Origin of the sequence: Rhodococcus sp. Ni2, from assembly GCF_021352185.1 — a bacterium.
Lineage (GTDB): Bacteria > Actinomycetota > Actinomycetes > Mycobacteriales > Mycobacteriaceae > Rhodococcus_F > Rhodococcus_F qingshengii.
Map to the genome: position 1 here is coordinate 1 of NZ_WOXZ01000001.1, position 57,671 is coordinate 57,671.

The window sequence follows — 57,671 nt, forward strand, 5'->3', positions numbered from 1 at the left end:
GTGAAGTACCAAAAAAATTTTGGCACTGACATTCATCGACACACTGTTGAGTTCTCAAAGAACACGCACACACCATCACCACGACCCTATGGCCGCCGCTCCGGGGCAACTTTTCCAGCCTATCCCATCATGATCATCGGCGCAAACCGCTGAACATTTGGGGAAGAACTGGAGGTGAAGCACAACCATACACGATGGAAACTACTTCGAAATTTGGTCAGGCACTTCGTACAACCTCGTGTCACTCGCCGTGAAGCGGGAGTCGGTGTCCGTGTCGCTCTGACTTGGAATAAGTTACGCGAACCTTCAATCAATTCACAAATCGCCTGGTCACTACACCGAATTGGCCGATTAAGGCCAGGTCAGACCGTTGAGCCTTTCCGCCAACTGCGAATAGGCCCGAGTGTGACGCCGAGCACCGATACCTAGTCGGTGCCCACCCGCTCGATCACTCCCCCGAGTCCACGGAGATTCTCGACGAATCGCGGGTACCCACGGTCGATGTGGAAAATATCGTGAACTTCGGTGGTTCCGTCCGCAACCAACCCCGCAAGCACGAGCCCGGCGCCGGCCCGAATGTCCGAAGACCACACCGGTGCACTCGACAACACCGGAACTCCGCGGATCACCGCATGGTGACCGTCAGTACGAGCGTCGGCGCCGAGTCGGATCATTTCCTCGACAAATCGGAAACGCGATTCGAATACGTTCTCGGTGATCATCGACGTGCCTTCGGCAACCGCAGCCAAACCGATTGCCATCGGCTGCAGGTCGGTCGGGAATCCGGGGTACGGCAATGTTGCGAAATTGACCGCTTTAGGCCGTTCACGCTGAATGACGCGGAAACCGTCAACCTCGGGAGTCACCTCCGCGCCGGCCGTCCGAAGCTTGTCGAGGACCAGTCCGAGATGCTTGTGGTTCACCCCACGAACGCGGACGTCACCCCTGGTCATGGATGCCGCGACACCCCACGTTGCAGCGACGATCCGATCGCCGATGACACGGTGCGTAGTCGGTTCCAACTTGCGGACGCCTTGAATGGTGAGCGTCGAACTTCCGCCGCCAGATACCTTGGCGCCCATCTCGTTGAGCATGTTGCACAGATCCACGATCTCGGGCTCACGTGCAGCGTTGTCGATCACTGTCTCACCACGGGCGAGGACCGCTGCCATCAAGATGTTCTCGGTTGCACCCACAGACGGGAAGACCAGGCGGATGTTCGCTCCATGCAGGTCGTCTGCCTCGGCAACTACACATCCGTGTTCGATCTCGCTGCGCGCACCCAACAGGCGGAGCCCGGATTGGTGCATGTCGAGGGGCCTCGAACCGATGGCGTCACCGCCAGGCAAGGCAACAACAGCGCGTCGACAACGCGCGACCAGCGGACCGAGAACACACACTGACGCTCGGAACTGTTTCACCGCATCGAAGTCAGCGTGATACTTCGGCTCGGCCGGCGTCGTGATCCGCACTTCGGAATCTTCGAGTTCGACTTCGCAGCCCAGACCTCGCAGAACGTCCGCCATCAGCGGTACGTCGAGAATGTCCGGGCAGTTGGTCACGACAGTGGTGCCTTCGGCCAACAGCGCCGCGGCCATCAGCTTCAGCACACTGTTCTTGGCCCCTCCCACCAGTACTTCACCTTCGAGGCGGTTACCCCCGGTCACAAGAAAGTGCTCACTCACGGTTCACAGCCTAGAGCCACAACCTCGTCGGCACCGCGCCGGTACCGTAGCCCTATGTCTGTTCACCTGACGAAGATCTACACCCGGACCGGCGACGACGGGACCACGGGCCTCAGCGATTTTTCCCGCGTGTCCAAGAACGATCCGCGTCTGATCGCCTACGCGGATTGCGACGAGACCAATGCAGCGATCGGTGTGGCCGTTGCCCTCGGCACTCCCCCGGAGAATCTCCTTGCAATGCTGCGCCAGATCCAGAACGACCTTTTCGACGCAGGGGCCGACTTGTCCACCCCCGTGGTCGAGAACCCGAAGTACCCGCCGCTACGAGTGACTCAGTCCTACATCGATCGACTCGAAGGATGGTGCGATGAACTCAATGAGCAACTGGCACCGTTGAATTCGTTCATTCTGCCGGGCGGAACCGCCTTGGGAGCCCTGCTTCACGTAGCAAGAACCGTCTCGCGGCGTGCTGAGCGTGCGGCTTGGTCCGCCATCAATGCGAACCCGGAGGACACGAGCGTGCTCCCCGCGAAATACCTCAACAGATTGTCGGATCTGCTCTTCATCATGGGAAGAGTGGCAAATCCTGAAGGCGATGTGCTCTGGAAGCCCGGCGCCGGGGCTTGAGCGGGACCGGTCAGGCGGTGCGTCGCCTACGGGCGCGCCCGTCCGGCCGAGATTCCACCCAGGACAGGAACGCTGTCAATGCTCCACTGTCCAAAGCGATTTCGTAGGCCGACGAGCCGTCATTGACCTTGACCACGACGATGTCGTCGCTCATGATGTCGAATTCGGTACCCGAGGGAGAACGACGGCTCTCGACCTCGATACCTTGACGATCGATCCTGGAGTCCGGGCCCGGCCGCAGACTCGACAGTTTGAAAAAGACAAAGGTGCTTTCGCCGTAGCGAATGATTCCGTGACGCCACCCGCTGTCCCCCGGAGATGGCAGAACACGAAGCAGTGCAGCGGTACCGCCGCGACGCAGAACCAGCAGACGATACAGAAAAGCCGCGACGAGAACCGCGAGCAGCACAACCAGAATGATCAACACAGTCATTCCGAATGTCACTGTTCGTCGGCTCCCGTCGCGGCTTTACTCGAGTAACTTACGCGCGCTCGACGGCCCGGAGCTGACCCTTGGCGACCGCAATCGCTTCGAGGTCGCCCGAGTTCTCGGCCAAGACAGCCTTGGCTGCCTCGACGTCGATGTCCTGTGCCATGTCCGCGGACTCGGCAAGGATCGTCACCGTCGTCGCAGTGACGGAGAGAAATCCTCCGTGTACCGCAGCAACGATACGCTCGCCGTCGACCGAGGTGATCGACACGGTTCCGCCCTCGATCAGCTGGCCGAGGACCGGCTCATGCCCAGGCATGATTCCGATTTCACCCTCGGTGGTCTGAGCGCTGACCAGCGTCGCCGAACCAGACCACAAGCGCTGCTCGACGGCAACGAGTTCTACGGTCATCTCAGCCATCGTGGACTACTTCCCGGCCATCTTCTTGGCTGCAGCCTCGACGTCGTCGAGTCCACCGCAGCTGTTGAATGCCTGCTCGGGCAGGTGATCGAACTCGCCCTTGCAGACGCGGTCGAAGGCTTCGATCGTGTCGCGGAGCGGCACGACGGAGCCGGGCTCACCGGTGAACTTCTCGGCAACGATGAAGTTCTGGCCGAGGAACTTCTGGATACGACGGGCGCGGCCGACGAGGACCTTGTCCTCTTCCTGAAGCTCGTCCATACCGAGGATGGCGATGATGTCCTGCAGTTCCTTGTACTTCTGCAGAATGCGCTTGACCTCGTTGGCAACGCGGAAGTGCTCGGCACCGACGATGCCGGGCTCCAGGATGCGGGAGGTCGAGCTCAGCGGATCCACAGCGGGGTAGATACCCATCTGCGAAATCGGGCGCGAAAGCTCGGTGGTGGCATCGAGGTGCGCGAACGTCGTAGCCGGCGCGGGGTCGGTGTAGTCGTCGGCGGGCACGTAAATAGCCTGCAGCGAGGTGATCGAGCGACCGCGAGTCGAGGTGATGCGCTCCTGGAGCTCACCCATCTCGTCCGCCAGCGTGGGCTGGTAGCCCACTGCCGAAGGCATACGGCCGAGGAGGGTGGAAACCTCGGAGCCTGCCTGCGTGAAGCGGAAGATGTTGTCGATGAACAGCAGAACGTCCTGGCCCTGGACGTCGCGGAAGTACTCCGCCATCGTCAGTGCGGACAGGGCGACGCGCATACGCGTTCCGGGCGGCTCGTCCATCTGGCCGAAGACAAGGGCGGTGTCCTGGAGGACGCCCATCTCTTCCATTTCCAGGTGGAGGTCGGTGCCCTCACGGGTACGCTCACCGACGCCTGCGAACACCGAGGTGCCCGAGAACTCGCGAGCGATACGCGTGATCATTTCCTGGATCAGAACGGTCTTGCCGACGCCGGCGCCACCGAACAGGCCGATCTTTCCACCCTTGACGTACGGGGTGAGAAGGTCGATGACCTTGATGCCGGTCTCGAGGATCTCGGTCTTACCTTCGAGCTGATCGAAGGCTGGTGGCTTGCGGTGGATGCCCCACTGCTCGCCGTCGCGGCCGAGGCCGGGGGTGTCGAGGCAATCGCCCAGGGCGTTGAACACGTGGCCCTTGACGACGTCACCGACGGGAACCGAGATCGGCTTGCCCGAGTCGGTCACTGCAGTGCCGCGGACGAGGCCGTCGGTGGGCTGCATGGAGACGGTGCGGACCAGGTTGTCACCGAGGTGCTGTGCAACCTCGAGCGTCAGCGTCTTGGCGACCGAGGGAAGCGTGATCTCGGCGTTCAGGGCGTTGAACAGTTCAGGAACAGCGCCACGCGGGAATTCAACGTCCACGACGGGACCGATGACCCGCACGACGCGGCCGGCTACGGCCGAAGCCGAACCTGCCCCGTTGTTTTCGGTTACTGCTGCGGTCATGTGCTAGTCACTTCCTGCGCTCGAGGCGAGCGCGTTGGCGCCGCCGACGATCTCGCTGATTTCCTGGGTGATCTGGGCCTGGCGAGCCTGGTTGGCCTGACGGCTCAACGTGTTCACCAGTTCGTTTGCGTTGTCCGTCGCGGCCTTCATGGCAGTACGACGGGCTGCCGACTCCGATGCCGCAGCATCGAGAAGCGACGAGAAGATACGAGTGCTGACGTACTTCGGGAGAAGAGCGCCGAGAAGCTTCTCGGGCTCGGGCTCGAAGCTGAAGTCCGCGACGGGGCCATTGTCATGGTCGTCGTCGTGGCCGTTGGTCAGCATGTCGTCACCGAGTTCGATGCGCTCTTCCGACACGAAGACCTCGAGAGGAGCCATACGGCGAACCTCGGGAGTCTGCGTCAGCATCGACACGAAGCGGGTGTAGACGATATGGAGTTCGTCGACGCCCTCGATCGTGCCTTCACCGTTCGGAGCGGCAACCTGGTTACCCGAACCAGCCATGAACAGCTCCACCAGGTGGCGGCTGGCCTTCGCTGCATCCGAGTAACCCGGATCCTGCGAGAAGCCCGTCCACGCAGCACCGATGTCGCGGCCGCGGAACGTGTAGTAGCCGAGCCCCTTGGAACCGAGCACGTACACGACCGGCTCCTTGCCCTCGCTGCGGAGGAGAGCCATGAGCTCTTCTGCCTGCTTGAGAACGTTGGAGTTGTAGCCACCACACATGCCGCGGTCACTGGTGACAACGAGGACCGCTGCCCGCTTGGGCTCCGGACGCTCGTTGAGCAACGGGTGATCGAGCGAAGCAGACGCACTCGCCAATTCGGTGAGTACCTTCGTGATCTCCTCGGCATACGGCTTGGACGCGGCGACGCGAATCTGAGCCTTGGTGATACGCGAAGTCGCGATCAGTTCCTGTGCCTTGGTGATCTTCTTGGTCGAGTTGACCGACTTGATACGAGACCGCAATTCGAGAATGCTCGCCATCGATCAATCACTCTCCCTTCGGAATTCGCAGTGTCATGGGCGCGTACGTCACTTGCTGACGGTCTTGCGCTTGACGTTGATCTGCTCGTTCGCGACCTCGTCGGCGCCCAAAGCGTCAGCCTCGGCTTCGTTCACGACCCGGCTTCCGTCGGATGCGATGAAGCCTTCCTTGAACTTGTTCGTCGCGGCGATCAGCTCAGCAGCGTTGTCGGCATCAAGTGCCTTACCGCCGTTGATGCTGGAGTAGACGCCAGCAGCCGAGTGCTTGAGGTCTTCGAGCAGTTCCTTCTCGAAGCGACGGACATCGCCGATCGGAACGCTGTCGAAGATGCCTTCGCCGGCCAGGTAGATCGAGACGATCTGGTCCTCGACGGGGATCGGGCTGTACTGATCCTGCTTGAGCAACTCGACCAGACGGGCGCCGCGCTCGAGCTGAGCCTTGGAGGCAGCGTCGAGGTCGGATGCGAAGGCGGAGAACGCTTCGAGCTCACGGAACTGAGCCAGTTCCAGACGCAGCGAACCGGAAACCTTCTTCATGCCCTTGGTCTGTGCAGCGCCGCCGACGCGGGAGACCGAGATACCGACGTTGATCGCGGGGCGAACGCCCTTGTTGAACAGGTCGGACTCGAGGAACACCTGACCGTCGGTGATGGAGATGACGTTGGTCGGGATGTAAGCCGAGACGTCGTTCGCCTTGGTCTCGATGATCGGCAGAGCCGTCAGCGAGCCACCGCCGAGTGCGTCGGACAGCTTCGCCGAACGCTCCAGCAGACGGGAGTGCAAGTAGAAGACGTCACCGGGGTAAGCCTCGCGTCCCGGCGGGCGACGCAGCAGCAGCGAGATGGCGCGGTACGCCTCTGCCTGCTTGGTCAGGTCGTCGAACACGACCAGAACGTGCTTGCCCTGGTACATCCAGTGCTGGCCGATGGCCGAGCCGGTGTATGGTGCGAGCCACTTGAAGCCTGCGGAATCAGATGCCGGAGCAGCAACGATGGTGGTGTACTCCATCGCGCCCTTCTCCTCGAGGGCAGCCTTGACGCCCGCGATGGTGGAACCCTTCTGACCGATGGCAACGTAGATGCAGCGCACCTGCTTGTTGACATCGCCGGAATCCCAGTTGGCCTTCTGGTTCAGGATGGCGTCGATGCAGACCGCGGTCTTGCCGGTCTTGCGGTCGCCGATGATGAGCTGGCGCTGGCCGCGGCCGATCGGGGTCATGGCGTCGATAGCCTTGATACCGGTCTGGAGCGGCTCTTCGACCGGCTGGCGCTCGAGCACCGAAGCAGCCTGGAGCTCGAGTGCACGGTTCTCGGTGCTCTCGATCTCGCCGAGGCCGTCGATGGGCGCACCCAGCGGGTCGATGACGCGGCCGAGGAAAGCATCGCCGACGGGAACCGACAGAACGTCGCCCGTGCGCTTTACTTCCTGGCCTTCTTGAATGTTCTGGTAATCGCCAAGGATGACGGCACCGATTTCGGTGGCATCCAGGTTGAGCGCGACGCCGACGATTCCACCGGGGAACTCCAACAGCTCGTTGGACATAGCCGAAGGCAGGCCAGAGACGTGCGCAATGCCGTCACTGGTGTCGGTCACTGTGCCGACCTCCTCACGGGAGGCCTCCGGGGAGTAGCTCGCGGTGTAGTTGTCGATCGCGCTACGGATCTCGTCGGAGGAGATCGTCAGCTCCGCCATGTTTTTCCTGCTCTCGGTGTCTGGTCTTCGAAAAGATCTGGAGTATGTGTTCGGCTGAAGGACTACTTGAGGTTCTTCCGCAGTGCTGCGAGTCGACCCGCTGCGCTGCCGTCGATAACCTCGTCGCCCACCCGGACGACCAAGCCGCTGAGGAGTTCTGGATCGACCTCGACGTGCACTGCTACCGGCTTCCCGTAGGTGCGGGTAAGAGTGCTCGCCAAGCGATCCGACTGCTCCGAGCTCAACGCCGAGGCGCTGCGAACGTGAGCAACGGTGGTATCGCGCTGCGCTGCGGCAAGATTCGACAGCTGATCGAAAGTGTCTGCGGGTGCAGACTTCAACCGGCCGACGGCCTGTCCGGCGAGTGCCTCGGTGACCGCGGTGACCTTGCCGTAGAGCAAGCGGGAGAGGAACTCACGCTTGCGGGCTGCGGGAACCGACAGATCCGAGAGCGTCTGCTCCAGGCTGGGATCCCCTGCCACGATGCGACCGAGACGGAAGAGCTCGTCCTCAACGGTGTCCAACTGGCTCTGATCGGCTGCGGCGCGGAGCAGAGCTTCGCGTCCGAGCAGTTCGAGCGAGTTGACCAAGTCGCGGGCCGCAGACCAGTCCTGGCCTGCAGCTGCCTTCACGGTGGCGAGCGCCTCGGCGCCGACCTTTCCGGAGAACAACTGCTCTGCCAAAGCCTGGCGACCAGCGGCCGGTGCCGAAGCGTCAGCCAGCGCGCTGCGAAGAGCGCGCTGGCCGTCGAGTACCTCGACCACCGAGAAGAGCTCGGACCCAGCCTGAGCAGAAGCAGCAGTTGCGGCTCCTGCAGAGACGGCGCCCAGGGCACTGCTCAGCGCAGAACGAGTCTGCGCCAAGGCTTCACGGCTCGCTGCGTACATGTTGCTCACTTCCTGGCTGAATCAGCGCTGACGGTGTCGAGCTCGTTGAGGAAACGATCAACCGTTCCGGCGCGCTTCACGTCGTCGGCGAGGGACTCCCCGATGACCTTCTCGGCCAGGTCTACAGCGGTCTTGCCGAGATCCGAGCGGAGCTCAGCGACAATCTGCTGACGCTGGGCGACGAGCTGGCTGTGGCCTGCGGCCACGATGCGGTCGCTCTCGTCCTGCGCCTGAACCTTCATGTCAGCGATGATCTGCTGACCCTGGGTACGCGCTTCCTCACGGATCTGCGCTGCCTCGGTACGAGCTTCGGCGAGCTGCGCGCGGTACTGCTCGAGCGCTGCTGCTGCCTCCGCCTGTGCGTCTTCGGCTTTCTTGATGCCGCCCTCGATCTGCTCGGTGCGTTCGGCCAAGACCTTCTGGAACTTCGGAAGAACGAGCTTCCAGAAGACGAAACCAACTACTACGAGCGCGACCGCGGACCACACGATGTCGTATGTCTCGGGGATGAGGGGATTGTGTTCAGTCGTCCCCTCCGCCGCGAGAATTGCGATGGTGGCTGCCATGTCGGTCTTAGAAGATGAAGCCGGCGACGAGGCCGATCAGCGCGAGGGCCTCGGTGAATGCAATACCGAGGAACATGGTGGTACGAACCTGGCCGGCCATCTCGGGCTGGCGGACCATGCCTTCGATTGCCTTGCCCACAACGATGCCCACGCCGATGCCGGGGCCGATTGCTGCGAGGCCGTAGCCGATGGCTCCGTAGCCGCGCGACTTGGTCTCGACAACTTCCTGAGCGAGGTAAGCGATGCTCATGGTGTTCCATTCCCTTTCTGTTGACCTCCGCCGGATTCGGCAAGAGGCTCAGTTCTTGGTGTAGCTGGTGAGGAGGTAAAAGGTCAGTGCTCGTCGGCGTGGAGCGCCAGATCGATGTACACCGCGGTCAGCAGCGCGAACACGTAAGCCTGCAGGAAGATGACCAGCAGCTCGAAGAACGTGAATGCGATACCGGCAATGATCGACGGAACACCGAAGATCGCCTGGAATCCGCCGGACACGAAGAAGAAGTAGTTCGTCGCGCTGAAGAACAGCACCAGCAGGATGTGGCCGGCCAACATGTTGGCCATGAGACGAACCATCAGCGTGAACGGGCGCAGGATGAAGGTCGAGATGAACTCGATGGGCACCAACAGGAAGTGCAGGGGCAGCGGGACGCCGGGAACGACGATGCTGCTCTTGACGTACTTGAAGAAGCCGTACTTCTTGATTCCCACGTAGTTGAACACGATGTAGGCGAGCGCTGCGAGTACCAGCGGCATACCGATTCGTGCGTTCGGCGAGATGTTCAGGAAGGGAATGACGCTGGCCAGGTTGCTGGCGACCACGATGAAGAAGATCGTCGTGATGACCGGCAGGAAGCGCTTGCCCTGTTCCTTGCCCAGGATCTCCTCGGCGATGTTGATACGAACGAAGTCGAGCGCGAGCTCAGCTGCGTTCTGCAGTCCACGGGGAACCAGTCGAGGGCTGCGCATTGCGATCACGAAGAAGGCTGCGACCAGCACCGACATCAGCAGACGAATCAGCATCAGACGGTCGAGCTCGAAGGGGCCCGCGTGAATCAACACGGAGGGCGGGAAAAAATCGTCTAGTGACGGCGCATGGAATTCATCCGCGGCCAGGGTGGTGACGCTCAGCGTTCTCTCCCGTAGTCGGTCCGCAGCCATCATTGACTGCGGTTCGATCGGACATTGACGATCTACAAGTCGACAAGTTCGACTCGCGCATTCGTCAGCAGCTGGAGAACCCTAGAGGGGCCTGGCGTCTGTCGGTGTCGGCGACTCTCGTCGACTCAGTGGTCAGAATTTCGACCACCTGCGAGCACATGGCATCGTCGGCTGAGTGTTACTCGGCCCACCATTGCTCTCGCTTGAACCGAACCTTATCAAGTCATCTACGACATTGTGTAGATGGGGGACCTGGAAGTCCGATTAGTTACCTCTTGTAGTACTACTCGTCGTCGTCGACGTTGCTGCTGGGAGCGGGATCGACGTACGGAGTTTTGGTTCCCAGGACGCCGTAAGTCTCCGCACCGAGCACCACGACCAGCGACATGATGATGACCAGGACGAGGGCGGTCTTGTTGTAGAAATCCATGTCCGAGAGGACAAAGAGAACCACCATCGCGAGAATCATCTTCAGCAGCCAGGTACCGAGCAGAACGGCACCGGCCGTGAGCGCAGGCAGCTTCGCTGTGAGCAGCACGCCCAACGCCGTGAACAAGATGAACCCGCCGCCGACGGCTGCGCCGATCAGAGCGCCGTAGACGCCTTCCTTACCGGCGAAGAGCCCGCCCAGGAGCGCGCCGACCACGGCCAGCGCGATCAGCCCCATCACACCCCACTTCACGGCCGACTTCATGGCGGCGGTCGAATCAGGGATGGGTTGCGAGGCAGGTACAGGCTGCGGCGTGTTCGTCACGATGCCCAAGGGTAATGGATCGGAAAACTTGGCTAGCGACGCTGCTGCTTGCGATCGATCAGCGAAGGCACCGCAGTGAAGAACAACGCAAGAACCAAACCGGCCGCGACGAGTACAACAACCAGCTGACGATTGAGCAGCGAGGATCCGACGGCACCGAACGCCAGGACGCTGACCCACAGGTAGATGACCAGCACAACTCGTCGGTGCGTGTGTCCGATCTGCAAGAGGCGATGATGCAGGTGCATCTTGTCCGGACTGAACGGACTGACGCCCGCTTTCGTCCGGCGGATCACGGCCAGGAGCATGTCCAGCATCGGGATGAACATCACAGCCCCGACCAGCAACAACGGCGCGAGGAGGCCGACGAGGTCGCGGGTTCCGTAAGCAGCGAGCGGAATACGACCGGATGCACTGGTGGAGATCGCGGCCAGCATGAGACCGATCAACATCGACCCGGAATCGCCCATGAAAATGCGCGCTGGATTGAAGTTGTGTGGAAGAAAACCGAGACAAGCGCCTGCCAAAGCCGCCGCGATCATCGCCGGCGGGTAGACACTCGCGTCGCCGCCCTGATCGTGGAGAAGACCGATCGAGAAGATGAGGATGGCGAGCGCCGCAATCAGACCCAACCCGGCGGCCAATCCGTCGAGACCGTCGACAAAATTCATGGCGTTGATGGTCGCGACGGCAACAGCAACGGTGAACAGTCCGGATTGAATCTGATCGAGGATGATGGTGGACCCACCGTCACCGCCGAACGGGTTGTAGATGATGAACCAGCTGACGCCCATCACCACGAGAACGCCGGCAGCAGTCACCTGACCGACAAATTTGGTGAGGGCATCGAGGCCCCACCTGTCGTCGATCACACCCACGAGGACGATGACGGCGCCAGCTACGAGCGCAGCGTGTACGTCAGGACTGCCGAAGCCGAAACCTCTTGTGAGCGCGGGTAATTGCTGCGCGAACAGCAGACCGACAGCCATGCCGACATACATTCCGACGCCACCGAGGCGCGGAATCGGCTCGACGTGAACGTCCCGATCACGAGGAATCGCGACAGCGCCGAACCTCAGCGCCAACAACCGGACTGCGCCAGTCGCCAGGTAGGTCACCACCGCCGCCGTACACAGCACGAGCAAAAGTTCACGGATGGGAACACCCGCTCCCCCGCCACCCTGTGCCAGATACGTGGTCGCCTCGTAGGAAGTGATCACTGCTCGAGATCACCCGTCTGGCGGGCATAGGCAGGCTTTGCCCGGACCAGTTCGCGAACGCCGTCGGCAACTGCTGCCAACTCGGCCTCTCCTGACGTGGTGGCGGGGTCCGCGACAACTGCGCGCGCGATCAACTCCCCCACCACGCTCATGTCGGAGAGGTTGAAACCCTGGGTCGTCACGGCCGAGGACCCGACGCGGATTCCGGACGTGACGGCGGGCGACTGCGGATCGAACGGAATCGCGTTCTTGTTGAGCGTGATCGAAGCCAGTCCGCACCTACGCTCGGCGTCGACGCCGGTGACACCGCTTGCGCGCAGGTCGAGAAGCGCCAGATGTGTGTCGGTTCCACCGGACACGGTGCGCAGACCGCGAGCTTCCAACGACAGCGCGAGCGCCGATGCGTTGGCAACCACTTCCTGTGCATACCAACGATATTCCGGCGTCGACGCTTCCTTGAAGGCAACCGCCTTCGCAGCGATCGCATGCATCATCGGGCCGCCTTGAATGAAGGGGAACACCGCGCGATCTACAGCCGAGGCGTGCTCGCTGCGGCACAGGATCATTCCGCCGCGCGGGCCTCTGAGGACTTTGTGCGTCGTCGCGGAGACGACGTCGGCGTACGGAACGCACGACGGTATCGCCCGGCCTGCCACGAGTCCGATGAAGTGGGCGGCGTCGACCCACAGGATCGCACCGACCTCGTCTGCGATCGAGCGGAAGGCTGCGAAGTCGATGGTGCGGGAGTACGCGGTCGCGCCGGCGACGATGATTTTCGGCTTGTGCGCCAGAGCCAGGGTGCGAACCTCGTCGTAGTCGATCAATTCGGTGGCCGAATCGACGTGATAGGGAACGGTGGTGAACCACTGCCCAGAAAAGCTGACGCGAGACCCGTGAGTCAGATGCCCACCGTGCAGCAGACTCATCGCCAATACGGTGTCGCCGGGCTTGGCGAATGCGGCGTACACCGCGAGATTCGCGGTGGCCCCCGAATGCGGTTGGACGTTGACGTGCTCGGCGCCGAACAGTGCCTTTGCCCGGTCGATCGCCAGATTCTCGGCTACGTCGACGTACTCGCACCCGCCGTAATAACGCCGACCCGGATAACCCTCGGCGTACTTGTTGCTCAGGGTCGAACCCAAGGCAGCCAGTACCGAGGAGCTGGTGAAGTTCTCGCTCGCGATGAGTTGAAGTCCGTCGCGCTGACGCTCGAGTTCGGCCAGCGCAACAGCCGCGATCTCGGGGTCTGCCGTGGCAAGCTCACCGAAATCCGGTCCCCAATACGTGGATTCCCCCGCGCGCTCGCCGCCGGCGCCGACCATCGTTACGAAACTCCCTCTACGAGACTTTCCGGACTGGTGCCCAATACCTCGGCGATGGATTCTGCCGAGACGGCACCCACTCGCAAGATACGCGGTGAATTGCCGGTCAGGTCGACGATCGTCGAAGCAACGGCATGTTCGGCCTTGCCCCCGTCGAGATACACGCTGGCAGATCCGCCGAGCTGATCTCGGGCTTCCTCGACGGTAGTTGCCGGCGGACGCCCCGAAATGTTGGCGCTCGAGACGGCAAGCGGTCCGACATCGCGCAACAATTCGAGGGCAACCGGATGCAAAGGCATGCGGAGCATGACGGTTCCGCGGGTATCACCGAGGTCCCAGGCAAGTGAAGGCGCCTGCTCGACGACCAGGCTCAGTCCGCCGGGCCAGAAGGCGCGGATCAGATCCCGTGCCTGCGGGCGCACGCTGTAGACGAGCCCGTCGATGGTGTTCCACGATCCGACCAGTACCGGGACGGGCATGTCTCGCCCGCGTCCCTTGGCGCGCAACAGACTCGTGACAGCTTCGCTGTCGAACGCGTCGGCGGCGAGTCCGTAAAGGGTGTCGGTAGGGAGAACTACGAGTCGGCCGGCCTTGAGCGCGTTCTTCGCGGCGGCCAAGCCTGCGGTTCGGGAATCTGTCTGACTGCAGTCGTACACGGTGCTCACTCAGCCATCCTTTCACTCTGCGCTTCGGGCGTTCGATTCCGCTGTGCTTCGACGTCGGTGGCGACACGTCTGGCGACGACGAATCGCGGACGACCGGCAAGATCTGGATGCTGCGCGACCTCGCCGAATACCCGGCGCGCCGAGAACAGCGCAGCGACGCCGTCCCCGTTGGTGTCGTCGTGCTCGATGCCTGCCGCGCCGCCGATTCGAAGCCACCGCGCGATGTTGCTGATCATGGGTTTGATGACGGACAGACCGTCGGTACCACCGAACAGTGCGGTGTGCGGGTCGTAATCCATGACCTCAGGCTGCAATTGCGCGCCTTCGGGGATGTACGGCGGATTGGAAACGACCAGATCGACGCCGCCCTCGAGCCCTGGCAACAGGTTCCGATCGGTGACATCGCCCTGATGCAGATGGATCGGTGTATCACCGGCGGCCTCGCGGTCGGCAGCATTACGACGCGCCCACGCCAACGCGGCGGGCTCCTTCTCCACGGCGTGAACGACGGCGTCCGGACGGGCCTCGGCGATGGACAGCGCGAGTACACCCGATCCCGTGCACAGGTCCAGAACTACCGGCGGCTTGCTTCCGCAACCTTCGAGGAACGAGAGTGCCCAACCCATGAGCAGTTCGGTTTCCGGCCGCGGAATGAAGACACCCGGCCCGACAGCGACGTCGATGTTGCCCATCGACGCGACTCCGATGATGTGCTGCAACGGAATCCGCTTCACGCGTTGGGCAACCAACTCGTCGAAGGCCGCGATGACCTCGGGATCGACCAACGGAATCAGTCCGAGACGCGTGCGTTCGACCCCGAGCAGGTGGGATGCCAACAACTCGGCGTCGGTGCGTGGGCTGGGCACACCTGCGGCGTCGAGCTGTTTTGCAGCTTCGATCAGCGCCAAACGAAGTGGAAGTCGACTCACGGGTACAGCCTGCCACGCTCGACCGACACGCGGTTCACCGAGTTCCCGGCGGGATGGAGGTCAGTCATGGTCTGCATCTACTCGGCCGCGAGACGCGCCTCTCGGTCCGCCTTGCCCAATGCATCGAGAAGTGCGTCGAGCTCACCGTCGAGCACCGCGTCGAGGTTGTGCGACTTGAATCCGATGCGGTGATCGGTGATGCGGTTCTCGGGGAAGTTGTAGGTGCGGATGCGCTCCGAACGGTCCACCGTCCGAACCTGACTCTGGCGACCTGCCGACGCTTCAGCGTCCGCGGCTTCCTCGGCGACTACCTGCAAACGGGCTGCAAGGACCTGCATGGCGCGCGCCTTGTTCTGGAGCTGCGAACGCTCGTTCTGGCAGGTGACGACGATGCCGGTCGGAAGGTGCGTGATTCGGACAGCAGAGTCGGTCGTGTTGACGCCCTGACCGCCCTTGCCGGACGAACGGTAGACGTCGATACGCAGGTCACTTTCGTCGATCTGGACCTGCTCGACCTCTTCGGGCTCCGGGTAGACCAGAACGCCGGCAGCCGAAGTGTGAACGCGTCCCTGGGATTCGGTGACGGGCACTCGCTGGACGCGGTGAACGCCGCCCTCGAACTTCAGCCGCGCCCACACTCCGTCCGGGGTGTCCGACTTGCTCTTGATCGACAGCGTGGCTTCCTTGTATCCGCCGAGATCGGAGACCGTCGCGTCGAGAATCTCGACGCGCCAGCCATGCCGTTCCGCGTAGCGGACGTACATGCGGGCCAGGTCCGAGGCGAAGAGCGCGGATTCTTCGCCGCCCTCACCGGACTTCACTTCGAGGACGATGTCGTCGCCGTCATGCGGGTCACGCGGCGCCAACTGATCGGTAAGCGTCTGCTCGAGCTGCGCGACCTCGGCTTCGAGATCGGGGATCTCGGCGGCGAAGCTGGAATCGTCGGCGGCTAGTTCGCGCGCGGCTTCCAGATCGTCCTGCGCAGCGGTGAGCTTGTTGTACGTCGACATGATCGGTGAGAGCTCGGAGAACCGTTTACCGACGCGCCTGGCAGCGGCAGGGTCGTTGTGCAGCGCCGGATCGGACATCTGTGCTTCGAGACCGGCGTGCTCCGCCAAGATGTCGTCGATGGCCGAGGGCTGGGTTGCGCCTGCCATGGTTCGCTCCGCTCTGAGTTTCGATTCCTACGGTGCGCGCTTGAAGGTATTTCGACGCCGGGACCCGGGAAACGCGCAAACCGAGTGCAGGCACAAAAAAGCCGACGCCCGATCTGCGCATGGCAGATCGGGCGTCGGCGGAACAGCTAGGACTCGGTGGCCGGGACCTTGCTGTCTGCGCGCTTGCCGTAGCGAGCCTCGAAGCGAGCGACGCGTCCACCGGTGTCGAGAATCTTCTGCTTGCCCGTGTAGAACGGGTGGCACTGCGAGCAAACCTCGACGTTGATGCGTCCGGACTCCTTGGTGCTGTGGGTCTCGAACGTGTTACCGCAACCGCAGACGACGGTGGTCGCTACGTAGGTTGGGTGGATTCCTGCCTTCATGGTGTCCCTTTCAATGGTCGCCGGGTCGACGTCGCCAATCGACATCGTGAACCGGAACCGGACTCGGCCGTTCAGTATGCCAGATGCGGTACCTCACCGGATAATCCGCATCTCGCACGCCTCGGGGTGGCTGTACGAAGTTGTCAACGCACTGCCCCTCGGTTTTGTTCCGCCCACGCAAAAGGCCCACAACCAGCTGGTTATGGGCCTTTGACGTCGAGTCGATCAGTCGTCGATCGCACCCGGTGCGGTCTTGGAGACCTGCATCAGGAACTCGAGGTTGTTCTTGCTCTTCTTCAGTCGATCGATCAGCAGATCGATGGCCTGATGCGAGTCCAGACCGGACAGGACGCGGCGGAGCTTGTGCAGCACCGCAGCTTCGTCTGGGCTCAGGAGCAACTCGTCCTTACGCGTGCTGGACGGGTTGACGTCCACGGCCGGGAACACGCGGCGTTCGGCGATCTTGCGATCGAGCTTGAGCTCGGCGTTGCCGGTGCCCTTGAACTCTTCGAAGATCACGGTGTCGCCGGTGGATCCGGTCTCGACCATTGCGGTAGCGATGATGGTGAGCGATCCACCGTTCTCGATGTTGCGGGCAGCACCGAGGAAACGCTTCGGCGGGTAGAGCGCCGTCGAGTCGACACCACCGGAGAGGATGCGTCCCGACGCCGGCGAGGAGTTGTTGTACGCACGACCCAGACGCGTGATGGAGTCGAGCAGTACGACGACGTCCTTACCCATCTCGACCAGGCGCTTCGCACGCTCGATTGCCAGCTCGGCAACTGCGGTGTGATCTCCCGGCGGGCGGTCGAAGGTGGAGGAAATGACCTCACCCTTCACGCTGCGCTGCATGTCGGTCACTTCCTCGGGACGCTCGTCCACGAGGATGACCATCAGGTAGCACTCAGGATTGTTGGTGGCGACGGCATTCGCGATCGCCTGCAACACGCTGGTCTTACCTGCCTTGGGCGGGCTCACGATGAGGGCGCGCTGGCCCTTACCGATGGGCATCACCAGGTCGATGACACGCGTGGTGAGAATGTGCTGCTCGGTCTCGAGGCGCAGACGCTGGTTCGGGTACAGCGGCGTGAGCTTGTTGAACTCGGGGCGCTTCTTCGCGGCCTCGACGTCGCCGCCGTTGACCGTGTCGATGCGAACCAGCGGGTTGAACTTCTGGCGCTGGCTGCCCTGCTCACCGTCACGCGAGACGCGGACGGCACCGGTGATGGCGTCGCCACGGCGAAGGCCGTTCTTGCGGATCAGGTTCATGGAGACGTAGACGTCGTTGGGACCGGCGAGGTACCCGGACGTACGCACGAAGGCGTAATTGTCGAGGACGTCGAGGATGCCGGCGACCGGCTGAAGGACGTCGTCCTCACGAATCTCGGTCTCGCGTGAATCGTTGGGTGCGCCACCCTCACCGCGGTCACGACCACGGCCACGGCGCTCGCGGAAACGGCGTCCGCGGCGTCCGCGTCCACCCTCTTCGTCGTCGTCCGGCCCGTTGTTGCGGTTGTCTGTGCGAGGACCGGCGTTGTTCTGGCCGGCGTTGTTCTGATTGCCGCGGTCCTGGCGGTCCTGGCGATCCTGGCGATCCTGGTTGCCCCGGTTGCCCTGGTTCTCGCGCTGGCCCTGGTTGTCGCGCTGGCCCTGGTTGTCGCGGTTGCGCTCGCGGCGGGGACGCTCGTTGCCCTGCTCGGCGGGAGCCTGATCAGCGTCGGACTTGCCCTCGGTGCGCGCAGGACGCTCGGCCGGAGCCTCGGCCTTGGCGGTCTCGGCGACCTTCGAAGAATCGGCGGCCTTCGCGGTGTCCGCGTCGGACTTCGCCGAAGGCGCTTCCTGCTCGATGCTCAGTTCGCCCTGGTCGGGTGAACCTGCACGACGAGCGGCGCCACGACGCTGACGTCCGCGACGGGGTGCGCTCTGATCGGAATCCTCGGCGGATTCCGTACGCGCAGGCGCGGCCTCGGCAGGAGCCGACTCGGCTGCCGGAGCTGTTTCGGCTGCGGGGGTTTCGGTGCGTGCGGCGCGAGTGCTCTTGGCACGAGTGCGCGCAACGGGTGCGTCGTCGAGAGTGAGTTCACTCTGTGCGGGTGCAGCCTTCGCGCTGCCGCCCTGGCGCTCCTTGATGGCTGCGATCAGGTCACCCTTGCGCATGCCGGAAGTGCCTTTGATGCCCAGTTCACCCGCAAGAGTGCGGAGTTCGGTGAGCACCATGCCGGAGAGTCCGGCACCACGGCGCGTTTCGGCACGCTTCGTGGAGGTCGCCACCGCACCGTTCGATGCTGAAGATGACGCCTGAGAATTGTCGCCTGATTCCGACCCGGCGGGTGCAGAAGTGGCGATGAGGTCCGTATCGGTCACGGAGGTCCTTTCCTTCCCTCACTCGCACTGCGCAAAGTCGAGGGTTCGTCCCGCAGTTCGATTGAATACCGAACTCGGTGGTGCCGTACGTGGTTGCTGTCCAGAACTGCCGGCTTGTCCGCCGTCACATGATTGTCGGAAACTCTCGCCTCAAACTTTTCATGCGCTCGCAAACCTGCCCAACGCGCCTTCGTCGACGATTCACTCCCCCGTGTGTTGAACCCCAGAGTGATGGAACCTCTGAGTGTTCGATCCGCGGAGGATTCAAACCTTCGGAGAAGGTACAAGCGTGAGGATCATGCCTGCGAGAATCATGCCAAGGACTGTGGACCCCGATTGGGAAGGAGTTTTGCCCCCTGGTGATGCACCGGCGACTGACGCGCACGATGTACGGACATAGCCCAGGATAGCGCCCAAACCTGAGTCCGGCAAGAATTTGGACGACTGGGTGTGTCAGTTCACTACCGATCGGTAGTGGGCGATCACCTGGACCAAGGCAGGGATCAGACCGTCGTCGTGGATACTTCGACGCCGTCGGCGATGTCCAATTCGAGCACACGTAGTCCGTCTGCCCGCGCCGCTTCCGCGAGTTCGACGGGGAAAGGTTCTGTGCTGAGCGCCAACACGGTGGGGCCGGCTCCCGAAACGGTCGCAGCGATACCCGCCTCGCGCAGGATCCCGATCCATCGCGTCGTGAGCGGAAGCGCGGGCGCGCGCTGCGCCTGATGCAGGCGATCCTCGGTGGCCGCCATCAACAGATCGGGCCGAGCAGTGAGCGCAACGACGGCGAGCGCGCTGCGGCTCGCGTTGAACGAGGCATCCTGGTGCGGAACCAATTCGGGCAGGAGCCCGCGAGTGTGTGCGGTGGACGACCGCTCCTCGGGAACCAGTGCCACAGCACGGATGTCGGGATGGACGTCGAGTTTGGCCGCGGAGTAGATCGGCTCGTCGCCTTCGACTGCCGGTGGGCAACTCCACGAGACGACTGCGCCACCGAGAACACTGGCAGACGCGTTGTCCGGGTGACCTTCGAACTCGGACGAGAGTTGAACCAACTGCTCTTCCGTCAAGCCGATCTCGGCATCGAGAGCGCGCGCCAGACCGTTGGCTGCTGCCAATCCACCGACAGCCGCGGAAGCCGAGGATCCCAACCCGCGCGAATGTGGAATCGCGTTGCGGCACAACACGTCCAGGCCACTGGCCCACACTCCGGCCGCCTCGAGACCACGCTCGATGGCGCGGACCACGAGATGCGAAGGACCCCAGGGCACGTCGGCAGCGCCTTCACCTTCGACGCGAATCTGAAGGCCTGAATCCGTTGTGGTGACCACGATTTCGTCGTACAACCCCAACGCCAGACCGAGGGTGTCGAACCCCGGCCCCAAGTTTGCACTCGAGGCCGGGACGCGAGCAGTCACCGAAAGGCCGATAGGCAGGGTTATAGTCATGTCAGACACCGGATTCCGCGGAGTGGTCGATGAATCCACGGACACTATGCAAGCTCGAGGGCAGCCGCGACGGCAACGGGATCGACACCGATCGGCTCGACGTTCGGCATACCCTTCAAAGCCGTGTCAGGATCCTTGAGACCGTTACCGGTCACCGTGCACACGACGGTCAGGCCCGGCTCGAGCCAGCCCTCTGCACGTGCGGCGAGCAGGCCGGCGACGCTGGCTGCCGACGCCGGTTCGACGAAGACGCCCTCGGTGGCGGCGATCAGACGGTAAGCCTCGAGGATCTTCTCGTCGGTGGCGGCACGGAATGCACCGTTCGACTCTTCCTTCGCGGCGACAGCGCCGTTCCAGGACGCGGGAGAACCGATTCGGATTGCGGTGGCGATGGTTTCGGGATCCTTGACGGGTGCACCGTTGACCAGCGGAGCCGCTCCGGCTGCCTGGACGCCGAGCATGCGGGGCTTGACCGTGGTCAGACCGTCCGCGTAGTACTCGGAGTATCCGCGCCAGTACGCGGTGATGTTACCGGCGTTTCCGACCGGGAGTGCGTGCACGTCGGGAGCCTTGCCGAGGACGTCCATGATCTCGAATGCCGCGGTCTTCTGGCCTTCGATGCGCACCGGGTTGACCGAGTTGACGAGGCCGATGGTGGGGAACTCGGCCGTGGTCTTGCGTGCCAGCTCGAGGCAGTCGTCGAAGTTGCCCTGGACCTGAATGATCTTGGCACCGTGCATGACTGCCTGCGCAAGCTTGCCCATGGCGATCTTGCCCTGCGGGATGAGCACGGCGCAGGTCATGCCTGCCTTGGCTGCATACGCAGCGGCCGAGGCGGAGGTGTTGCCGGTGGACGCGCACAGAACTGCACGCTGGCCACGGGCCAAGGCGTCGGTGACGGCCATCGTCATGCCGCGGTCCTTGAAGGAACCGGTGGGGTTGAGACCCTCGACCTTGAGGTAGACGTCGCAGCCGGTGATCTCGGAGAGGTGGCCGGCCGGCAGGAGCGGGGTGCCGCCTTCGCGCAGGGTGACGGTCTTCCAGTTGTCACCGATCGCGAGACGGTCCCGGTATGCCTCGATGAGACCCGGCCATGCCTTGTGGACGGGGTTGACGATGCCGGTCATTGTTCAGTGCCTTCCAGTCGCAGCACGCTGGTCACAGCGGTGACGAATTCGAGTTCGTTGAGAGCCGCCACGGTCTCGGAGAGAGCCGCGTCGGTTGCTACATGAGTGACGACCACCAGACGCGCGCCGGCGCCGGCGCCCTCCTGGCGGACGACGGAGATGCTCACGCCGTGCTTGGCGAACTCGGCGGCGACTGCGGACAGCACACCTTCCTTGTCCGCGACCTCCATGTTCACGTAGTAGCGCGTGAGGATGTCGCCCATCGGGGCGACCTTCAGCTTGGCGTACTTGGACTCGCGGGGGCCGCGGCCGCCGTGAACCTTGTTGCGCGCAGCCATCACCAGGTCACCCATCACCGCGGAAGCGGTGGGGGCGCCGCCTGCGCCCTGGCCGTAGAACATGAGCCGGCCGGCGTTCTCTGCTTCCACGACAACGGCGTTGAACGCGCCGTTGACCGAGGCCAGCGGATGGCTGAGCGGAACCAGCGCCGGGTACACGCGAGCGGAAATCCGCTCCTTGCCCTTGGGCGTGACGATGCGCTCGCAGATCGAGAGCAACTTGATCGTGCACTCGAGTGCCTTCGCCGACGCCAGGTCGGCGGAGGTGATCGTGGAGATTCCTTCGCGGTACACGTCCGCGGCAGTGACGCGGGTGTGGAACGCGATCGACGCGAGGATCGCTGCCTTCGCCGCGGCGTCGTAGCCTTCGACGTCCGCGGTCGGGTCGGCTTCCGCGTATCCGAGGCGTCCGGCTTCGGCGAGGGTCTCTTCGTAGTCGGCGCCGGTCTCGTCCATCGCGGAGAGGATGAAGTTGGTGGTGCCGTTCACGATTCCGGCGACCTTGTTGACACGGTCTCCGGCTAACGACTGTGTGAGCGGGCGGATCACGGGGATCGCGCCGGCAACAGCGGCCTCGAAGTACAGGTCGACAGAGTTGGCCTCTGCAGCCTCCGCCAATTCACCGGTGTGGTCCGCGAGCAGCGCCTTGTTGGCGGTCACGACCGACTTGCCGGAGTTGAGCGAAGAGAGAATCAGCTTGCGAGGGAGCTCGATTCCGCCGATCACCTCGACCACGATGTCGACGTCGTCACGACCGACCAGGGACTCGGCGTCCGTCGTCTGCAGTTCCTCGGGAATTCCGCGGTCCGAGCCGATACGGCGGACGGCAACCCCCCGCAGTTCCAACGGGGCGCCGACGCGAGCTTCGAGTTCCTCGGCCTGCTCACGAATGATCCGGACGACCTCGCTCCCGACGTTGCCGAGGCCGAGAACGGCCACACCGATAGCGCGATGCGCCGATTCGCTCGTCACTGCGATACCTCCAAGCTGAGCAGATCTTCCACTGTTTCCCTCCGCAGAATCACGCGTGAGACTCCGTCACGCACCGCCACCACGGCTGGGCGGGTGAGCAGGTTGTACCTGCTCGACATCGAATAGCAGTATGCACCGGTCGCTGCTACCGCTAGTAAATCACCGGGCCCGACGTCCTCGGGCATCCAGGTGTCCCGAATGACCACGTCACCGGACTCGCAGTGCTTACCGACGATACGTGCAACGACGGGATCAGCCTCGGAAGTTCGCGAAACCAACTTGGCTTCGTACTCCGCACCGTAGAGGGACGTGCGGATGTTGTCGCTCATCCCGCCGTCGACGCTGATGTAGCGGCGTGTCAGCGAGCTACCCACCGTGACGTCCTTGATGGTGCCGACCTCGTAGAGCGTCACCGTGCCAGGTCCGGCGATGGCGCGGCCGGGTTCGACGGCAAGCGTCGGCTCCGGCAATCCGGCCAGTGCGGACTCGTTGCGCACGATGTGGCCGAGCTTTGCTGCCAGTTCGTCGACGGGCGGCGGGTCGTCGGAGGGGATATACGAGATCCCCATGCCGCCGCCGAGATCGATGATCGAAATCTGCTTGGTCTTCTCGACTCCGAACTCGGTGACGACGTCGCGGAGCAAACCGATCACGCGGTGCGCTGCCACCTCGAAACCGTCGACGTCGAAGATCTGCGAACCGATGTGGCTGTGCAGGCCGACCAGTCGCAAGTTGTCGGCAGCGAAGACGCGACGGACTGCGTCGATCGCCGCTCCCCCGGCCAGCGAGAAACCGAACTTCTGGTCCTCGTGTGCGGTGGAGATGAATTCGTGGGTATGCGCTTCGACGCCGACGGTCAGTCGGATCAACACGTCCTGAACGACACCGGCCTCACCGGCGACACGATCGAGTCGGTCGATCTCGATCGACGAGTCGAGCACGACGTGTCCGACGCCCGCGGCGACACCAGCGGCCAGTTCGGCGACTGACTTGTTGTTGCCGTGCATGGCAATTCGCTCGGCCGGGAAGTCCGCGTGCAACGCGATCGCCAGTTCGCCGCCGGAGCAGACGTCGAGCGAGAGGCCTTCGTCGGCGACCCAGCGTGCGATCTCGCCACAGAGGAATGCCTTGGATGCGTAGTGCACCTTGGCATCCGGGCCGAAGGCGCGGGCCATGTCACGGCAGCGCGAGCGGAAGTCGTCCTCGTCGATGACGAACAGCGGGGTGCCGTACTTCTCGGCAAGTTCACCGACCTTGACACCCGCGAGGGTCACTTCACCGTCGTCGCCACGAGAAGCGTTGCGCGGCCACACCTGCGGTGAGAGTTCGCCGAAGGCTTCGGGGCTGGTCGGACGGTCGGGCAAGCCGGGGGCCTGCAACTGCTCGGCGTGCTTGGGGCCGGCGGGGTGCGCGTTCACATTTGCTCCGGTGCGGTGACGCCGAGCAGTTCGAGACCGTTGGCCAGGACCTGTCGGGTGGCGGCGCAGAGAGCCAGACGCGCGCGGTGCACGTCGGTGGCGTCTTCGTCGCCTTGCGGAAGGATGCGGCACGCGCCGTAGAAGCGGTGGTACGCACCCGCGAGTTCTTCGAGGTAGCGGGCAATACGGTGCGGCTCACGCAGATTCGCAGCGCTCGACACGACGCGTGGGTACTCGCCGATCGTGCGGATGAGGTCACCCTCCTGCTCGACGGTGAGCAGGGCGAGGTTGCTCGCGTCGGCGGACAGACCGAGGTCTGCGGCGTTGCGAGCGATCGCCGAGAGGCGTGCGTGCGCGTACTGCACGTAGTAGACGGGGTTCTCGCTGCTGGTCTTGGTCCACAGGTCGAGGTCGATGTCGATGCTCGAGTCGACCGACGAGCGGATCATGACGTAACGCGAGGCGTCGACGCCGATTGCCTCGACCAGGTCGTCGAGGGTGATGACGGTGCCTGCACGCTTGCTCATCTTGACGGCAGTGCCGTCCTTGACGAGGTTGACCATCTGGCCGATCAGCACCTCGACGGTGTCCGGATCGTCGCCGAATGCGGCAGCGGCAGCCTTGAGACGGCCGATGTAACCGTGATGGTCGGCGCCGAGCATGTAGATACAGAGGTCGAACCCACGGGCGCGCTTGTTCTGGAAGTAGGCGATGTCACCGGCGATGTAGGCGGCGTTGCCATCGCTCTTGATGACGACGCGGTCCTTGTCGTCGCCGTAGTCGGTGCTCTTGAGCCACCACGCACCGTCTTCGTGGAAGAGGTTGCCCGAACCCTTGAGGGATTCGACGGCCTTCTCGACCGCACCGGATTCGAAGAGCGAGTTCTCGTGGAAGTAGACGTCGAAGTCGACGCCGAAGTCGTGCAGGGTCTGCTTGATGTGCGTGAACATCAATTCGACGCCGATGGCGCGGAAGGTTTCCTGCTGCTCGTCGGCAGGCAGATCCATGACGTCGGGACGCTGCTTCAGAACCGAGGCGGCGATGTCGGCGATGTATGCACCGGCGTAACCGTCTTCGGGAGCAGGTTCACCCTTCGCTGCAGCGATCAGCGAACGCGAGAAGCGGTCGATCTGGGCACCGTGATCGTTGAAGTAGTACTCACGTGTTACCAAACCACCCTGCGCGGACAGAATGCGTCCGAGCGCGTCTCCGACTGCGGCCCAACGGGTTCCACCGAGGTGAATCGGTCCGGTGGGGTTGGCGGAGACGAATTCGAGGTTGATCTTCTTGCCGGCGAGGGAGTCACCCGAGCCGTACGACGCACCGGCTTCGAGAACCGACACGACGATCGCGCCCTGGGCGTCCTTGTCCAACCGAATGTTGAGGAAGCCGGGCCCGGCGATCTCGGCGGATTCGATTCCGTCGGCAGCGGTGAGGGCTTCGGCGATCCAGCCCGCCAGCTCGCGGGGATTCGTGCCGACCTTCTTGGCTACCTGCATGGCAATGTTGGTGGCGTAATCGCCGTGCTCGGGGTTGCGTGGTCGCTCGACGGTGAGGGTTTCGGGTAGCACGGATACGTCGAGGCCACGATCGGCAAGGACGCTCGCTGCGGTTCCGCGGAGCAGTTCGGCAAGGTCAGCTGGAGTCACAGGTATTCATCCTATTGCCTGCACACCGGAAGTGGAGACTCGCCTCACGCCTCGCTCTCCGTGAACGTGCGCGGGGCCGCTGTGGCGTGTCGCACGCCACTCTCAAAGTTTGCCCTCAGACTCGGAAAGTACAGTGGTAATGCCCGAGCTACCACCGCGTACCTTCATGCGCGGGCGCGCCACACCTCAAGCCCACACACCGAAAGAGCCCAATCGATGCCAAGCGGTTCCGATAGTCGCGGTCCCAACAAGAACTCCGGGGCCAAATCAGCCAAGGCCATCAAGGCCGCCAACAAGAACAGTCGGCCGGCCAAGAAGGGCAAGGGCGGCGTCCCCGCTCCCCGCCAGATCCCCTGGCTGTCGATCGGCGCCGGTGTGGCTGTGCTCGCACTCATCGCCGTGCTCGGTATCAATCTGTGGCCCAAGGTCGAGGAGCGGCAGGCCCTTGAGCCGTACAAGTACAGCTCCGAGAACAAGGATCCGTCCGACAAGATCGACGGCGTCCTCAAGATCGAGTACCCGGCCGGCCAGCACGTCGATTCCACTCAGCGCGTGGCGTACGACCAGACCCCGCCGTTCGGTGGCCCGCACGACGCCACCTGGGCTAACTGCACCGGAACCGTGTACGCCGACCCGATTCGCACCGAGAACGCCGTCCACTCGCTCGAGCACGGCGCCATCTGGATCACGTACAACCCCGATCTCGTCGACCAGGACCAGATCGACAGTCTCGCCGGACGCGTGAACGGCAAGTCCTACATGCTGATGTCGCCGTACCCCGGTCAGAGCAGCCCCATTTCTCTGCAGTCGTGGGGCCATCGCCTCGAGATCGACAAGGCCGACGACGATCGCATCGATCAGTTCATCACTGCGCTGAACCAGAACCCGAACGTCTACCCCGAGGTCGGCGCGAGCTGCACCAACCCGCTGTTCACTCCGTCGACGTCGCCGTTCGATCCGACACCTCCGGGCGCCGACGCCATCCAGATGGACGGCACGGGCGCTACCCCGGCCACCGACGAACAGATTCCCGCCGGTGGATAGTTCGACGAACACCGATCAGTCTTCGAAGCCGAGTCAGCGCACCGCACTGCTGATCATCGGTCTGATCGGCGCGATCGCCGTCGGTTTTGCGCTCGGCGCACTGACCAACCTCCTCGGACCCGATGCGAAGTCGTCACTGACCGTTCCGGCTTCGGATTCGGTGGACGTGGGCTTCGCGCAGGACATGAGCGTGCATCACAGCCAGGCCGTCGACATGGCGTCCATCGCCCTGACGAAGTCCACGGACAACGACGTACGCACGCTGGCGTTCGACATCTTGACCACGCAGCAGAACCAGCTCGGTCAGATGCAGGCGTGGCTGACCATGTGGGATCAGCCGCTGTCCAAGGTGGGCCCGTACATGGAGTGGATGTCGTCGGATTCGGGCTCCGGCCATGGATCGCACGGGACTTCGGCCACGATGGACATGAGTCATTCCGGGCCGGTCGACACCATGCCCGGCATGGCGTCCCCCGAGGACCTTGCGGCTCTCCGCGCAGCGGAAGGTCTGCAACTCGACACTTTGTTCCTGCAGCTGATGCTTCGTCACCACGAAGGTGGGCTTCCGATGATGGAGTACGCAGCAGCCGACGCCACCGAGGGGCCGGTGCGCAGCCTGGCGCAGACGATGGTCAACACGCAGCAGAGCGAGTCCAAGCTGATGACCGACATGTTGGCAGCTCGCGGCGCAGTGCCACTGCCCATGAACTGAGCAGAACTGAACTGAGCCGAGAATGTTCAGACCCAACTGGGCCTGGTCCTGAATTTCAGGACCAGGTCCAGTTTTCTACTTCCGGCATGTCTTCGAGGTGCTCGACGATGTAACGCGAGTGCTTTTCGAGTTGTGTGCGGCAGAACTCCGCCAACTCGGACGCCCCGGCCGGCCGACGCTTGGAGCGTCGTAGCGCCTCGATCACCAGGTGGTAGCGGCTCATCTTGTTGAGGACGACCATGTCGAACGGTGTTGTGGTTGTTCCCTGTTCACTGAATCCGCGAACGTGGAAGCGCTCGGGACTCGGACGCCCGTGAATCAGTTCGTGCACGGCACGCGAGTATCCGTGGAATGCGAACACGACGTCGGTCTGCGCGGAGAACAGATCGAGGAAGACCCGCTCCCCGAATCCGTGGGGATGCTCGGTTGGCGTCAGCAAGGCCATCAGATCGACGACGTTGACGACGCGGGTGATCAGTTCGGGTGTGTGATCGCGCAGCAACTGTGCAGCAGCCAGGATCTCCTGCGTCGGCACATCTCCCGCGGCGGCCAGGACCACGTCCGGTTCCTGTCCGCGAGCCTCGGTTCCGGCCCATTCCCAGACCGAAGCGCCCGCCGCGCAGTGCTCGTGCGCTTGCTCGAGCGTGAGGTACTGCAGGTGCGGTTGCTTGTCCACGACTATCAGGTTGACGTGGTCGGTACTACGCAGGCAGTGATCCGAGATCGAGAGCAACGTGTTGGAATCCGGCGGCAGCCACACGCGGATCACACTGGGTGCCAAGGGAATAACGGCGTCGATCATGCCGGGGCCCTGATGACTGAATCCGTTGTGGTCGTTGCGCCAGCACGTACTGGTCAACAGCACGTTGAGCGAAGCAACAGACGCCCGCCACGGCAGGTCGACGGCATGTTGGAGCCACTTGGCGTGCTGGATGAGCATCGACACGCTCACCATCGCAAATGCTTCGTAGCTCGCGAACATCCCGTGTCGGCCCGACAGCAGATAGCCCTCGAGCCAACCCTCGCAGAGGTGCTCGCTGAGGACCTCCATGACACGACCGTCCGCGGACAGCCCGTCGTCGTAGTCGGTGATCGGCAGTTGCCAGCAGCGATCGGTTGTCTCGAATACGGCGCCGAGGCGATTGCTAGCCGTCTCGTCCGGACAGAAGAGTCGGAAGATCCCGCCGCTGTCCTCGGTTTCCGTGGCGGCGTAGATGTCGCGCAGAAGCTCGCCGAGCACTCGCGTCGTCTCGTGGAAGGTCGAACCCGGCGATTGGATGGGAAGCGCGTACTTTTCGAGCGGCGGCATCGGGAGATCGACGCGAAGTCGTCCACCGTTCGCGTAGGGAGTGCTCCCCATGCGCTTGTCCCCCGTCGGCGAGAGCGCCGCCAGTTCCGCGGCCAGTGATCCGTTGGCGTCGAACAACTCGTCCGGACGGTACGACCGCATCCACTCTTCGAGTTGCCGCAGATGCGATTCGGTGGTTCGCACGCCGGACAACGGCACCTGGTGCGCACGATGTGTGCCCTCGACCAAAATTCCGTCGACGGTGTGTGGACCGGTCCATCCTTTTGGCGTCCGCAACACGATTGCCGGCCACGAACCCGTCCACTCCTCTCCGCGGCGTGCGGCACCCTGCATCTCGCGGATCTTCTCGTGCGCCTGCGAGATCGCTTGATACAGCTGAGGAAACACCGCGTCGGGGTCGTCACCGGAGACGACGATCGGCGCCCACCCCTGTCCACCAAGATAGGCCTGGATGTCTTCGTCGCTGCTGCGTCCGTAGACCGTCGGCCCGGCGATCTTGGCACCGTTCACGTGCAGGATCGGCAACACCGCGCCGTCGCGTCGTGGATTCAGGAACGCCGGGAGCTTCCACGAACCGGACAACGGCCCGGTCTCCGCTTCGCCGTCGCCGATCACACAGGCCACCACGAGGTTCGGATGATCGAAGGCAGCGCCGGCCGCATGGGCAAGGGCGTAGCCGAGTTCGCCGCCTTCGTGGATGCTTCCGGGTGTCTGCACACTCACATGGCTGGGCACTCCGCCGGGAGCGGAGAATCGCCGACACATCCGGTGGATGCCCTCGGCGTCGTCCGAGACTTCCGGATAGATCTCCGAGTACGTTCCCTCGAGATACGTCGACGCGACCAGCGCCGGACCGCCGTGCCCGGGACCGGTCACGTAAAGCCAGTCTGCGCCGGTGGCGACGATGTGCCGATTGAGGAGCGTGTAGATCATCGACAAGCCGGGGCTGGTCCCCCAGTGCCCGAGCAGTCGGGGCTTGATGTGCTCGGCACGCAACGGTTCCCGCAGAAGCGTGTTGTCCTTCAGATAGATCTGCGCGACGGTCAGGTAGTTGGCCGCTGCCCACCACTTCAGGTCGAGCGCGAGCTGGTCTTCGGAATAGTGGTGATCGGTCATCAACGACTCCCGTACCTCACGAGGGTGCCCGAGCAGTCCGCCCGAGCCTGTGCTCAGAGCCGAGCCTAGGCGTAAAAAGCATCCGAGTCAGTCGGTACAGATGATTCGACGACCATGGTCCCCGGCCGCATCCTCGACTACCTCACGCGAGGACGCCATGCCGAGACGGGTGCCGGTTTGGTCTTGTCCCCCCGTGATGCGCTACGCTAACGCAGCCCAATCGGCACACCGAAAGTTCGGTGCGCCCCCGTAGCTCAGGGGATAGAGCGTTCGCCTCCGGAGCGAAAGGTCGCAGGTTCGAATCCTGCCGGGGGCACCACGAAGACGCAGGTCAGCGATTGATCGTCGACCTCTTCACGGTGCCACACCAAAATATTCAGGGCAATCTACCCGACTACTGTCGATCTCATGCCTCGCATCGATCCTGCTCCCACGTACACGATGCGTCAGCTTGCTGCGTTTGTCGCGGTAGCCGAGACCGGAACGATCAGTGCCGCGGCCGAGCGCCTGCACCTCTCTCCTTCCGCCCTGTCCGCGGCGCTCACCGAACTCGAACGCGCGCTCAAAGTTCAACTGTGCGTTCGCCGTCGCTCATTCGGCATTCAACTGACCCGCACCGGTGAATCCGTTCTGGTGCGCGCCCGGGCGCTACTTCAGCAAGCCGGGGAACTCGAATCCGATGCGCTCGGAACCGGCGGAAGCGTATCGGGGCCCATCGCGATCGGCTGTTATCCCGCTCTGGGGCCGACGGTGTTGCCGTCGATGATCGCCGGGTTCACCCGTGAGAATCCTGACGCGCAGGTGGAGTTCCGCGAGGACACTCAGAATCGGCTCCAGACACATCTCGAGAACGGCGAGTTGGACCTCGCAATCGCTTACGACCTGGACCTGTCTCCACAATTGCGCACAGTTCCGTTGGCCATCCGCGAACCCTTGATCGTCCTGGGTGCAGAACACCCACTCGCGCGGTCCGAGCGACCGATCCATCTTCCGGACCTCGCGGAACACCCGATGGTTCTCCTCGACGCGCCGCCGAGCACCAAACACGCGCTCGACGTCTGTCGCGCAGGCGGATTCGCCCCGAAGGTTGCCTACAGAACTGCGAACTTCGAGACGGCGCGGGCATTTGTCGGCCGTGGCCTCGGCTGGACGCTGCTACTCCAGCGGCCCAAGATCGACGTCACGTACGAGGGGCTCGAGGTGGTCGTCAAGACCATCGCTTCCCCCGCCGTGCCGTCGGTGCACGTAGTTCTCGCTTGGCACCAGAACACTCGCCTCAGCCGCGTCGCACGCGCTTTCATAGAATTCGTTTCACCCTCAGAACCTGCCCAATAGTCCCGCTACCAGGCAGCGGAGCTGGTTCCACGTATTTTCCGTGCAAGAACCTCCATTTCTTTCGCTTTTCAATTGTTGTGGCGCACGTCATTGTTTCTTCAAGCCACATTCATCTCGAAAGGCACTTCATGACCTCCATCGCCTCACCGACCGCAACGCGCGCCGCCGCGACGGTCAAGGCGCGTAAGGCCGCCCTCGGCAGCTTTGTCGGCACCGCCATCGAGTGGTACGACTTCTTCATCTACGGCACCGCCGCCGCACTCGTGCTCGGCAAGCAGTTCTTCCCCGGCACGTCCGATCTGGCCGGCACCCTCGCCGCCTTCGCCACCCTCGCCGTCGGATTCGTCGCGCGTCCCATCGGCGGAATCGTGATGGGCCACTTCGGCGACCGCATCGGACGCAAATCCATGTTGGTCACCTCGTTGATGCTGATGGGCTGCGCCACCGTTGCCATCGGGCTGCTACCCAACTACGCCGCTATCGGCGTCTTTGCCCCCATACTCCTGGTGACCTTGCGATTCGTTCAGGGACTCGGTGTCGGCGGCGAGTGGGGCGGCGCAGTTCTGGTCGCCACCGAAAACGCACCGGAGGGCAGGAAGGGGCTGTACGGCAGCGCACCACAAATCGGTGTTCCCGCAGGAGTACTGGTGGCCAATCTCGTCTATCTCCCCCTCGCCGCCTTCATGGACGACGATGCATTCAACTCCTGGGGATGGCGAATCCCGTTCCTGCTCAGCGCAGTTCTGGTGGGCGTTGCGATGTGGATCCGTCTCGGCCTCGAGGAAAGTGACGAGTTCACCGCGTCCAAGTCCGAGGCACCGGCGGAGTCCATGCCGATTCTCGAGGTTCTCACCAGACACTGGAAGACTGTGCTCCTCGCCGGTGGAACCTTCATAGCCACCAACGGAATCGCGTACGCGTACATGGTTTACGTCCTCAAGTACGGCGAGACCGAACTCGGCTTCAGCAAGACCACGATGCTCTTTCTTCTCATCGCATCCTGCCCGTTCTGGATGGCGGGAATGGCTTTCAGCGCTCACAAGTCGGACACTCTCGGACGCCGGACCGTCTACATCCGCAGTTCGATCACCCTGGTAGTGGCGGCAGCGGTGTTCTTTCCGCTGATCGACACAGCGATCGTTCCGGTGATGCTCGTATCGATGATCGCCCTCGGCTTCACGCTCGGCTGCTGCGCCGGCCCACAAGCGGCACTGTTCGCCGAATTGTTTCCCGCACACATCCGCTACAGCGGAGCGTCACTCGGCTACCAGATCGGCGCAATCCTCGGCGGCGGTCTGGCCCCGATGATCGCCACCGCGCTCTACGCCGCCTTCGGCACCTCGTTCGCCATCACCGCCTACTTCGTGATCATTGCCGTGATCAGCCTGGTTTCCATCCTGCTGCTCCCGGAACCTCAATTGATCCCGAAAAACACTGCCGCACAGAAAGCCTCGTGACCATGTCGACCTACTTTCATCCGAAGAAGTACGCACCCGAGGACTTCGCCTCCCTGGCGCCTTCGGCCGACGCACTTCCCGTCGTGATCGTCGGAGCCGGCCCAGTCGGCATGGGCGTAGCCATGGGCTTGGCGCAGCGCGGCATTGCCGTCACGATTCTCGAAGCGGCCGATCAGGTCTCGTTCGGCAGTCGCGCGATCTGCGTGTCACGCCACAGCCTCGAAGTTGCCGAACGCCTCGGCTTCGGTGCCGAGCTCGAAGACATCGTTCTGCCGTGGGTGGGTGGTCGGAGTTACTACCGCGATCAGGAAGTACTGCAGTTCCGCATGGCATCCGCCGAGCACGACGCGCGTGGACCCATGGTCAACGTCTCGCAATCAGAGTTCGAGCAGATCATGACCGACAAGCTGCTCGCTCACCCACTGGTGAACTTCCACTGGTCGTCGTCGATCGCCGGCATCTCCGTCGGTGACGACGAGGTGACTCTGACCGTCGACACCGCGTTCGGAACCCGCGAACTGCGCGCGGCGTGGGTCGTTGCCGCCGATGGTGGACGCAGCAAGATGCGCGAACTCAGCGGAATCCGCTTGCAGGGCAACAGCTACGAGGGCAACTACGTCATTGCCGACATTCATTGGGAATCGGAACTCCCGGCCGAGCGCCTGGTGTGGTTCGACGCACCCAGCAACCCGGGGTCCACGATCATCATGCATCGCCAACCACGGGACATCTGGCGCATCGACTACCAGCTCGACGCCTCGGACGATCCGGAAGCGGAGACGCAAGAAGATCGCATCCGTGACCGCATCACGCGTCACCTCGAATGGCTCCAGAGCGACATCCCCTGGACCCTGGAATGGTTCGGCTTCTACCGCGCCCACGCACTCGCTCTGGAAGATTTCACTCACGGCCGTGTGCTTTTTGCCGGCGACGCCGCGCATCTCGTTCCGATCTTCGGTGTTCGCGGCCTGAACTCGGGCATGGAAGACGCCGAGACCTTGGTGTGGCAACTAGCCGCCGTCATCAACGGAGCTGCCGATTCCACCATCCTCGACGCGTATTCGAAGGAACGTCGCAGCGCGTGGCAGCAGAACGTCGACAACGCAGGCAAGTCGACGCTCATCATGTCGCCGGGAAGTCACGGCTACCGGACCACCCGCGATGCCGTACTCGAAATCGCCACCAAGCGAAGCGAATTCGCGCACCTCATCAACCCGCGCCAGTCGAGTGCGACGCACGCCCGGCTCTCCCCGCTGACGTGGCCGACAGCTGCGGGCGCCGAGGGCGTACTACCCGGCGATCCGTTGGAAGACAGGGTCGTCCAGGTCTCGGCGGACGGTTCATCTACCTCCTTGAACAGTCTGCGCGGTACTGGATTCGGCCTGCTGGCTTTCGGACTGTCAGCTGAGCTGGTATCCGAACTCGACACGCAAGCCGAAATCCTTGCTCAGGCCCTTGCACCGGAAACCGTACGCGTGATCACCGTGGGAACTACCGACTCCACGGTTCCCGATGCCGAAGGCAATCTCGCATCTGCCCTCGGCGCTCGTGTCGGCGAAATCTTCGTGATTCGGCCCGACGGATTGGTGCTGTGCCGCATCAGCGATCCCACGCAATTGAACGACGTGGCCAAACACCTCACCGCCGGCACTGCGCCGACGCACTTCGATACGGCACAGTCGGCGACAACTGCGGTGGTCGACGACGAGGGCCACCGCGAACACGTCTGGTTGGCACTGTCGAATGCACTGGATCAGGCTGATCCGTCCGACCGCGAAGCCATGTTGGCGCGCCTTGCCTTGATTCTCGGTTCGCAAGCTACGTCGACGACCTTCGACGTAGCACTGAAAGACGCTGCCCTGAAATCTGCCACGCGATAGTTCAGACACAGCAACTCGGCCGCGCAGGATTGTCCCCTACGCGGCCGAGCGCATTCGCGGATGAAGCGAGTATTCAGTTGACCTCGGCCAATTCCTTTTCTTCCTCAGCGCGCATTTCACGCACGGATCTTCCCCGCTGCGACCTTCCACGTAACAGCGGCGAGACGGTGATCGCCAAGCCCACCAGCGCGACTCCGGTAACCAGGATCAGTCCGGGATGGAACTGCTCGAATCCGGCGGTACCGGCGCCGGACGCGGTGTGCGATCCAGCGGTTACGAGGGCAGTGGTGAGAGCGAGCACGAGCGCCGCACCGACCTGAGCGGAGGTGTTCACCAGCCCGGACGCCAAACCCTGCTCCGAGTCGTCGACACCCGAGGTGGCCTGGGCCATGATCGAGGTGTACCCCAGCGCGAATCCGAGTCCGAGCAGGATGACGCTCGGCAGAATCGCCACGACGTACGACGGTGAATCGCTGCCCGCGAAGAGGAACCAGAGGTACCCGACGCTGAGCGACGTCAGTGCCGCGATGATGAGCTTGGCACTGCCGTACAGGTCGACCAGCCGTCCGACGAACGGTGATCCGAAGGCGACGATGATGCCCGCGGGGAGCAGTGCCATCGCCATCTTCAGGGGCGACCAGCCGAGGGCCGACTGCAGGAAGATCGTCATCATGAACTGGAAGCTCAGGTAGGAACCGAAGAGCGCGATGATGGCCAGATTTGCACGAACGATAGTGCCGACGCGCAGAAGCCCAAGTCGCACAAGCGGATGCGCCACCTTCTTCTCCACGAAGAAGAACGTCGCCAGAAGCACGGCTGCGACGGCGAACGAACCCAGCGTCATCGGGTGTGCCCATCCACGGGTCGGAGCCGAAACCATCGTGTACACCGTGAGAAGCATTCCCGTCACCAGGGTGACGGCGCCGACGAGATCGTGTCCCCCGGTATCTGCGGGACGGTCCCGCGGAATGAGGAAGTACCCACCGATCAGCGCGATGACGGCAAACGGAACCGGCATCAGGAACGTGAATCGCCAACCGGCACTGGTCAACAGCCCACCGAGGATCAGACCGGACGAGTAACCACTGGCGCCGAACACGGAGAACACCGACAGCGCACGGTTACGGGCCGGACCTTCCTTGAACGTCGTGGTGAGAATGGACATTGCGGTCGGAGCGGTGAAGGCCGCGGCCAATCCCTTCACGAATCGTGATGCGATCAGCAGTGTTCCGTTGTCGACAAGGCCACCGACCAGCGAGGCGATTGCGAACACGGTCAGTGCGATCAGGAAGACCTTCCTGCGCCCGAGAAGATCGGCGGTACGTCCACCGAGTAGCAACAGGCCGCCGAATCCGAGGACGTAGCCGTTGATGATCCACTGCAGCGAGGTAGTGGACAGGCCCAGTTCATTGCCGATGGACGGAAGCGCGACGCCCACCATCGACACATCGAGACCGTCGAGGAACAACACGAGGCAGAGCACCGCGAGGATGCCCCACAGCTTGAGGGACCAGCCCTCCCCTGTGGCCGGATCCGAGGATTCCGTAGAAACCGGGGCGTCCGGCGAATCGAATGGTTTGAGTGTCGAGTCTGTGCAAGTCACGTCAGCGAGAATAGATGCACATGCACATAATGCACAAGCATTTAATGCAATTGCACGTAATCGAGTCTTCAACTAGAATGCGGTCGTGACGTCGGAATCCGAATTGCGCAACACCTGGCGCTCGCTGTCGACCAGCTACAACGACATCGCGTGCGAACTCGATCGCCAGATGCAGTCGGCGCATGGGCTGAGCATGAGCGACTTCGAGGCTCTCGACCGACTCATGGACGCCACGTGCGAACGTCCACGCATGCAGGAGCTTGCCTCGGAGATGTACCTGAGTCCCAGCGCGCTCTCCCGTAGCGTGGCCCGTCTCGAGAAGGCCGGACTGGTTCAGCGAGCACTGTGCGAGGCCGACCGGCGCGGAGTCTTCGTCGACGTCACCGACAAAGGACGTCAGGTACACGCGGACGCCAGCAAAATTCAACTGGCCGTACTGGATTCACGCCTGCGCGAGCAGTAGCCACACGTCAGCGGAGCACAACACAGCGCCCGGCCACCGGGCGAGGGCCGTTCCGGACTAGACTGAGCACATACCGACGCGCCTTTCTGTTGCCGTCGGCGATCGACAGCAGCGCAGCCAGCACGCTTTCACGCGGTCCTGGCCGAGGCAATCTGCCAGCGTTCCTGCGGCTTCTGCTAGTCCCTCAGGCTCCTGCCTGACATCTCTACCTGCTCCTATCGAGAGATACACAATTGAACAACGCACGCACCCTTGGAGTCATCGGACAGTCGAGCAAACCGGCAGAACGCCGGTTGCCGATCCATCCTGCGCATTTCGATCGCATCGATGCCGAACTACGTTCTCGGATCTACCTCGAAGAAGGCTACGGTCACCCCTTCGGCTACTCCGACGACTACCTCTCGCGCCTCGTTGCCGGAATCCGCACGCGCAAGCAGATTTTGGCGGAAACCGATGTGGTTCTGCTACCGAAGCCGTTGGTGCGTGACCTCGCCGAACTACGGTCAGGTCAGGTTCTCTGGGGCTGGCCGCACTGTGTCCAGGACACCGAACTGACACAGATCGCGATCGACAAGAAACTGACTCTCATCGCCTTCGAGGCCATGAACTTCTGGCACAGCGACGGATCGTTCAATCTGCATGTGTTCCACAAGAACAACGAGCTCGCCGGTTATTGTTCGGTACTGCACGCCCTGCAGTTGATCGGTTCCACCGGTGACTACGGCCGGCGTCTCACCGCTGCCGTGATCGGTTTCGGAGCCACTGCACGCGGCGCGGTCACAGCACTCAAGGCGCACGGTATCCACGAAGTGGACGTCCTCACCCAGCGTGGAGTCACCGCCGTCAGCTCCCCCATCCACTCGGCGCGCATGGTCTCGTTCGACAACAACAACGGTGACGTCCGTGGCAGCCACGTCATGCTCGACAACCACAGCGTGCCGGTGCCCGGTTTCTTGGCCGAGCACGACATCGTCGTCAACTGCGTACTGCAGAACACGGACGCCCCACTGACGTTCCTGACCGAGGAAGATCTCATGGACTTCCAACCCGGCAGCCTCATCGTCGACGTCTCGTGCGACGAAGGCATGGGGTTCAGCTGGGCTCGTCCCACCTCGTTCGCGGATCCGACCTTCATCGTCGGCGACAACATCACTTACTACGGCGTCGATCACAGCCCGTCGTACCTGTGGAACTCCGCGTCGTGGGAGATCAGCGAATCACTTCTTCCCTACCTGCCCACTGTGATGGCAGGAGAGACGGCCTGGAAGGCAGACGAGACCGTCGACCGCGCCATCGAAATCCGTGACGGCGTCATCGTGAATCCCGCCATTACGCGTTTCCAGCACCGCTCGTCGGACTACCCGCACGCTGTCATCGCGGAGTAGGCGCCCCGATCAGGCCTGGCCGGCTGCCGCATTGATCGGCGCCATGTCGAAATAGTCGCGCCAGGCTTTGATCTTTCCGTCCTCGACTTCGAACACCCCCATGACCGGGAGCGCTACCTCGGCGCCGTTGATGGTGAAGACGTCGACGCGCTCGTTCATGACGGTGTTGCCGTCCGCGACCTGACGCTTGATCTGAAAGTCGATGTTGCCGAAGGCACCGACAAACTGCTCGATGAACGCCCGGACGGCCTCGCGACCGACCACGGGCTCCATCGGGATGTTGTGATAAACGACGTCATCGGTGAAGTAGTCGACGATCTTTGCAACATCGGCGTCTGCCCACAGCGCACAGAAATCGGTGATCAGTTTGTCCGATGTCATTGTGTTCCAGCCTCTTTCGAATCGTCTTCGTGGGGTTCGATGATTGCCAGGATGCTTTCGATCTCGCCTGCCGGTATCCCGAAGTACTCGGTCACGAAAACCGTGACGGCCGGTGCCTGGCCGGGTGTTCCGAGGTCGAGCAGATACCGGGCTACTACGCTCTCGCCCCACTCACGCAGCGCGAGTTCACGTATCGCCACGATTCCGCGATATTGCTGGCCTTGTTCGAGCTCGTTGCTGATGAAGGCGCCGCTGTCACCGGTTCGCTGACCGTTCTCGACCCGCCAGGCGTCGGCGGCGAAGCGGACCTTCGTTGCGTCATGAGTGAGCAATGCGTTCACGTATTCACGCGCCATGGCGACGCGTCCGCTGACCGCACACTCCGTGGAGTGCTTGGCAATTGCGCCCAGGATCGACTCCGACAACTCAGGTCGGCAGATCACGAGATCCGGCAGGTACGGATGAGATTCGTTGTAGAGCAGCGGCGAACCGTCGATGCGGCTGCAATGCAGTCCCGCCGCCTGTGCGACGCCGACGGGTGCAGCCGAATCCCATTCCCACTGCCCACCGGCGTGCAGGTACGCGTCGACCTCGCCGCGCACCACCGCCATCGCCTTGGCGCCGGCCGATCCCATGTGCACCACGTCGGCGCCGAGTTCGGCTGCCACCGCTTCGGTGAATGCGGGTGGTCGCGATCCGCTGACTACTACGCGGAGCGGCGAGTTGGCGGCAACCGAAGCTGCCTCGTCGCCACTGGAGTACACCGCTCCGAGCGCCGGCTGAGCAACCGCGGCTGCGGTAATTCCGCTACCGCGCTCCCAAAGCGCCACGTGCACTGCCCAATCCGCATGATTCGGCAAGCCGTATTCCTTGGAGCCGTCCAGCGGATCGATGATCCAGACCCGAGCTGCATCCAGACGACTGCGATCGTCGGCAGATTCCTCAGAGAGCACGGCATCGCCCGGCCGCTCGGCAGCCAACCGGTCGAGGATGTAGGAATCGGCGGCCTTGTCGCCCCGGCGACCCAGTTCACGACCGCCGTCGACACCAAGACCCTCGGCTCGGATCCCCAGGAGGATCGCACCGGCGGCCTGCGCCAATTCCGCCGCGAGTGCCTCGTCGGCGATTCTGCTGTGTGTGGATTCGCTCACCGGTCCAACACTTCCATAATTCGCAGCGCAAGTTCGGTAGGCGTTCCGTCTTCGGGTCTGATCACCAACTCGGGACTTGTCGGAGCTTCGTAGGGATCGTCGACTCCGGTGAATCCCGTGATTTCCCCGGCCCTGGCCTTGGCGTACATGCCCTTGGGGTCTCGGGCTTCACATTGCTCGATCGGGGTGTCGACGTAGACCTCGACGAACTTCAGCCCGGCGGCCTCGTGCGCCGCCCGCACTCGATCACGATCTTCGCGGTACGGGCTTATCAGGCAGGCCACTGCCACTGCACCTGAATCAGCGAACAACTGCGCCACCGAGCCGACTCGGCGGACGTTCTCGGCGCGGTCATCGGCACTGAATCCCAGATCCGCGTTCAATCCGTGCCGGAGGTTGTCGCCGTCGAGGCGGTACGCCGGGATACCCGCGGCCACCAACCGCCGCTCGAGTTCCACCGCGATCGTCGACTTACCCGAGGCCGAGAGACCGGTGAGCCAGACGGTGGCGCCGGCAGTCGCACGTTCCTCGCGAGAAACCTCCGAACTGTGCCAGACGACGCGCGATTCCTTGAGTGTCGGACCATTGATCATTCCGGCGGCGACGGTATTGCCCGTGGTCTCGTCCACGAGAATGAAGCTGCCCGTCACGCGGTTGCGGCGGTAGGGATCGAACATCAACGGCTGCTGCGTCTTGATCGAGATGCGGCCGATCTCGTTGAGGGACAGAGATTCTGCCTTCTCGTCGCGGTGCAGAGAATTGACGTCCAGCCGGTAGTCGAGCTTGACGATCTGCGCTTTCGTGGAGCGCGTGGTGTGCAGCAACGAGTAGCGATTGTTCTCCGACAGAGTTGTCTGTTCGGTCAACCAACAGACCATCGCATCGATTTCCTGCCCGACCTGCGGCCGGTTGTTGAGCCGACACAATTGGTCCCCGCGGCTGACGTCGAGGTCGTCGGTCAGCTCGATGCATACGGCCGAGGGCGCAAACGCTTCGTCGATCACGTCACCGCCCGGCCCGTGGACTGCCTTCACCGTCGAGGTGAATCCTGAAGGCAAAGCCACGATTTCGTCGCCGGGCTTGAAGACGCCACTGGCCACCGTTCCGGCGTATCCACGGAAATCGTGGAGGTCGGCGTCGGTCTGCTTCTGCGGACGGATCACGTACTGCACCGGGAAACGCGCGTCGATCAAATTGCGATCCGACGCGATGTGCACCTGCTCGAGATGGTGCAGCAGAGAAGGCCCGTCGTACCAGGACATGTTCTCGGTCCGGGCAACGATGTTGTCCCCCAACAGCGCCGAGACCGGAATGAACGTCAGGTCGTGGACGTCCAGTTTGATCGCGAACTGTCGGAATTCTTCCTTGATCTCCTCGAACCGTTCCTGAGACCAGCCCACGAGGTCCATTTTGTTCACACACAGCACGAGGTGCGGTATCCCCAGGAGAGTGGACAAGAAGGCGTGCCGCCGCGTCTGTTCGAGCACCCCTTTGCGAGCATCCACCAGGATCAGGGCAAGATCGGCCGTCGACGCGCCGGTCACCATGTTGCGGGTGTACTGCTCGTGCCCGGGAGTGTCCGCAATGATGAACTTCCGATGAGGGGTCGCGAAATACCGGTGGGCCACGTCGATCGTGATGCCCTGTTCACGCTCGGCGCGCAATCCGTCGGTCAGTAGCGCGAGGTTGGCGTACTCGTCGCCGCGTTCTCGACTGCTCCGTTCCACGGCCTCGAGTTGGTCCTCGAAGATCGACTTGGAGTCGTAGAGCAACCGGCCGATGAGTGTCGATTTTCCGTCGTCGACACTGCCCGCTGTAGCGACTCTCAGCAGTTGCGGCATCAGAAGTACCCCTCTTTCTTACGATCTTCCATGCCAGCTTCGGAAATCCGGTCATCAGCTCTGGTTGCGCCACGCTCCGTGATACGGCTCGCCGCAACTTCTTCCACGACAGCGCCCGGTGTTTCGGCCGACGATTCGACACATCCGGTACACGTTGCGTCGCCGACCGTACGGAAGCGCACCAACGCCTCGTAGGACTCTTCGCCGGCGCGAAGCTCGAGGAAACGGTTGCGTGCCAACAACATTCCGTCGCGTGGAACCACCTCGCGACGATGGGCGTAGTAGATGCCGGGGAGGTCGATCTGCTCGCTCTCGATGTACTGCCAGATGTCGAGCTCTGTCCAGTTGGAGAGCGGGAAGATCCGAATATGTTCGCCCTTACGGTGTTTGCCGTTGTACAGGTTCCACAGTTCAGGTCGCTGCACCTTCGGATCCCATTGCCCGAACTCGTCCCGGAAGCTGAACACCCTCTCTTTGGCGCGCGCCTTCTCCTCGTCTCGGCGAGCACCACCGAACACGGCGTCGAACTTGTTGTCGCGAATTCCGCGCAGCAACGCGTGCGTCTGCAGGCGATTGCGACTGGAACCGACTCCGGTGTCCTCGATGACGCGTCCGGCGTCGATGTCGTCCTGCACGCTGGAGACGACAAGACGCAGGTTGAAGCGATCGACCGTCTGGTCGCGGAATTCGATCACCTCGTCGAAATTGTGACCGGTGTCGACGTGCATCACAGCGAACGGCAGTGGGGCAGGCCAGAATGCCTTGGCCGCTACGTGCAGCATCACGACGGAATCCTTACCTCCGGAGAACAGGAGGACCGGCTTTTCGAAAGTCGCTGCGACTTCGCGGAAAATATGGACCGCCTCCGCTTCGAGTGCTCGCAGATGCGACAACTCGTAGGCGGGCGGGGTCTGGAGTGTTGCCATGTCTTTCGCTCCTGAGCATCACGTACTCCGTGCGGAACACCATTTCCGCATCGGTACATTTATGTACCGGACTGGTTCTAAATTGAACGCAATCACAGAATAGAACTCGTTCTACCCAAAGGTCAATGACCGGCAATAAGACGTCACAGACCGCGAACCGGACTCCTGCCACCAACTTCCGCCGTCACCGCATCCGCCGCCGCAACCAGCACCGCGGCGCGGCGCTCGATCTCGGCGCCCGTGATCGCCCCACCCACATAAAGTGTCAGCACAAGGGCCTGATGCCCCTCGGCGTCGTAGGTCGGGGCCGCGATGAGACTGACGGGATGCTCGTCGTCAGAGCTGATGTCGCGTCCGAGATACACCCTCTCGCCCAGGCTCGAGACCATCTCACCGAGCAGTTCACGCACCTCCGGCGGAAGATCGTGCGTCGCAACGCCCGCCATCAGCGTGTGCAGTCGCTGCCCGACGGGATCCAGACTCTCGACCAGATACCCCGCAGCCCGACACTCGCGGACCACGTTCCACAGACGCTCGCGATCCAAGCGCACCGGCAGGCTCGGCTCTTTGCTCAGCCAACTGTCCATGTCGTGATCCGAACCCCAGAGGACGTACATCAGCCCGACCGGCGGAGCGAACGGGTACACCTGACCGACCTTGGCAGCGCGACGCGCGCCGATCGGTCCGGTCACTTCGAGAACGCTGATCTGATCACCGATCACACCGGACGCCGTGCACGTCGTCCCGAACTCCGTGCTCACTTTCTCCAGATGGGTGCGGGCAATGGGTCCGACGGCAAATCCTCGCTGAGCTGCACGTCCGGCCGCGATCAAGGCCGGACCGAGCCCATAGGTCTTCGACACCTCGTCCCGAGTCAGGTATCCACGATCAGCCAGCGCCGTGAGGATTCCCAAGCAGGTGGGCTTGCTGATCTCGAGCGCGCGGGCCAGTTCCGACAGCCCGAACCGCTGATCAGGGCGACCGACGAGGTAGTCGAGCACCTGAACCACCCGTTCGGTGGGAGGCGATTGTCTCCCCTTCGGGCGTCCCTCTTCAGGCGTCTTCTCCGGTCCACCCATTGACCACTCCCTAGAACGCGTTCTATTGTCGAAATACCCAACATCTACCAAATAGGTACATATTTGTACCACGACGCTCTGGACCGGCGACATAGTCGGAACTGTGAGGAGCCAGCGTGCTGACGGACCCGTTTGCCGAGGCGATCGCCGAAGCCGAGAAATTGATCGAGACTGCGCCGCACATCAGATCCGAACAGGATCTACTGGAGGGATACCAATATCTGGCCGGCGGAATCATCGCGACGACGCATGCCGCCTGGGCCGGCGAAAAGACCCATCCGAGTTTCATCCAGGGCACCGGACCATTCACCAAGATGGGCCTCGACAACCCCGACACTCTGTACTTCGGCGCCCGAATCAACGACGACAAGGAATACAAGGTCACCGGAAAGCGCGGCACCACAGCCGATCTCAGCTTCCAGGTGTTGAGTGGGAACTACACCAACTCGAACGTTCCCGGCAGCGAAATCGCCTTCGACGACCGCGAGCTGGAGATAGACGACGACGGTAACTTCGTCGCTTGGTTCGGCCCCGGCCCTGCCGACGGCCGAGCCAACTACTACACCCTGGCGCCCGGATCCTCGCAGCTGGTTGTTCGCGAGGTCTACAGCGACTGGAGTCAGCAGCGCGGTGTGATCCGCATCGAGCGCACCGATTCGATCGGGATAGCGCCGCCACCTCTCACCGCCGAAGAGACCGAGAAGCGTTACGCCCGGGCTGGGAAGGCACTGGTCACGCGGGTCAAGACGTGGCTCCAGTTCCCGGAGTGGTTCTACCTCAAGCTCACGGTCAACACCATGACCGAACCACGCCTGACACCGGGCGGGCTGGCAACGCAGTACTCGTCGGTGGGACATTACGAACTCACCGACGAGCAGGCGATGATCATCACCGTTCCCGCCTCCGACGCACCGTATCTCGGCTTCCAACTCGGGAGCCTCTGGTACATCTCACTGGACTACGTCAATCATCAGACCTCCCTCAACAACGGCCAGGCCCAGGTCGATCCGGACGGGATGGTCCGAATGGTGGTCAGCGAGAAGAACCCCGGTGTCACCAACTGGATCGAAACCGTCGGACATCCGCGCGGCATTCTGCAGTTCCGTTGGCAGCGCGTGTCCCGCGAGCTGACGCCGCAGGACGGTCCCACCGTCGACATCGTCGCCGTCGCAGATATTGCGAAGCACCTGCCGCATTTCGACACCAACGCCATCACCGCCGAGGACTGGGCAGCACGCATTGCCCAGCGCCAGGCCGCCATCGACAACCGAATGCTGGGGTAATCATGACCGCCTTGCTCGAAGACCGTGTAGTAGTCATCTCCGGAGTCGGCCCGGCACTCGGCCGCGCTCTGGCCCTTCGATGTGCGTCGGCCGGCGCGAGTCTTGTTCTCGCAGCACGTACGCAATCGCGACTCGACGACGTTGCGAAGGAAATAGTCGATGCCGGTGGGCGCGCCGTCACCGTTGCCACCGACATCACCGACCAGGCTTCCGCCGAGAATCTGGTGGCCGAGTCCATTGCCGCCTACGGCAAAGTGGACACTCTGATCAACAATGCATTCTCGATTCCGTCGATGAAACCGTTGGCTCGCACCGATTACCAGCACATCCGCGACAGCATCGAACTGACCGTTCTCGGGGCGTTGCGCCTGACTCAGCTGTTCACGCCGGCACTTGCCGAGTCGGACGGCTCCGTGGTGAACATCAATTCGATGGTGTTGCGGCATTCGCAAGAGCGTTACGGCAGCTACAAGATGGCGAAGTCGGCCCTGCTCGCCATGTCGCAGTCCCTGGCCACCGAACTCGGCCCGCAGGGAATTCGTGTCAATTCGATTGCACCCGGCTATATCTGGGGCGACACCCTCAAGGGATACTTCGCGCACCAGGCGGAGAAGTTCGGCATGACTGTCGAGCAGATCTACGAGCACACTGCGTCGAACACCGACCTCAAGCGCCTGCCGACGACGGATGAAGTATCCGATGCGGCGATCTTCCTGGCGTCCCCGATGGCCAGCGCGATCACCGGCCAATGCATCGACGTCAACTGCGGCGAATTCCATCACTAGGAGCACCATGACTGAACGCACTCACGTCGGCACCGTCGAGGATCTCCACGCCTCGGCGACACGGATGACCGGACTGACGGACTTCGGCGTCGACGATTACACCGAAGCTCTGTCGGTCCTGCTCGAGTCCTACGACCGCGACGAGGATCTGACGCCCTTCGGCAGCAAGATCTCTCGGGTATTCCTTCGCGGCGCCCTGGTGGCCCGTCTGCTCAGCGAATCGGCGTGGAAGGAGCATCCGGAACACGCCGACGTCAAGATCGAGCGGCCGATCTTCGTCACCGGATTGCCACGGACGGGCACCACTGCCCTGCACCGCCTCCTCACGGTCGACCCGGCTCACCAGGGCCTCGAGATGTGGCTGACCGAGTTCCCTCAGCCTCGCCCGCCTCGCGATACGTGGGAATCGAACCCGGTATTCGCCAAGATCGAGGAGACATTCGGTCAACACCACGTCGAGCATCCCGAATTCATGGGCGTGCACTACATGTCGGCCAGCGAAGTCGAAGAATGTTGGCAACTCTTGCGTCAGACGTTCAAGTCCGTGTCGTACGAGTGTCTGGCCAATCTACCCACGTACTCCGCATGGCTGAAGGACCAGGAGTGGTCGAACGCCTATGCACGACACAAGAAGAACCTGCAGCTGATCGGTCTGCCCGATCAGGATCGACGGTGGGTCCTCAAGAACCCGAGCCACCTGTTCGCGCTCGACGAATTGATGGAGGCGTACCCCGACGCGCTCGTCATTCAGACTCACCGCTCCCCTACGACGATCATTCCGTCGGTATGCAGCCTGGCCGCCCAGGCGACAGAGGGTTGGTCGAACACGTTCACCGACAAGGTGATCGGCGAAAGTCAGCTCGAATTGTGGGCCAGGGGGCTCGAGCAGTTCGACAGTGCACGCGCACACCACAATCCCGCACAGTTCATCGACGTCGACTATCAGGACTTCGTCACCGATCCGCTGGGAACCGTCGAGAATATCTACACGCACTTCGACATTCCGTTGACATCTACTGCGCAGCAGTCGATGGAGGCAATGCACGAGGAAAGCCGCTCCGGTGCTCGCAAACCGTCGCACAAGTACACGCTCGAGGAGTTCGGCCTGACGAAGGAGCAGGTGGAAGAGCGATTCGGAGCTCGCTGACCACGGTTGGTCGACGACCTTGCTGACAACTGAAGCCCCGCCGAACGGCGGGGGCTTCAGTACGAAACTCGGTCAGCTGCTGAAATGCTCACCGAGCAACCGATCCAACTCCGTCGGCGCCTCGTCGGGGATCCAGTGGCTCACACCCCGGAGAACTTCGAACCGGTACGGACCGTCGACAAACGCGGGGGTGAGCGCAGACCCCTTGGGTCCGATGGCGGCGTCGCCGTCACTCCAGACGTGCAGGGTCGGCACGGTGACCCTGGCAGTTGCGGGGTTCGGCTTGGTCATCCACATCGCGCGGTACCAGTTCAGACCGCCGCGTAGCCGACCGGGAGCCAGCATGGCGTTCAGATCGCGCCGCGCGTTCTCCGGCGTCTGCCCGCTCGAAATCAGGAACTTTTCACCCGCCGACGTGGAGGACAGAATCTTCTCGGGGACGAAGGGCAATTGGAACGCCCCCATGTACCACGACTTCAGTCCCTGTGTGCTGGTCACCATCGCCTTGATGAACGCCAGTGGGTGCGGAACCGACACCGCGGTCACGGTATCGAGCAAGTCCGGCCGTTCGGCGGCCACCTGCCATGCGACTGCGGCACCCCAGTCGTGGCCGACCAGGTGCACTTTGCCCACCCCGAGTGCGTCGATCAGCGCGACAGTGTCGGCGGCGAGTTCGGACCCGCGGTACGCCCAGCGCGCTTTCGGCCGCGCGCCGGGTGAGTACCCTCGCTGATCCGGTGCGACGGTCCGGAAGCCGCGGTCGTGCAGTAGCGGTGCGAGCTGATCCCACGAGCTCGAATCCTGCGGAAATCCGTGCAGGAGAACCACCACCGGACCGTCTGCCGGACCTTCGTCGCGTACGTCGAAGGTCAGCCCGGTCCGGGAGTACGAGGTGAGGCGATCCGCCGGTGTAGTCATAGCGCCACGCTAGTCTTCGCGGCCCTGGTAACCGGAGCCTTCTCACCGGCACGCAGGAACTGACCTGTCTTTTCGATTCCGAATCCGGGGGCGAATTCGCCGTCGCGGTAGACGAGTCGGCCGTTGATCACCGTAGCGACCGCTGCGTCGTCGCTGCGGTTGACCATCCGGCTGATCCCGCCGTACTCGGGCACGTTTGCCTCGAACAACCCGTCGACCGACTCGTCGAGCCCGGCCGGGTCGATGACAACGAAGTCCGCGCGGTCACCCTGGCGCAGATGTCCGGCGTCGATGCCGTACCAGTCCGCCAGTTCGCCGGTCAGTCGATGGATTGCGCGCTCGATGGTGAGGAACGGCTTGCGGTCACTCTGAGCGTCCTTGACGCGCTTGAGGAGCCGCACGGGGTAGTTGTAGAACGCCATGTTGCGCAGATGTGCGCCGGCATCGCCGAAGCCCATCTGCACACCGGAACTCGCGGCGAGTTTCTTCGCGAACTTGGGCCGGTGATTGGCAATGGTGGTGCGCCAGCGAAGATCTCGCCCGTACTTCACCACCAGGTCGAGGTACGCGTCCACCGGGTGCACTCCGCGGATGTCACCGACCTGACCGAAGTTCTTGCCGATCAACGTCTCGTCCGGGCATCCCACGATGACCGCATCGTAGAAATTGCGATGCCAGATGCGGGGTGAGAACTTGTTGTCGTAGTCCTTACGGAATGCGCGACGGTACGACTCGTCCTGGAGCAGTTCGTTGCGCTCCACCTGGTCCTTGAGGTGCAAAGCGGCGGCGCCGGCACCGAACTCCTCGAACACGACCAGGTCGATTCCATCCGCGTAGACGGTGAAGGGAACCGGAAGGTGCTGCCACTTGAAATCGGTCTTGGCGAAGCGATTGAGCAGTGGGGCCGCAGCGAGCATGAAGTACACGATCACCGGGTAGGCCTTCGAATCCGCACCGGAGAGCAGCGACGTCTTGAGCGGCTTCTTGCGTCCGATCGCGGAGCTTTCGGCGAAGAACGCCGCGACGTTCGGATGCAGGTTGATGGTCGGAGCGCTCTGCAAGATCTTGCCGCGATCGCGAAGGATGCGGTTGAGGAATCGGAACTCTTTCCACCGTGCATACGTCGACGGCAAAGAGCGAGAACGATATTCGTCGCCGTCGATCTTGTCGAGGGCATTGGTCATCGACGACAGGCCGAGCATCCCAGCGTCGATGGCATCCTCGAGCATCGAGCCCATCCGGCCGAGTTCCGAGCGAGTCGGCTTGACCTTCTTGTCGGTGCCGCGCCCCAGTCCGAGTACGTGCGTGCGGATGTCGGAATGACCGATGAAGGCCGCGACATTGGGTCCGAGGGGAAGGGCTTCGAGGGCGGCGGTGTACGCCGCGGGACCGGTCCAGGTCTTGTTCGCTTCGAGGATGCGCAGCACCGCGTCGTGGGGAACTGCTTCGACCCGGCTGAACAGATCCGCGATCTCGCGCGGGGTCGAATACACCGTCGACAGCGAGCAATTGCCGAGCACGACCGTCGTGACGCCGTGGCGAACCGATTCCGGAAGCCCTGGACTGACCAAGGCTTCGGCGTCGTAGTGCGTGTGGACGTCGACAAAGCCGGGGAGAACCCATTTGCCGGCCGCGTCGATCACTTCTGTGTCCGGCCCGATCTCGAGGCGCGTCGTGGACACCTCCGCGACCACGCCGTCTCGAATTCCGAGATTACGACGCAGACCTGGAGCCCCCGTCCCGTCGAACCACAACCCGTCGTTGACCACGATGTCGAAAGCAGACACTGTCGGACTCCTCGCCTCACGTATGTGTTACCTCACGTTATAGACAGCGTTGAGTAAAAGTCAATGAACCTTTCGAACCAATACATAAGATGACGGAATGGCTGCAGTCCCCCGCTCCCCCGAAGACCGTCAGAGGCAAATCCTCGAGGTGGCAGTACAGATGCTGCGGACCGAGCCTTTCGACCAACTGTCGATGGATCGCGTCGCAGCCGAGGCCGGTGTCTCGCCGCCACTGCTGTTCCACTACTTCAAGAACAAGAAGGGTTTCCAGAACGCCATCCTCGAGGCCGCCTCGGCCGATCTCGAAGATCGAATGCGACCGGATCCCGAGCTACCCATCACGTCCCAGCTGCGCTCAGGTATCGAGACATTCGTCGACGCCGTTATCGAGCACCCCACCATTTACCTCGCCGTGATGCGTATGGCCGGCAGTGGCGACGTTCGAATGCGCACGATCTACCGAGGCATGCGCCGCACTTTCACCACGTGGATCGTCGCTGCGCTGACGAATCTAGGCATCGAATCGAATGCGACCGTGGAGGCGACAATCGCCGGGTGGCAGGCATTCATGGAGGAAATCGTCGTCAACTGGATCGACGAGCCGACGCTCGAGCGAGGCGAAATGGTCGACCTCTGCGAACGAATCTTCTACCACTGCCTACCGGCAGCGGGCATCAGCGTGGAGCAAATAGTGGCAGCCACCGTTGTCGCGACGGCCAGTGAGTCCGGCGCAACACAACTGTGATCTTCGTGCCGGGGTTTCACAGGTGGTCACGATTGGGTATCTTGCTTGCAGTGGCACTGGACCACGACCCCAACACATGAAGGATCCAACATGGAGTCTGTCGAAAACGTATTGCCCGAGGGTGTCAAGCTCGAAGACGTCTTGAGTGTCCTCAAGGTCGCAGTTGCGGGCATCGGCCTCATCAGCGCACTTTCGGCATTCAGCTGATCGCAAAGCGTCATCGACAGGCCGGACTTCGGGGAGTCCGGCCTGTTTTTTGTTTACGTTCCTGAACAATCCGTGAACTTTTCAGCAACCTCAGCGCAAAGCGGTCATTTCGACCCAAACAAGCGTCCAGTTTGCTAACTTGTGTCTGCGACACAAGGTCGTACAGAAACACCACGCAGACACAACCTTGTACATACAAACCTGTACATACGACACGGAGGACCGAAACATGGGTTCCATCAACACCCTCAGCGCCGTCATCGACATCATCAAGGTCGTCCAGCCGTTGATCGCCAAGCTCAACCTCAGCTGATTCGCTTGGACCACACCCCTGCCAGGGCGTAACTCGAAATGGGGCCGACATCGTCGGCCCCATTTTCCGTCGGTGCCCTATCTCAGCCGAGTGCCTTCTTGATCTCTCCTGCCAGTACCGACGCCAGCTGCGGCGGCACCGCATTGCCGATCATCGTGCGCACCGCTCCCCACTTACCCTCGAAGACGTAGTCGTCGGGAAAGGTCTGGAGGCGAGCAGCTTCTCGAACGGTCAACGATCGCGTGTGTTTCGGATGCACGTTGCGTGAAGCCGAGATCATCCCGAAAGTGGTTCCGACCGTGGACGCCGGCTCGTCCCACCGGAGGCGCTTGTACGTCGTGTTGTATCCGGACGACGGTCGCATGGCCGGATCTTCGTTGTCGTGAGCCGACATTCCTTCCGGTACATCACGCAGCCACCGCAAGACGTGCTCGGGATGTTCGACGGCCCAGTGCAGCGGGTCCGTCTCGCAGGCCTGCCCGGATTCCAGCGGGGCCAGATCGACGGTGGCGTCGCGGAAAGTCCTCAGCGGCGCAACATCATTCACGCCGTGAGTCTTCGGCGGGAAACGCAGCGGCCCGATACCACTGTCGCGGCGGGTCGCCACGATGAACACTCGTTCCCGGAACTGCGGGACGCCGTAATCCTGCGCATTGACCGTGTTGACCGACGCGTCGTAACCGCATGCAGCCATCTCGCCGAGAATCCGGTCGACGACCATCCCACCGTCCGGGTCTTTCATGCTCAGCAGCAGCCGAACATTTTCCATCACCACGACCTTCGGCCTCACCAGATCGGCGAGCTCGAGTAGGTTCCGGAAGAGATGGTTACGCGGATCGTCGCGGTCTCGCCGGCCGGCGAGACTGAAACCCTGACACGGCGGCCCCCCGGCCAACACATCGATATTCACCTGTGCCAGAAGATCTTTCACCCGGGCTTCGTCGATCGCCCGGATGTCCTCACCGAGGCACTTCGCGCCGGGGAAGTTCCGATCGAAGGTCGCGCGCGCCTCCGGCACGACTTCGATGTATCCCTCCACCGAAAACCCCGCCATCCGAAAGCCTTCGGCCATACCGCCACAACCGGAGAACGCCGTCAATACGGTGGGGCCACCGTTTCCTGCCCCCGCGACCGCACGCCTGGCCACCGAGGCGGGGTCGTTGACCGGTGTCGCTCGACGCGCACGGGTACTACCGCTCGACCGCTTCCGGGGGGCCGCGTACGTGCCCTCACGCTTGGCCGCTTCCAACGCCGAGAGGGCCGTGAGGACTGCTCGCTCAACCGGTGGCTTCGGATATGCCTTGTCGAGTTCCCACGCGGAGACGACTGCTGACGAGACTCCCGCCTGGCGGGCGAACTGGAACTGACTGATCCCCACGTGCAAGCGCCGCGATCGCAGGTCCTGTCCCGAAATCAATTCAGTGCCTCACTCATGTGGTCCGCTCGCTCCGGCAGCCCAGACTATCGCAGCCAACCCCGCGAACCAGGACCACACAAGAGAGACCGGCAGGCGATATGCCTGCCGGTCTCCGACACGAGCGGATGACGGGACTCGAACCCGTGTGAACGGCTTTGCAGGCCGGTGCCTAGCCACTCAGCCACACCCGCGTCAGTGAGTAACTCTGCCCCGAGTCGCGGCGCCGAACCACAGTTCCGCTCAGCATGATTCGAGTGCAATCCCACCAACTGTTCCAGTCTCTGGGAAAACCGTGAGCCCTTCGGGAACAAATCGGTCAGTCTCGATGCTGACTCCCTCGGTGGGCGCAGGTCATTCGATTGCGGCCCGACTTTCGACCGAACGACCGAGCAGTTCGCCAGACCAAGACAACCCAGAAGGTTTCATGAGTGCCGAGAACACCGCCATCGCCCCGCTTGTGAAGGCAGCCCCGCCCGTGAAGGCAGCCCCGCTGGAAACGAGCAGTATCGACCGTAAGCCGAGCGTCGGGAAGATTCTTGCCCTCGGTTCCATGACTGCACTCGGACCCTTCACCATCGACATGTACCTGCCCGCGCTGCCGGATATCGGTGCCGATCTCGGAGTCTCGTCGTCAACGGTTCAGCTGACGATCACCGGAACCCTCATCGGCCTCGCACTCGGACAGCTGTTGGTCGGGCCGCTCTCGGACACTCTCGGCCGCAAGAAGCCGCTGCTCGCCGGGATCGGTGTGCACATCCTGGCTTCGCTGCTGGCGGTCTTCGCACCGAGCATCGCTGTCCTCGGCATCCTGCGGGTTTTCCAGGGCATGGGCGCGGCGGCCGCGGCAGTGGTCACCATGGCGATCGTCCGCGACCTCTACAGCGGTAACACCGTTGCCGTCGTGATGAGCCGGCTGATGCTCGTGCTCGGCGTTGCGCCGATCCTGGCGCCCAGCATCGGTGGCGCCCTCCTCGTCGCCCTCGACTGGCGCGGGATCTTCGTCGTCCTGGCACTGATCGGCGTCGGCACAGCGATGATCGGTGCGTTCGGACTGTCCGAAACATTGCCGAAGGAAAAGCGTCGCCCGAGCGGATTGACGTCGGTTCTCCGTACCTACGGTTCGCTGCTCGGCGACCGCACGTTCATGGTCCTCACGCTCGTCTCCAGCGTCGGCATGGCGTCGTTGTTCGCGTATGTCTCGGGCGCGTCGTTTGTCTATCAAGATCAGTACGGCCTCAATCAACAGGAGTTCGCGCTGCTCTTCAGTGCGGGCGCGATTGCGTTGATCGGCGCTTCGCAGGTCAACGTCCGACTGCTCGATCGGTGGACTCCCCAGCAGATCACCAAGTGGGCCCTCGTGGCTGCCGTTGTCTCCGGGGCCGTCGTCATTGCTGTCGCGGTCCTGGAACTGGGCGGGCTCGCCGGATTCGTGATCGCACTGTGGGTCATGGCCGGTGCCATCGGGTTCGTTCTGCCCAACGCCCCGGCACTGGCGCTCGCTCGTCACGGCGAAGCGGCCGGTACTGCCGCCGCAATGCTCGGTGCATTCCAGTTCGGCGTCGGTGCGGCCATCGCGCCGGCCGTCGGCCTACTGGGAAACACGAGCACAGCCCTGGCCGTCACGATGACGGCGTGTGTGTCGCTCGGTCTGATCGCTCTTCTGGCTACGACCCGAAAGAGTGAATCGGTCTAACCGGCAGCGGAGAACCACTCGCTGTAGAAGGTGGCAAGTCCCAGGACGCACGAGATCGCGACGAAGATCCAGAATCTTGCGATCACGACGGTTTCCGGCCAACCGAGTAACTCGAAGTGATGATGGATCGGGGCCATCTTGAATACGCGTCGACCGGACGATCGGAAGACCAGAACCTGGATGATCACCGACAGGATCTCAGCGACGAACAGGGCGCCGATGATGACCATCAGCAGCTCGGTGTGCGTCGTGACGGACAGGCCGACAACCAGGCCGCCGAGTGCCAAGGAGCCGGTGTCGCCCATGAAGATCTGAGCCGGGGCGGCATTCCACCAGAGGAAGCCGAGGCACGCCCCGCCTGCTGCGGCAGCGACGATCGCTAGATCGAGAGGGTCACGAACGTCGTAGCAACCGGCGGCAGGCTCGAGGACACACGAGTTCCGGTACTGCCAACCGGCGATGACGACGTAGGTCCCCAGGATCATGCCCATCGAACCGGCCGCGAGACCGTCGAGGCCGTCGGTGAAATTGACGGCGTTGGACCAGGCGAACACCAGAATGCAGAAGAAGACCACAAAGCCGATGGCACCCATGGAGAACACCGAGATGTCACGAACATGGGACAGGTACTGGCTTCCGGGAGTGACTCCGTTGTTGTTGGAGAACTGCAGGAACAAAATGCCGAAGATGATGGCACTCGCCAGCTGACCGACGGTCTTCGCTGTCTTGTTGAGCCCGAGATTGCGCTTCTTACGGATCTTGATGAAGTCGTCGAGAAAGCCGACGATTCCCAGTGACGTGGCGAGCGCGAGAACCAGCCAACCGGATGCAGACAGCCGCGGTAGCCGCGAGCCGAATCCGATGATGTGTGCCGCCAGGTAGCCCGCCCACATACCGGCGATGATCGCGATCCCGCCCATCGACGGGGTGCCACGCTTGCCCTGATGACTCTGCGGACCCTCGATCCGAATCTCGTGCCCGAGCCCCTGCCGCGAAAGCACACGAATGAGAAACGGAGTCAGGAAGAGCGCGACGAACAACGAGACGCCACCCGCTACGAGGATTGAAATCACCCGTGGGACTCTACAGACGTAAGCGGCTGCGACACACAATCAGACAAGGCACCCGACCGCTTGCCAGCATGGGATGATCGAACTTATGTCTCCCCCCGCGCCGCTCCCCCTCGACCCCATCGAAGAGGCGCATCGTCAGTGGACGAAGCACGGTTGGAGCGACGTCGCCGACGGTATGGCTGCGGTCACGTCGGTGATGCGTGCGCAGCAGATCATGATGGCGCGGGTCGAAGAGGTACTCAAGCCTCTCGGGCTGACGTTCGCCCGCTACGAACTGCTGACGCTTCTCACCTTCACCAGGTCGGGCGCACTCCCGATGGCCAAGGCAAGTGCCCGACTCCAGGTTCACCCCACCAGCGTCACCAATGCCGTCGACCGTTTGGAGAAAGCGGAGTTGGTCAGGCGGGTCCCGCATCCCAGCGATCGCCGTGCAACGCTCATCGAGATCTCGGACGCCGGTCGCGCACTGGCCCTCGAAGCGACCGAAATGCTCAACAGCAAGGTGTTCGCTCACCCCGGACTCCAGCAGGACAAGCTCGAGCAATTGGTGACGATCCTCACTGAACTTCGCAAGACTGCGGGTGACTTCGACACCGGCGGCGCACCGACCAAGTGGTGAACCGACCACCCGTACACACAAACAAACTGCCCTCACACTCTCGACGAGTGTGAGGGCAGTTTCAGCGCTGTTGAAATTCAGCGGTGCTTGAATTCTGCCGACCGCTTCTCCACGAACGCGGTCATGCCTTCCTTCTGATCCTCCGTCGCGAAGGTCGAGTGGAACACCCGACGCTCGAAGCGGACGCCCTCGGCGAGGGTGGTCTCGAAGGAGCGGTTGACTGCTTCCTTGGCCATCATCGCAATCGGCAGCGACATCTCGGCGATGGTGGTTGCGGTCTTCAAGGCATCGTCGAGCAGATCGGCGGCCGGAACGATCCGGGCAACCAGGCCTGCACGTTCGGCTTCTTCTGCGTCCATGTTGCGGCCGGTGAGGCACAGCTCCATGGCCTTGGCCTTGCCCACGGCGCGCGTAAGGCGCTGCGAGCCACCGATACCCGGAATGACACCGAGCTTGATCTCGGGCTGGCCGAACTTCGCGGTATCCGAAGCGATGATGAAATCGCAGAGCATCGCAAGCTCGCAGCCACCACCGAGCGCGTATCCGGAGACGGCGGCGATCAGCGGCTTACGAGCTGCTGCGACGCGATCCCACGGGGTGAAGAAATCCTCGACGTATGCGTCCATGTACGTCTTGGACTGCATTTCCTTGATGTCGGCACCGGCGGCGAAGGCGCGCTCGGAACCGGTGATCAGGATGGCTCCGATGCCGTTGTCCGCCTCGAGGTCGGCAACCGCGGCGACGACCTCGTTCATCAGCTCGGAGTTCAGCGCGTTGAGAGCCTTCGGGCGGTTGAGCGTGATGACGCCGACGCGACCCTTACGCTCGAGGATGATGGTGTTGAAGCCGGTCACTACTGTCCTTCGGTCGAACGGTCACGGATGTCGTTGATGATGGCAGAGAAGTCCTGACCGCCACCGCCCGCGGCATGGAAGCGACTGTAGAGTTCGGCTGCCTTGAGTCCGATCTCTGCATCGACGCCGTTGTTGCGCAGCGCATTTGCTGCCAGACCCAGGTCCTTGTCCATCAGTGCAACAGCAAAGCCGGGCTGGTAGTCGTTGTTGGCCGGGCTGGTGGGCACAGGTCCCGGAACCGGGCAGTTGGTGGTCAGTGCCCAGCACTGTCCCGAGGCGTTGGACGCCACGTCGAAGAGCGCTTGGTTGCTCAGGCCGAGCTTTTCGCCCAACACGAACGCCTCGCTGATCGCGATCATCGAAATGCCGAGGATCATGTTGTTGCAGATCTTGGCTGCCTGGCCGACACCGGCGTCGCCGCAGTGAACGACCTTGCGGCCCATCACGTCCAGCAACGGTGACGCGGCTTGGAAGTCAGCCTCGGAACCGCCGACCATGAATGCCAGCGTGCCTGCGGTAGCCCCGACGACTCCACCGGAGACCGGAGCGTCGACGCTGCGGTGACCGGCCGCTTCGGCCTTGTCGTGTGCCTCGCGGGCGTCGGCGACGTCGATGGTGGAACAGTCGATGAACAGGGTGCCCGGTGTTGCCACCGGCAGCAGCTCTTCGTACAGACCCAGAACGTGCTTACCGCTCGGCAGCATCGTGATCACGACGTCGGCACCGCGAACGGCGTCGACCGCCGAATCCGCCACCGATGCACCGTCTTTGACTGCCTGCTCCAGCGCCGCAGGTGCCAGGTCGAAACCGACGACCTTGTGTCCGGCCTTGACAAGATTGGCCGCCATCGGGCCACCCATGTGACCGAGTCCGATAAATCCAATGGTGCTCATTAGTGATGCTCCTTCGGCGGTGATCAGTTGCCTTGCGGTTGAGGGGTGAGTCCGAGCTCGTTGTCGCCCAGCGGGGCGAAGTAGGCATCGACGGATTCAGCCGTGACATCTTCGAGGGTTGCCGGCAACCACTTCGGGTTTCGGTCCTTCTCGACTACCTGGGCGCGAATACCCTCGACCAGGTCGTGTGAGGCGAGCGCTGCCGTCGAGACCCGGAACTCCTCGTTGAGGACTTCTTCCAAGCTTGCTGCTTCCTTGGCATGTCGCAGGGATCGCAGGGTCACCGACAGTGCAATCGGAGACTTGCCGAGAATCTGCTCCGCTGCCTTCTCCGCCTCGGGGATTCCACTCGCTCGAAGACGCTCGACGATGGTGGAGACGTCGTCGGCAGAGTACGCGGCGTCGATCCAGCTCTGCTGGGCCAACAGTTCCGACACCGGAGCCGGCTCCGCGTACTGCGCCACGGCGTCGGCAACCGAAGACGACGCGAGTGCGGCGATGAACGTCTCGATGTTCTCCGACGGGATGAAGTGATCCGCGAAGCCTGCTGCGATGGCATCGCCGGCGCTCAGTCGCGCCGTGGTGAGCGCGATGTGCG

At 62.8% G+C, this 57,671-nt stretch carries 52 protein-coding genes and 2 tRNA genes (1 of these 54 running past the window's edge); 16 read left to right on the plus strand and 38 right to left on the minus strand.

All coding sequences use genetic code 11. From position 1 onward, the window contains the following. Positions 1 to 425: 425 nt before the first annotated feature. A complete protein-coding gene (murA, locus tag GN300_RS00005; RefSeq protein WP_030537339.1) occupies positions 426 to 1,685 on the minus strand; it encodes a UDP-N-acetylglucosamine 1-carboxyvinyltransferase in 1,260 nt (419 codons plus the stop codon). 54 nt (positions 1,686 to 1,739) lie between these two features. Between murA and GN300_RS00010 the strand changes: the two genes are divergently transcribed. After that, entirely contained in the window at positions 1,740 to 2,312 is a 573-nt protein-coding gene (locus tag GN300_RS00010) for a cob(I)yrinic acid a,c-diamide adenosyltransferase (protein ID WP_030537338.1), read from the plus strand. Positions 2,313 to 2,322: 10 nt separating this feature from the next. Here the strand turns inward: GN300_RS00010 and GN300_RS00015 are convergent, their stop codons facing one another. The 22 genes from GN300_RS00015 to argS all read right to left on the minus strand — a co-directional run bounded on the left by GN300_RS00015 (position 2,323) and on the right by argS (position 25,657). After that, entirely contained in the window at positions 2,323 to 2,745 is a 423-nt protein-coding gene (locus tag GN300_RS00015) for a DUF2550 domain-containing protein (protein ID WP_029255703.1), read from the minus strand. Between the two features lie 49 nt (positions 2,746 to 2,794). After that, positions 2,795 to 3,163, minus strand: coding sequence for a F0F1 ATP synthase subunit epsilon (locus tag GN300_RS00020; RefSeq protein WP_003941287.1), 369 nt, complete (start codon positions 3,161 to 3,163; stop codon positions 2,795 to 2,797). Positions 3,164 to 3,169: 6 nt separating this feature from the next. Next, entirely contained in the window at positions 3,170 to 4,621 is a 1,452-nt protein-coding gene (atpD, locus tag GN300_RS00025) for a F0F1 ATP synthase subunit beta (RefSeq protein WP_003941349.1), read from the minus strand. Between the two features lie 3 nt (positions 4,622 to 4,624). Then, on the minus strand, positions 4,625 to 5,608 hold the full coding sequence (locus GN300_RS00030) for a F0F1 ATP synthase subunit gamma (RefSeq protein ID WP_003941320.1): 984 nt from the start codon (positions 5,606 to 5,608) through the stop codon (positions 4,625 to 4,627). Between the two features lie 48 nt (positions 5,609 to 5,656). Beyond that, positions 5,657 to 7,300: a F0F1 ATP synthase subunit alpha gene (atpA, locus tag GN300_RS00035; protein ID WP_007726218.1), complete on the minus strand. Its 1,644-nt coding sequence runs from the start codon at positions 7,298 to 7,300 to the stop codon at positions 5,657 to 5,659. A gap of 62 nt (positions 7,301 to 7,362) precedes the next feature. Further along, positions 7,363 to 8,187, minus strand: a complete 825-nt coding sequence (locus GN300_RS00040; protein WP_003941304.1) for a F0F1 ATP synthase subunit delta — start codon at positions 8,185 to 8,187, stop codon at positions 7,363 to 7,365. Between the two features lie 5 nt (positions 8,188 to 8,192). Continuing rightward, entirely contained in the window at positions 8,193 to 8,753 is a 561-nt protein-coding gene (locus tag GN300_RS00045; protein ID WP_003941337.1) for a F0F1 ATP synthase subunit B, read from the minus strand. A gap of 7 nt (positions 8,754 to 8,760) precedes the next feature. Beyond that, complete coding sequence (locus GN300_RS00050; protein WP_003941327.1) at positions 8,761 to 9,003, minus strand: ATP synthase F0 subunit C; 243 nt, start codon at positions 9,001 to 9,003, stop codon at positions 8,761 to 8,763. Between the two features lie 83 nt (positions 9,004 to 9,086). Then, a complete protein-coding gene (gene atpB, locus GN300_RS00055; RefSeq protein ID WP_003941403.1) occupies positions 9,087 to 9,914 on the minus strand; it encodes a F0F1 ATP synthase subunit A in 828 nt (275 codons plus the stop codon). A gap of 280 nt (positions 9,915 to 10,194) precedes the next feature. Beyond that, positions 10,195 to 10,665, minus strand: coding sequence for a glycine zipper family protein (locus GN300_RS00060; protein WP_030537336.1), 471 nt, complete (start codon positions 10,663 to 10,665; stop codon positions 10,195 to 10,197). A gap of 32 nt (positions 10,666 to 10,697) precedes the next feature. Continuing rightward, positions 10,698 to 11,885, minus strand: a complete 1,188-nt coding sequence (locus GN300_RS00065) for a glycosyltransferase family 4 protein (protein ID WP_030537335.1) — start codon at positions 11,883 to 11,885, stop codon at positions 10,698 to 10,700. Continuing rightward, on the minus strand, positions 11,882 to 13,207 hold the full coding sequence (gene glyA / locus GN300_RS00070) for a serine hydroxymethyltransferase (protein WP_063316875.1): 1,326 nt from the start codon (positions 13,205 to 13,207) through the stop codon (positions 11,882 to 11,884). Before glyA ends, GN300_RS00065 begins: the two co-directional genes overlap by 4 nt. A gap of 2 nt (positions 13,208 to 13,209) precedes the next feature. Next, on the minus strand, positions 13,210 to 13,872 hold the full coding sequence (locus tag GN300_RS00075; RefSeq protein ID WP_003941345.1) for an L-threonylcarbamoyladenylate synthase: 663 nt from the start codon (positions 13,870 to 13,872) through the stop codon (positions 13,210 to 13,212). Further along, the gene (prmC, locus tag GN300_RS00080; protein WP_030537333.1) at positions 13,869 to 14,801 is read right to left on the minus strand and encodes a peptide chain release factor N(5)-glutamine methyltransferase; all 933 of its coding nucleotides are present in this window, start codon (positions 14,799 to 14,801) and stop codon (positions 13,869 to 13,871) included. Before prmC ends, GN300_RS00075 begins: the two co-directional genes overlap by 4 nt. Positions 14,802 to 14,878: 77 nt before the next feature. After that, positions 14,879 to 15,958: a peptide chain release factor 1 gene (prfA, locus tag GN300_RS00085; RefSeq protein WP_003941341.1), complete on the minus strand. Its 1,080-nt coding sequence runs from the start codon at positions 15,956 to 15,958 to the stop codon at positions 14,879 to 14,881. A 146-nt stretch (positions 15,959 to 16,104) separates the two neighbouring features. Then, positions 16,105 to 16,341: a 50S ribosomal protein L31 gene (gene rpmE, locus GN300_RS00090; protein ID WP_003941310.1), complete on the minus strand. Its 237-nt coding sequence runs from the start codon at positions 16,339 to 16,341 to the stop codon at positions 16,105 to 16,107. A 225-nt stretch (positions 16,342 to 16,566) separates the two neighbouring features. After that, entirely contained in the window at positions 16,567 to 18,705 is a 2,139-nt protein-coding gene (rho, locus tag GN300_RS00095) for a transcription termination factor Rho (RefSeq protein WP_042923185.1), read from the minus strand. A gap of 503 nt (positions 18,706 to 19,208) precedes the next feature. Next, on the minus strand, positions 19,209 to 20,153 hold the full coding sequence (gene thrB, locus GN300_RS00100; RefSeq protein ID WP_007726194.1) for a homoserine kinase: 945 nt from the start codon (positions 20,151 to 20,153) through the stop codon (positions 19,209 to 19,211). Between the two features lie 44 nt (positions 20,154 to 20,197). Then, the gene (thrC, locus tag GN300_RS00105; RefSeq protein ID WP_003941280.1) at positions 20,198 to 21,280 is read right to left on the minus strand and encodes a threonine synthase; all 1,083 of its coding nucleotides are present in this window, start codon (positions 21,278 to 21,280) and stop codon (positions 20,198 to 20,200) included. Beyond that, a complete protein-coding gene (locus tag GN300_RS00110; protein ID WP_030537332.1) occupies positions 21,277 to 22,590 on the minus strand; it encodes a homoserine dehydrogenase in 1,314 nt (437 codons plus the stop codon). The genes thrC and GN300_RS00110 overlap by 4 nt, the downstream gene beginning before the upstream one ends. Further along, on the minus strand, positions 22,587 to 24,008 hold the full coding sequence (gene lysA / locus GN300_RS00115; protein WP_003941384.1) for a diaminopimelate decarboxylase: 1,422 nt from the start codon (positions 24,006 to 24,008) through the stop codon (positions 22,587 to 22,589). Before lysA ends, GN300_RS00110 begins: the two co-directional genes overlap by 4 nt. Continuing rightward, the gene (gene argS, locus GN300_RS00120) at positions 24,005 to 25,657 is read right to left on the minus strand and encodes an arginine--tRNA ligase (RefSeq protein WP_003941360.1); all 1,653 of its coding nucleotides are present in this window, start codon (positions 25,655 to 25,657) and stop codon (positions 24,005 to 24,007) included. Before argS ends, lysA begins: the two co-directional genes overlap by 4 nt. A gap of 216 nt (positions 25,658 to 25,873) precedes the next feature. On the opposite strand from argS, the gene GN300_RS00125 reads away from it, so the two are divergent. After that, complete coding sequence (locus tag GN300_RS00125; protein ID WP_003941378.1) at positions 25,874 to 26,701, plus strand: DUF3105 domain-containing protein; 828 nt, start codon at positions 25,874 to 25,876, stop codon at positions 26,699 to 26,701. After that, positions 26,694 to 27,413 (plus strand): DUF305 domain-containing protein, encoded by a 720-nt coding sequence (locus GN300_RS00130; RefSeq protein ID WP_030537330.1) that lies wholly within the window; start codon positions 26,694 to 26,696, stop codon positions 27,411 to 27,413. The genes GN300_RS00125 and GN300_RS00130 overlap by 8 nt, the downstream gene beginning before the upstream one ends. 55 nt (positions 27,414 to 27,468) lie before the next feature. On the opposite strand, the gene GN300_RS00135 is transcribed toward GN300_RS00130, so the two are convergent. Next, on the minus strand, positions 27,469 to 29,838 hold the full coding sequence (locus GN300_RS00135) for a phosphoketolase (protein WP_063316876.1): 2,370 nt from the start codon (positions 29,836 to 29,838) through the stop codon (positions 27,469 to 27,471). 243 nt (positions 29,839 to 30,081) lie between these two features. Between GN300_RS00135 and GN300_RS00140 the strand changes: the two genes are divergently transcribed. The 4 genes from GN300_RS00140 to GN300_RS00155 all read left to right on the plus strand — a co-directional run bounded on the left by GN300_RS00140 (position 30,082) and on the right by GN300_RS00155 (position 34,510). Then, positions 30,082 to 30,157: transfer RNA gene (locus tag GN300_RS00140), tRNA-Arg, on the plus strand. An 89-nt stretch (positions 30,158 to 30,246) separates the two neighbouring features. Beyond that, positions 30,247 to 31,173 carry a LysR substrate-binding domain-containing protein gene (locus tag GN300_RS00145; protein WP_030537328.1) on the plus strand — a complete coding sequence of 309 codons (927 nt, stop codon included), beginning with the start codon at positions 30,247 to 30,249 and terminating at the stop codon, positions 31,171 to 31,173. Between the two features lie 128 nt (positions 31,174 to 31,301). Beyond that, positions 31,302 to 32,630, plus strand: coding sequence for an MFS transporter (locus tag GN300_RS00150; RefSeq protein ID WP_063316877.1), 1,329 nt, complete (start codon positions 31,302 to 31,304; stop codon positions 32,628 to 32,630). Positions 32,631 to 32,632: 2 nt separating this feature from the next. After that, positions 32,633 to 34,510 (plus strand): FAD-dependent monooxygenase, encoded by a 1,878-nt coding sequence (locus GN300_RS00155; RefSeq protein ID WP_063316931.1) that lies wholly within the window; start codon positions 32,633 to 32,635, stop codon positions 34,508 to 34,510. Positions 34,511 to 34,583: 73 nt separating this feature from the next. Here the strand turns inward: GN300_RS00155 and GN300_RS00160 are convergent, their stop codons facing one another. Further along, a complete protein-coding gene (locus tag GN300_RS00160) occupies positions 34,584 to 36,113 on the minus strand; it encodes an MFS transporter (protein WP_063316878.1) in 1,530 nt (509 codons plus the stop codon). 85 nt (positions 36,114 to 36,198) lie between these two features. Here GN300_RS00160 and GN300_RS00165 point away from each other — a divergent pair, with 85 nt between their 5' ends. Both GN300_RS00165 and GN300_RS00170 read left to right on the plus strand, forming a co-directional pair. Beyond that, positions 36,199 to 36,576: a MarR family winged helix-turn-helix transcriptional regulator gene (locus GN300_RS00165; protein WP_003941367.1), complete on the plus strand. Its 378-nt coding sequence runs from the start codon at positions 36,199 to 36,201 to the stop codon at positions 36,574 to 36,576. Between the two features lie 233 nt (positions 36,577 to 36,809). After that, the gene (locus GN300_RS00170) at positions 36,810 to 37,961 is read left to right on the plus strand and encodes a N(5)-(carboxyethyl)ornithine synthase (RefSeq protein ID WP_007726175.1); all 1,152 of its coding nucleotides are present in this window, start codon (positions 36,810 to 36,812) and stop codon (positions 37,959 to 37,961) included. A 9-nt stretch (positions 37,962 to 37,970) separates the two neighbouring features. Here the strand turns inward: GN300_RS00170 and GN300_RS00175 are convergent, their stop codons facing one another. The 5 genes from GN300_RS00175 to GN300_RS00195 form a co-directional block, all read right to left on the minus strand. Further along, positions 37,971 to 38,342 (minus strand): limonene-1,2-epoxide hydrolase family protein, encoded by a 372-nt coding sequence (locus GN300_RS00175; RefSeq protein ID WP_007726173.1) that lies wholly within the window; start codon positions 38,340 to 38,342, stop codon positions 37,971 to 37,973. Then, positions 38,339 to 39,493 (minus strand): 3'(2'),5'-bisphosphate nucleotidase CysQ, encoded by a 1,155-nt coding sequence (locus GN300_RS00180; RefSeq protein ID WP_063316879.1) that lies wholly within the window; start codon positions 39,491 to 39,493, stop codon positions 38,339 to 38,341. The genes GN300_RS00175 and GN300_RS00180 overlap by 4 nt, the downstream gene beginning before the upstream one ends. Then, complete coding sequence (gene cysC, locus GN300_RS00185) at positions 39,490 to 41,334, minus strand: adenylyl-sulfate kinase (protein WP_003941334.1); 1,845 nt, start codon at positions 41,332 to 41,334, stop codon at positions 39,490 to 39,492. Before cysC ends, GN300_RS00180 begins: the two co-directional genes overlap by 4 nt. Then, positions 41,334 to 42,260 carry a sulfate adenylyltransferase subunit CysD gene (gene cysD, locus GN300_RS00190; RefSeq protein ID WP_063316880.1) on the minus strand — a complete coding sequence of 309 codons (927 nt, stop codon included), beginning with the start codon at positions 42,258 to 42,260 and terminating at the stop codon, positions 41,334 to 41,336. Before cysD ends, cysC begins: the two co-directional genes overlap by 1 nt. A 143-nt stretch (positions 42,261 to 42,403) precedes the next feature. Next, positions 42,404 to 43,339, minus strand: a complete 936-nt coding sequence (locus GN300_RS00195; protein WP_063316881.1) for a helix-turn-helix domain-containing protein — start codon at positions 43,337 to 43,339, stop codon at positions 42,404 to 42,406. A gap of 116 nt (positions 43,340 to 43,455) precedes the next feature. Here GN300_RS00195 and GN300_RS00200 point away from each other — a divergent pair, with 116 nt between their 5' ends. From GN300_RS00200 to GN300_RS00210, 3 genes are read left to right on the plus strand one after another with little or no spacing between them, the layout of a single operon-like run. Continuing rightward, the gene (locus GN300_RS00200) at positions 43,456 to 44,622 is read left to right on the plus strand and encodes a hypothetical protein (RefSeq protein WP_058037045.1); all 1,167 of its coding nucleotides are present in this window, start codon (positions 43,456 to 43,458) and stop codon (positions 44,620 to 44,622) included. Between the two features lie 2 nt (positions 44,623 to 44,624). Then, positions 44,625 to 45,407, plus strand: coding sequence for an SDR family oxidoreductase (locus GN300_RS00205; RefSeq protein WP_007726165.1), 783 nt, complete (start codon positions 44,625 to 44,627; stop codon positions 45,405 to 45,407). 7 nt (positions 45,408 to 45,414) lie between these two features. Further along, on the plus strand, positions 45,415 to 46,554 hold the full coding sequence (locus GN300_RS00210) for a sulfotransferase (RefSeq protein WP_007726163.1): 1,140 nt from the start codon (positions 45,415 to 45,417) through the stop codon (positions 46,552 to 46,554). Positions 46,555 to 46,626: 72 nt separating this feature from the next. Here GN300_RS00210 and GN300_RS00215 read toward each other — a convergent pair whose 3' ends face one another. Further along, a complete protein-coding gene (locus tag GN300_RS00215; RefSeq protein WP_063316882.1) occupies positions 46,627 to 47,472 on the minus strand; it encodes an alpha/beta fold hydrolase in 846 nt (281 codons plus the stop codon). Continuing rightward, complete coding sequence (locus GN300_RS00220; RefSeq protein ID WP_063316883.1) at positions 47,469 to 49,259, minus strand: amidohydrolase family protein; 1,791 nt, start codon at positions 49,257 to 49,259, stop codon at positions 47,469 to 47,471. The genes GN300_RS00215 and GN300_RS00220 overlap by 4 nt, the downstream gene beginning before the upstream one ends. A gap of 97 nt (positions 49,260 to 49,356) precedes the next feature. On the opposite strand from GN300_RS00220, the gene GN300_RS00225 reads away from it, so the two are divergent. Continuing rightward, a complete protein-coding gene (locus tag GN300_RS00225) occupies positions 49,357 to 50,004 on the plus strand; it encodes a TetR/AcrR family transcriptional regulator (RefSeq protein ID WP_003941289.1) in 648 nt (215 codons plus the stop codon). A 394-nt stretch (positions 50,005 to 50,398) separates the two neighbouring features. Then, the gene (locus tag GN300_RS29630) at positions 50,399 to 50,524 is read left to right on the plus strand and encodes a hypothetical protein (protein ID WP_255246884.1); all 126 of its coding nucleotides are present in this window, start codon (positions 50,399 to 50,401) and stop codon (positions 50,522 to 50,524) included. Between the two features lie 82 nt (positions 50,525 to 50,606). Here GN300_RS29630 and dcm read toward each other — a convergent pair whose 3' ends face one another. Together dcm and GN300_RS00235 are read right to left on the minus strand one after the other, a co-directional pair. Then, complete coding sequence (gene dcm, locus GN300_RS00230; RefSeq protein WP_063316884.1) at positions 50,607 to 51,902, minus strand: DNA (cytosine-5-)-methyltransferase; 1,296 nt, start codon at positions 51,900 to 51,902, stop codon at positions 50,607 to 50,609. 159 nt (positions 51,903 to 52,061) lie between these two features. Then, positions 52,062 to 52,132: transfer RNA gene (locus tag GN300_RS00235), tRNA-Cys, on the minus strand. 233 nt (positions 52,133 to 52,365) lie between these two features. Here GN300_RS00235 and GN300_RS00240 point away from each other — a divergent pair. Further along, positions 52,366 to 53,634 (plus strand): multidrug effflux MFS transporter, encoded by a 1,269-nt coding sequence (locus tag GN300_RS00240; protein WP_042445586.1) that lies wholly within the window; start codon positions 52,366 to 52,368, stop codon positions 53,632 to 53,634. Here the strand turns inward: GN300_RS00240 and mraY are convergent. Beyond that, positions 53,631 to 54,707 carry a phospho-N-acetylmuramoyl-pentapeptide-transferase gene (mraY, locus tag GN300_RS00245; protein ID WP_003941316.1) on the minus strand — a complete coding sequence of 359 codons (1,077 nt, stop codon included), beginning with the start codon at positions 54,705 to 54,707 and terminating at the stop codon, positions 53,631 to 53,633. The genes GN300_RS00240 and mraY overlap by 4 nt on opposite strands. An 85-nt stretch (positions 54,708 to 54,792) precedes the next feature. On the opposite strand from mraY, the gene GN300_RS00250 reads away from it, so the two are divergent. After that, a complete protein-coding gene (locus GN300_RS00250) occupies positions 54,793 to 55,326 on the plus strand; it encodes a MarR family winged helix-turn-helix transcriptional regulator (protein ID WP_020970065.1) in 534 nt (177 codons plus the stop codon). A gap of 77 nt (positions 55,327 to 55,403) precedes the next feature. On the opposite strand, the gene GN300_RS00255 is transcribed toward GN300_RS00250, so the two are convergent. The 3 genes in view from GN300_RS00255 to GN300_RS00265 are tightly spaced (at most 23 nt apart) and all read right to left on the minus strand, a layout consistent with a single transcriptional unit that may run on beyond the window. Next, positions 55,404 to 56,180, minus strand: a complete 777-nt coding sequence (locus GN300_RS00255; RefSeq protein ID WP_063316885.1) for an enoyl-CoA hydratase — start codon at positions 56,178 to 56,180, stop codon at positions 55,404 to 55,406. After that, the gene (mmsB, locus tag GN300_RS00260; RefSeq protein ID WP_003941308.1) at positions 56,180 to 57,073 is read right to left on the minus strand and encodes a 3-hydroxyisobutyrate dehydrogenase; all 894 of its coding nucleotides are present in this window, start codon (positions 57,071 to 57,073) and stop codon (positions 56,180 to 56,182) included. The genes GN300_RS00255 and mmsB overlap by 1 nt, the downstream gene beginning before the upstream one ends. Before the next feature lie 23 nt (positions 57,074 to 57,096). Beyond that, a protein-coding gene (locus tag GN300_RS00265; RefSeq protein WP_007726146.1) for an enoyl-CoA hydratase/isomerase family protein crosses the window boundary here: on the minus strand, positions 57,097 to 57,671 show its 3' portion. Its footprint extends 484 nt past the window's final position; only the last 575 of its 1,059 coding nucleotides appear in the window; its start codon lies off the right edge, out of view; the stop codon is at positions 57,097 to 57,099.

What these genes read in the sequence shown, in the direction of transcription:
- atpD (WP_003941349.1), bottom strand. Translation starts at nt 4,621, where the DNA reads ATGACCGCAGCAGTAACCGAAAACAACGGGGCAGGTTCGGCTTCGGCC.
- cysC (WP_003941334.1), bottom strand. Translation starts at nt 41,334, where the DNA reads ATGCCGCAACTGCTGAGAGTCGCTACAGCGGGCAGTGTCGACGACGGA.
- thrB (WP_007726194.1), bottom strand. Translation starts at nt 20,153, where the DNA reads ATGACTATAACCCTGCCTATCGGCCTTTCGGTGACTGCTCGCGTCCCG.
- GN300_RS00205 (WP_007726165.1), top strand. Translation starts at nt 44,625, where the DNA reads ATGACCGCCTTGCTCGAAGACCGTGTAGTAGTCATCTCCGGAGTCGGC.
- GN300_RS00010 (WP_030537338.1), top strand. Translation starts at nt 1,740, where the DNA reads ATGTCTGTTCACCTGACGAAGATCTACACCCGGACCGGCGACGACGGG.
- GN300_RS00045 (WP_003941337.1), bottom strand. Translation starts at nt 8,753, where the DNA reads ATGGCAGCCACCATCGCAATTCTCGCGGCGGAGGGGACGACTGAACAC.
- GN300_RS00015 (WP_029255703.1), bottom strand. Translation starts at nt 2,745, where the DNA reads ATGACTGTGTTGATCATTCTGGTTGTGCTGCTCGCGGTTCTCGTCGCG.
- GN300_RS00040 (WP_003941304.1), bottom strand. Translation starts at nt 8,187, where the DNA reads ATGTACGCAGCGAGCCGTGAAGCCTTGGCGCAGACTCGTTCTGCGCTG.
- GN300_RS00050 (WP_003941327.1), bottom strand. Translation starts at nt 9,003, where the DNA reads ATGAGCATCGCTTACCTCGCTCAGGAAGTTGTCGAGACCAAGTCGCGC.
- GN300_RS00210 (WP_007726163.1), top strand. Translation starts at nt 45,415, where the DNA reads ATGACTGAACGCACTCACGTCGGCACCGTCGAGGATCTCCACGCCTCG.
- cysD (WP_063316880.1), bottom strand. Translation starts at nt 42,260, where the DNA reads ATGGCAACACTCCAGACCCCGCCCGCCTACGAGTTGTCGCATCTGCGA.
- glyA (WP_063316875.1), bottom strand. Translation starts at nt 13,207, where the DNA reads ATGGTCGGCGCCGGCGGCGAGCGCGCGGGGGAATCCACGTATTGGGGA.
- GN300_RS00150 (WP_063316877.1), top strand. Translation starts at nt 31,302, where the DNA reads ATGACCTCCATCGCCTCACCGACCGCAACGCGCGCCGCCGCGACGGTC.
- mmsB (WP_003941308.1), bottom strand. Translation starts at nt 57,073, where the DNA reads ATGAGCACCATTGGATTTATCGGACTCGGTCACATGGGTGGCCCGATG.
- atpA (WP_007726218.1), bottom strand. Translation starts at nt 7,300, where the DNA reads ATGGCGGAGCTGACGATCTCCTCCGACGAGATCCGTAGCGCGATCGAC.
- GN300_RS00240 (WP_042445586.1), top strand. Translation starts at nt 52,366, where the DNA reads ATGAGTGCCGAGAACACCGCCATCGCCCCGCTTGTGAAGGCAGCCCCG.
- GN300_RS00215 (WP_063316882.1), bottom strand. Translation starts at nt 47,472, where the DNA reads ATGACTACACCGGCGGATCGCCTCACCTCGTACTCCCGGACCGGGCTG.
- atpB (WP_003941403.1), bottom strand. Translation starts at nt 9,914, where the DNA reads ATGATGGCTGCGGACCGACTACGGGAGAGAACGCTGAGCGTCACCACC.
- GN300_RS00030 (WP_003941320.1), bottom strand. Translation starts at nt 5,608, where the DNA reads ATGGCGAGCATTCTCGAATTGCGGTCTCGTATCAAGTCGGTCAACTCG.
- GN300_RS00135 (WP_063316876.1), bottom strand. Translation starts at nt 29,838, where the DNA reads ATGACCGATCACCACTATTCCGAAGACCAGCTCGCGCTCGACCTGAAG.
- GN300_RS00020 (WP_003941287.1), bottom strand. Translation starts at nt 3,163, where the DNA reads ATGGCTGAGATGACCGTAGAACTCGTTGCCGTCGAGCAGCGCTTGTGG.
- GN300_RS00225 (WP_003941289.1), top strand. Translation starts at nt 49,357, where the DNA reads ATGGCTGCAGTCCCCCGCTCCCCCGAAGACCGTCAGAGGCAAATCCTC.
- thrC (WP_003941280.1), bottom strand. Translation starts at nt 21,280, where the DNA reads ATGACCGGCATCGTCAACCCCGTCCACAAGGCATGGCCGGGTCTCATC.
- rpmE (WP_003941310.1), bottom strand. Translation starts at nt 16,341, where the DNA reads ATGAAGGCAGGAATCCACCCAACCTACGTAGCGACCACCGTCGTCTGC.
- GN300_RS00195 (WP_063316881.1), bottom strand. Translation starts at nt 43,339, where the DNA reads ATGGGTGGACCGGAGAAGACGCCTGAAGAGGGACGCCCGAAGGGGAGA.
- GN300_RS00145 (WP_030537328.1), top strand. Translation starts at nt 30,247, where the DNA reads ATGCCTCGCATCGATCCTGCTCCCACGTACACGATGCGTCAGCTTGCT.
- GN300_RS00125 (WP_003941378.1), top strand. Translation starts at nt 25,874, where the DNA reads ATGCCAAGCGGTTCCGATAGTCGCGGTCCCAACAAGAACTCCGGGGCC.
- GN300_RS00155 (WP_063316931.1), top strand. Translation starts at nt 32,633, where the DNA reads ATGTCGACCTACTTTCATCCGAAGAAGTACGCACCCGAGGACTTCGCC.
- prfA (WP_003941341.1), bottom strand. Translation starts at nt 15,958, where the DNA reads ATGGCAGGCGCAACCCAGCCCTCGGCCATCGACGACATCTTGGCGGAG.
- GN300_RS00250 (WP_020970065.1), top strand. Translation starts at nt 54,793, where the DNA reads ATGTCTCCCCCCGCGCCGCTCCCCCTCGACCCCATCGAAGAGGCGCAT.
- GN300_RS00175 (WP_007726173.1), bottom strand. Translation starts at nt 38,342, where the DNA reads ATGACATCGGACAAACTGATCACCGATTTCTGTGCGCTGTGGGCAGAC.